The 57238-nt window shown below is 45.3% G+C and carries 64 protein-coding genes (1 of these 64 cut by a window edge); 33 read left to right on the top strand and 31 right to left on the bottom strand.

Annotated elements, in window-relative coordinates:
* Positions 1–57: 57 nt before the first annotated feature.
* From NLZ44_RS21010 to NLZ44_RS20985, 6 genes are all read right to left on the bottom strand, one after another.
* Positions 58–177: a photosystem II reaction center protein J gene (locus NLZ44_RS21010; RefSeq protein ID WP_317270107.1), complete on the bottom strand. Its 120-nt coding sequence runs from the start codon at positions 175–177 to the stop codon at positions 58–60.
* A 78-nt stretch (positions 178–255) separates the two neighbouring features.
* Positions 256–375 (bottom strand): photosystem II reaction center protein PsbL, encoded by a 120-nt coding sequence (gene psbL, locus NLZ44_RS21005; RefSeq protein WP_006616835.1) that lies wholly within the window; start codon positions 373–375, stop codon positions 256–258.
* A 9-nt stretch (positions 376–384) separates the two neighbouring features.
* Positions 385–519: a cytochrome b559 subunit beta gene (psbF, locus tag NLZ44_RS21000; protein WP_006616834.1), complete on the bottom strand. Its 135-nt coding sequence runs from the start codon at positions 517–519 to the stop codon at positions 385–387.
* Between the two features lie 20 nt (positions 520–539).
* Positions 540–788 (bottom strand): cytochrome b559 subunit alpha, encoded by a 249-nt coding sequence (gene psbE / locus NLZ44_RS20995; protein ID WP_006623155.1) that lies wholly within the window; start codon positions 786–788, stop codon positions 540–542.
* A 119-nt stretch (positions 789–907) separates the two neighbouring features.
* A complete protein-coding gene (locus tag NLZ44_RS20990; RefSeq protein ID WP_493751035.1) occupies positions 908–1912 on the bottom strand; it encodes a photosynthesis system II assembly factor Ycf48 in 1005 nt (334 codons plus the stop codon).
* A 23-nt stretch (positions 1913–1935) separates the two neighbouring features.
* Positions 1936–2271 carry a rubredoxin gene (locus NLZ44_RS20985; protein ID WP_035759049.1) on the bottom strand — a complete coding sequence of 112 codons (336 nt, stop codon included), beginning with the start codon at positions 2269–2271 and terminating at the stop codon, positions 1936–1938.
* Positions 2272–2593: 322 nt separating this feature from the next.
* On the opposite strand from NLZ44_RS20985, the gene ndhC reads away from it, so the two are divergent.
* The 11 genes from ndhC to NLZ44_RS20930 all read left to right on the top strand — a co-directional run bounded on the left by ndhC (position 2594) and on the right by NLZ44_RS20930 (position 16422).
* Positions 2594–2956, top strand: coding sequence for a photosynthetic/respiratory NAD(P)H-quinone oxidoreductase subunit C (ndhC, locus tag NLZ44_RS20980; RefSeq protein ID WP_006616830.1), 363 nt, complete (start codon positions 2594–2596; stop codon positions 2954–2956).
* A gap of 25 nt (positions 2957–2981) precedes the next feature.
* Positions 2982–3707 carry a photosynthetic/respiratory NAD(P)H-quinone oxidoreductase subunit K gene (gene ndhK, locus NLZ44_RS20975; protein ID WP_006623158.1) on the top strand — a complete coding sequence of 242 codons (726 nt, stop codon included), beginning with the start codon at positions 2982–2984 and terminating at the stop codon, positions 3705–3707.
* Complete coding sequence (locus NLZ44_RS20970; RefSeq protein WP_006623159.1) at positions 3700–4209, top strand: NAD(P)H-quinone oxidoreductase subunit J; 510 nt, start codon at positions 3700–3702, stop codon at positions 4207–4209. Before ndhK ends, NLZ44_RS20970 begins: the two co-directional genes overlap by 8 nt.
* 321 nt (positions 4210–4530) lie before the next feature.
* A complete protein-coding gene (locus tag NLZ44_RS20965) occupies positions 4531–6096 on the top strand; it encodes a Cna B-type (protein ID WP_493751034.1) in 1566 nt (521 codons plus the stop codon).
* A 191-nt stretch (positions 6097–6287) separates the two neighbouring features.
* A complete protein-coding gene (locus NLZ44_RS20960) occupies positions 6288–7553 on the top strand; it encodes a M16 family metallopeptidase (RefSeq protein ID WP_493751033.1) in 1266 nt (421 codons plus the stop codon).
* 172 nt (positions 7554–7725) lie between these two features.
* Complete coding sequence (gene purL / locus NLZ44_RS20955; RefSeq protein WP_493753044.1) at positions 7726–10095, top strand: phosphoribosylformylglycinamidine synthase subunit PurL; 2370 nt, start codon at positions 7726–7728, stop codon at positions 10093–10095.
* 152 nt (positions 10096–10247) lie between these two features.
* A complete protein-coding gene (gene purF / locus NLZ44_RS20950) occupies positions 10248–11729 on the top strand; it encodes an amidophosphoribosyltransferase (protein ID WP_493751032.1) in 1482 nt (493 codons plus the stop codon).
* Between the two features lie 66 nt (positions 11730–11795).
* Complete coding sequence (lnt, locus tag NLZ44_RS20945; protein WP_493751031.1) at positions 11796–13409, top strand: apolipoprotein N-acyltransferase; 1614 nt, start codon at positions 11796–11798, stop codon at positions 13407–13409.
* A gap of 143 nt (positions 13410–13552) precedes the next feature.
* Entirely contained in the window at positions 13553–14806 is a 1254-nt protein-coding gene (locus tag NLZ44_RS20940) for a type IV pilus twitching motility protein PilT (protein WP_493751030.1), read from the top strand.
* A 132-nt stretch (positions 14807–14938) separates the two neighbouring features.
* Positions 14939–15733: a circadian clock KaiB family protein gene (locus NLZ44_RS20935; RefSeq protein WP_321202014.1), complete on the top strand. Its 795-nt coding sequence runs from the start codon at positions 14939–14941 to the stop codon at positions 15731–15733.
* A gap of 5 nt (positions 15734–15738) precedes the next feature.
* Positions 15739–16422, top strand: coding sequence for a PD-(D/E)XK nuclease family protein (locus NLZ44_RS20930; RefSeq protein WP_493751029.1), 684 nt, complete (start codon positions 15739–15741; stop codon positions 16420–16422).
* A gap of 44 nt (positions 16423–16466) precedes the next feature.
* On the opposite strand, the gene NLZ44_RS20925 is transcribed toward NLZ44_RS20930, so the two are convergent.
* The 8 genes from NLZ44_RS20925 to NLZ44_RS20890 form a co-directional block, all read right to left on the bottom strand.
* Positions 16467–17417, bottom strand: coding sequence for a F0F1 ATP synthase subunit gamma (locus NLZ44_RS20925; RefSeq protein WP_006618465.1), 951 nt, complete (start codon positions 17415–17417; stop codon positions 16467–16469).
* Positions 17418–17637: 220 nt separating this feature from the next.
* Positions 17638–19155, bottom strand: coding sequence for a F0F1 ATP synthase subunit alpha (gene atpA / locus NLZ44_RS20920; protein WP_315660640.1), 1518 nt, complete (start codon positions 19153–19155; stop codon positions 17638–17640).
* Between the two features lie 66 nt (positions 19156–19221).
* Positions 19222–19770, bottom strand: coding sequence for an ATP synthase F1 subunit delta (gene atpH, locus NLZ44_RS20915; protein ID WP_111894867.1), 549 nt, complete (start codon positions 19768–19770; stop codon positions 19222–19224).
* Entirely contained in the window at positions 19767–20300 is a 534-nt protein-coding gene (locus NLZ44_RS20910) for a F0F1 ATP synthase subunit B (protein ID WP_111894068.1), read from the bottom strand. The genes atpH and NLZ44_RS20910 overlap by 4 nt, the downstream gene beginning before the upstream one ends.
* A gap of 127 nt (positions 20301–20427) precedes the next feature.
* On the bottom strand, positions 20428–20913 hold the full coding sequence (locus NLZ44_RS20905) for a F0F1 ATP synthase subunit B' (protein WP_006623170.1): 486 nt from the start codon (positions 20911–20913) through the stop codon (positions 20428–20430).
* Between the two features lie 129 nt (positions 20914–21042).
* Entirely contained in the window at positions 21043–21291 is a 249-nt protein-coding gene (gene atpE, locus NLZ44_RS20900) for an ATP synthase F0 subunit C (protein ID WP_006618460.1), read from the bottom strand.
* Between the two features lie 123 nt (positions 21292–21414).
* Complete coding sequence (gene atpB, locus NLZ44_RS20895) at positions 21415–22170, bottom strand: F0F1 ATP synthase subunit A (protein WP_006618459.1); 756 nt, start codon at positions 22168–22170, stop codon at positions 21415–21417.
* Between the two features lie 58 nt (positions 22171–22228).
* Positions 22229–22639, bottom strand: a complete 411-nt coding sequence (locus NLZ44_RS20890) for an ATP synthase subunit I (protein WP_493751028.1) — start codon at positions 22637–22639, stop codon at positions 22229–22231.
* Between the two features lie 824 nt (positions 22640–23463).
* On the opposite strand from NLZ44_RS20890, the gene ltrA reads away from it, so the two are divergent.
* Complete coding sequence (ltrA, locus tag NLZ44_RS20885) at positions 23464–25224, top strand: group II intron reverse transcriptase/maturase (RefSeq protein WP_493751027.1); 1761 nt, start codon at positions 23464–23466, stop codon at positions 25222–25224.
* Positions 25225–25339: 115 nt separating this feature from the next.
* Here the strand turns inward: ltrA and proS are convergent, their stop codons facing one another.
* Together proS and NLZ44_RS20875 are read right to left on the bottom strand one after the other, a co-directional pair.
* A complete protein-coding gene (gene proS / locus NLZ44_RS20880) occupies positions 25340–27145 on the bottom strand; it encodes a proline--tRNA ligase (RefSeq protein ID WP_493753043.1) in 1806 nt (601 codons plus the stop codon).
* A 111-nt stretch (positions 27146–27256) separates the two neighbouring features.
* Positions 27257–28912, bottom strand: a complete 1656-nt coding sequence (locus NLZ44_RS20875; RefSeq protein WP_493751026.1) for a phospholipase D-like domain-containing protein — start codon at positions 28910–28912, stop codon at positions 27257–27259.
* Positions 28913–29074: 162 nt separating this feature from the next.
* Between NLZ44_RS20875 and NLZ44_RS20870 the strand changes: the two genes are divergently transcribed.
* Positions 29075–29479, top strand: a complete 405-nt coding sequence (locus NLZ44_RS20870) for a DUF7682 family zinc-binding protein (protein ID WP_493751025.1) — start codon at positions 29075–29077, stop codon at positions 29477–29479.
* 72 nt (positions 29480–29551) lie between these two features.
* Complete coding sequence (locus NLZ44_RS20865) at positions 29552–30721, top strand: cysteine desulfurase family protein (protein ID WP_006623175.1); 1170 nt, start codon at positions 29552–29554, stop codon at positions 30719–30721.
* 156 nt (positions 30722–30877) lie between these two features.
* Here NLZ44_RS20865 and NLZ44_RS20860 read toward each other — a convergent pair whose 3' ends face one another.
* Together NLZ44_RS20860 and NLZ44_RS20855 are read right to left on the bottom strand one after the other, a co-directional pair.
* Positions 30878–32014 carry a histidinol-phosphate transaminase gene (locus NLZ44_RS20860; RefSeq protein ID WP_493751024.1) on the bottom strand — a complete coding sequence of 379 codons (1137 nt, stop codon included), beginning with the start codon at positions 32012–32014 and terminating at the stop codon, positions 30878–30880.
* Positions 32015–32158: 144 nt separating this feature from the next.
* A complete protein-coding gene (locus NLZ44_RS20855) occupies positions 32159–33856 on the bottom strand; it encodes an NAD+ synthase (RefSeq protein WP_493751023.1) in 1698 nt (565 codons plus the stop codon).
* A gap of 347 nt (positions 33857–34203) precedes the next feature.
* On the opposite strand from NLZ44_RS20855, the gene NLZ44_RS20850 reads away from it, so the two are divergent.
* The 13 genes from NLZ44_RS20850 (at position 34204) to NLZ44_RS20790 (ending at position 41284) form a co-directional block, all read left to right on the top strand.
* Positions 34204–35274 carry a hypothetical protein gene (locus NLZ44_RS20850; protein WP_493751022.1) on the top strand — a complete coding sequence of 357 codons (1071 nt, stop codon included), beginning with the start codon at positions 34204–34206 and terminating at the stop codon, positions 35272–35274.
* A 43-nt stretch (positions 35275–35317) separates the two neighbouring features.
* Positions 35318–36019, top strand: a complete 702-nt coding sequence (locus NLZ44_RS20845) for a DUF4336 domain-containing protein (RefSeq protein WP_493751021.1) — start codon at positions 35318–35320, stop codon at positions 36017–36019.
* 274 nt (positions 36020–36293) lie between these two features.
* A complete protein-coding gene (locus NLZ44_RS20840) occupies positions 36294–36740 on the top strand; it encodes a DUF433 domain-containing protein (protein ID WP_493751020.1) in 447 nt (148 codons plus the stop codon).
* Between the two features lie 155 nt (positions 36741–36895).
* Positions 36896–37129 carry a hypothetical protein gene (locus tag NLZ44_RS20835; RefSeq protein ID WP_008055509.1) on the top strand — a complete coding sequence of 78 codons (234 nt, stop codon included), beginning with the start codon at positions 36896–36898 and terminating at the stop codon, positions 37127–37129.
* Positions 37119–37508 (top strand): type II toxin-antitoxin system VapC family toxin, encoded by a 390-nt coding sequence (locus tag NLZ44_RS20830; protein ID WP_493751019.1) that lies wholly within the window; start codon positions 37119–37121, stop codon positions 37506–37508. Before NLZ44_RS20835 ends, NLZ44_RS20830 begins: the two co-directional genes overlap by 11 nt.
* 140 nt (positions 37509–37648) lie before the next feature.
* A complete protein-coding gene (locus NLZ44_RS20825) occupies positions 37649–37918 on the top strand; it encodes a hypothetical protein (RefSeq protein ID WP_493751018.1) in 270 nt (89 codons plus the stop codon).
* A gap of 66 nt (positions 37919–37984) precedes the next feature.
* Complete coding sequence (locus tag NLZ44_RS20820) at positions 37985–38182, top strand: hypothetical protein (protein ID WP_252664766.1); 198 nt, start codon at positions 37985–37987, stop codon at positions 38180–38182.
* Positions 38179–38586: a type II toxin-antitoxin system VapC family toxin gene (locus NLZ44_RS20815; RefSeq protein ID WP_493751017.1), complete on the top strand. Its 408-nt coding sequence runs from the start codon at positions 38179–38181 to the stop codon at positions 38584–38586. Before NLZ44_RS20820 ends, NLZ44_RS20815 begins: the two co-directional genes overlap by 4 nt.
* Positions 38573–40003, top strand: a complete 1431-nt coding sequence (locus NLZ44_RS20810; RefSeq protein WP_493751016.1) for an NACHT domain-containing protein — start codon at positions 38573–38575, stop codon at positions 40001–40003. Before NLZ44_RS20815 ends, NLZ44_RS20810 begins: the two co-directional genes overlap by 14 nt.
* Positions 40004–40097: 94 nt before the next feature.
* Positions 40098–40301, top strand: a complete 204-nt coding sequence (locus tag NLZ44_RS20805; RefSeq protein ID WP_493751015.1) for a hypothetical protein — start codon at positions 40098–40100, stop codon at positions 40299–40301.
* 17 nt (positions 40302–40318) lie between these two features.
* Positions 40319–40993: an NACHT domain-containing protein gene (locus NLZ44_RS20800; RefSeq protein WP_493751014.1), complete on the top strand. Its 675-nt coding sequence runs from the start codon at positions 40319–40321 to the stop codon at positions 40991–40993.
* Positions 40948–41127, top strand: coding sequence for a hypothetical protein (locus NLZ44_RS20795; RefSeq protein WP_493753042.1), 180 nt, complete (start codon positions 40948–40950; stop codon positions 41125–41127). The genes NLZ44_RS20800 and NLZ44_RS20795 overlap by 46 nt, the downstream gene beginning before the upstream one ends.
* The gene (locus tag NLZ44_RS20790) at positions 41069–41284 is read left to right on the top strand and encodes a hypothetical protein (protein WP_493753041.1); all 216 of its coding nucleotides are present in this window, start codon (positions 41069–41071) and stop codon (positions 41282–41284) included. The genes NLZ44_RS20795 and NLZ44_RS20790 overlap by 59 nt, the downstream gene beginning before the upstream one ends.
* 145 nt (positions 41285–41429) lie before the next feature.
* Here NLZ44_RS20790 and NLZ44_RS20785 read toward each other — a convergent pair whose 3' ends face one another.
* Both NLZ44_RS20785 and NLZ44_RS20780 read right to left on the bottom strand, forming a co-directional pair.
* Positions 41430–41795, bottom strand: a complete 366-nt coding sequence (locus NLZ44_RS20785; RefSeq protein WP_111892899.1) for a hypothetical protein — start codon at positions 41793–41795, stop codon at positions 41430–41432.
* A gap of 73 nt (positions 41796–41868) precedes the next feature.
* The gene (locus NLZ44_RS20780; RefSeq protein WP_006623967.1) at positions 41869–41991 is read right to left on the bottom strand and encodes a Z-ring associated ZapG family protein; all 123 of its coding nucleotides are present in this window, start codon (positions 41989–41991) and stop codon (positions 41869–41871) included.
* Between the two features lie 134 nt (positions 41992–42125).
* On the opposite strand from NLZ44_RS20780, the gene NLZ44_RS20775 reads away from it, so the two are divergent.
* On the top strand, positions 42126–43607 hold the full coding sequence (locus NLZ44_RS20775; RefSeq protein WP_493751013.1) for a CIA30 family protein: 1482 nt from the start codon (positions 42126–42128) through the stop codon (positions 43605–43607).
* A 104-nt stretch (positions 43608–43711) separates the two neighbouring features.
* Here the strand turns inward: NLZ44_RS20775 and NLZ44_RS20770 are convergent, their stop codons facing one another.
* The gene (locus tag NLZ44_RS20770; protein WP_493751012.1) at positions 43712–44734 is read right to left on the bottom strand and encodes a DNA-methyltransferase; all 1023 of its coding nucleotides are present in this window, start codon (positions 44732–44734) and stop codon (positions 43712–43714) included.
* Between the two features lie 83 nt (positions 44735–44817).
* Here NLZ44_RS20770 and NLZ44_RS20765 point away from each other — a divergent pair, with 83 nt between their 5' ends.
* Together NLZ44_RS20765 and NLZ44_RS20760 are read left to right on the top strand one after the other, a co-directional pair.
* Complete coding sequence (locus NLZ44_RS20765; protein WP_493751011.1) at positions 44818–44964, top strand: helix-turn-helix domain-containing protein; 147 nt, start codon at positions 44818–44820, stop codon at positions 44962–44964.
* A gap of 71 nt (positions 44965–45035) precedes the next feature.
* Positions 45036–45524, top strand: a complete 489-nt coding sequence (locus tag NLZ44_RS20760; protein WP_048895211.1) for a PDDEXK family nuclease — start codon at positions 45036–45038, stop codon at positions 45522–45524.
* A gap of 306 nt (positions 45525–45830) precedes the next feature.
* Here the strand turns inward: NLZ44_RS20760 and NLZ44_RS20755 are convergent, their stop codons facing one another.
* Both NLZ44_RS20755 and NLZ44_RS20750 read right to left on the bottom strand, forming a co-directional pair.
* Positions 45831–46490, bottom strand: coding sequence for a hypothetical protein (locus tag NLZ44_RS20755; protein WP_493751010.1), 660 nt, complete (start codon positions 46488–46490; stop codon positions 45831–45833).
* Positions 46491–46514: 24 nt separating this feature from the next.
* A complete protein-coding gene (locus NLZ44_RS20750; RefSeq protein WP_008053416.1) occupies positions 46515–46658 on the bottom strand; it encodes a hypothetical protein in 144 nt (47 codons plus the stop codon).
* A gap of 291 nt (positions 46659–46949) precedes the next feature.
* Between NLZ44_RS20750 and NLZ44_RS20745 the strand changes: the two genes are divergently transcribed.
* Positions 46950–47504, top strand: a complete 555-nt coding sequence (locus NLZ44_RS20745; protein ID WP_493751009.1) for a GGDEF domain-containing protein — start codon at positions 46950–46952, stop codon at positions 47502–47504.
* A gap of 32 nt (positions 47505–47536) precedes the next feature.
* On the opposite strand, the gene NLZ44_RS20740 is transcribed toward NLZ44_RS20745, so the two are convergent.
* The 5 genes from NLZ44_RS20740 to NLZ44_RS20720 all read right to left on the bottom strand — a co-directional run bounded on the left by NLZ44_RS20740 (position 47537) and on the right by NLZ44_RS20720 (position 53067).
* Positions 47537–48652, bottom strand: a complete 1116-nt coding sequence (locus NLZ44_RS20740) for a lipase family protein (RefSeq protein ID WP_493751008.1) — start codon at positions 48650–48652, stop codon at positions 47537–47539.
* A 43-nt stretch (positions 48653–48695) separates the two neighbouring features.
* Positions 48696–49724, bottom strand: a complete 1029-nt coding sequence (locus NLZ44_RS20735; protein WP_493751007.1) for a lipoprotein N-acyltransferase Lnb domain-containing protein — start codon at positions 49722–49724, stop codon at positions 48696–48698.
* A gap of 395 nt (positions 49725–50119) precedes the next feature.
* Positions 50120–51154, bottom strand: a complete 1035-nt coding sequence (locus NLZ44_RS20730; protein WP_493751006.1) for a M42 family metallopeptidase — start codon at positions 51152–51154, stop codon at positions 50120–50122.
* Positions 51155–51180: 26 nt separating this feature from the next.
* Positions 51181–51627 carry a hypothetical protein gene (locus NLZ44_RS20725; protein WP_493751005.1) on the bottom strand — a complete coding sequence of 149 codons (447 nt, stop codon included), beginning with the start codon at positions 51625–51627 and terminating at the stop codon, positions 51181–51183.
* A gap of 111 nt (positions 51628–51738) precedes the next feature.
* Entirely contained in the window at positions 51739–53067 is a 1329-nt protein-coding gene (locus NLZ44_RS20720) for a hypothetical protein (protein WP_493751004.1), read from the bottom strand.
* 127 nt (positions 53068–53194) lie between these two features.
* Here NLZ44_RS20720 and NLZ44_RS20715 point away from each other — a divergent pair, with 127 nt between their 5' ends.
* Positions 53195–53884 carry a diacylglycerol/polyprenol kinase family protein gene (locus tag NLZ44_RS20715; RefSeq protein WP_111893584.1) on the top strand — a complete coding sequence of 230 codons (690 nt, stop codon included), beginning with the start codon at positions 53195–53197 and terminating at the stop codon, positions 53882–53884.
* A gap of 278 nt (positions 53885–54162) precedes the next feature.
* Here NLZ44_RS20715 and iscB read toward each other — a convergent pair whose 3' ends face one another.
* From iscB to NLZ44_RS20700, 3 genes are all read right to left on the bottom strand, one after another.
* On the bottom strand, positions 54163–55434 hold the full coding sequence (iscB, locus tag NLZ44_RS20710; protein ID WP_493751003.1) for an RNA-guided endonuclease IscB: 1272 nt from the start codon (positions 55432–55434) through the stop codon (positions 54163–54165).
* A gap of 267 nt (positions 55435–55701) precedes the next feature.
* The gene (locus tag NLZ44_RS20705) at positions 55702–55854 is read right to left on the bottom strand and encodes an isochorismate synthase (protein WP_493751002.1); all 153 of its coding nucleotides are present in this window, start codon (positions 55852–55854) and stop codon (positions 55702–55704) included.
* 363 nt (positions 55855–56217) lie between these two features.
* The gene (locus NLZ44_RS20700; RefSeq protein ID WP_006623987.1) at positions 56218–56805 is read right to left on the bottom strand and encodes a thioredoxin family protein; all 588 of its coding nucleotides are present in this window, start codon (positions 56803–56805) and stop codon (positions 56218–56220) included.
* 149 nt (positions 56806–56954) lie between these two features.
* Between NLZ44_RS20700 and NLZ44_RS20695 the strand changes: the two genes are divergently transcribed.
* Positions 56955–57238: the 5' portion of an NIL domain-containing protein gene (locus tag NLZ44_RS20695; RefSeq protein WP_006618054.1), read on the top strand. It continues 121 nt past the right edge of the window; only the first 284 of its 405 coding nucleotides appear in the window; it begins with the start codon at positions 56955–56957; the stop codon falls past the right edge of the window.

The raw sequence follows: 57238 nt of genomic DNA, 5'->3' as shown, positions 1-57238 counted from the left end.
ACGAGTGGGATATTATCAACACTTGAGTATTAACACTCAGATTTTATGGTTCTTAAATTAGAGTGAAGAACCCACACCGACGTAAGCCCCATAGAAAAACAGACCAACCACAACCAGAACACCAGTTCCGGCTACCGTGGCGACCAACCAAAGGGGAAGTTTAGCATCTCCAGACACAGCTTTATACCTCTCTATTCAAAATTGAAATTACTGGGGAAAAGGGTAAATATCTCCAAGGTACTTAGGTACTTCTAGTTAGTTAAAGAAATAACTAGAAAACAGGATACCCAGGACAAAAATCAACAGCAAGCCCAGATACAGAGAGGTTCTGTTCAGTTCAACAGGCTGCTTATTGGGGTTACGACTACGATCCATGTATGTCTCCTATCGTTGAATAAACTGCATAGCGGCGATCGCACCCAGGAAGAAAACTGTAGGAACAGCTAGGGTGTGTACAGCCAACCAGCGAACCGTAAAAATCGGATAAGTTATCGGTTGGTTTTGATTTGCATTCGTCATGTTTTTAAGTTCTCCTGGATCTACTTACCAATAAATTGATCAATTTGTGTCTTGCTATCTTGGCGTTCAGTGATAATCGGTAGTTCCTGGCGCTCTTGAGTAAAATACTCATTAGGGCGAGGTGTACCAAAAGCATCATAAGCCAATCCGGTGCTGACAAATAACCATCCCGCAATAAACAAAGCCGGAATTGTCAGACTATGAATCACCCAATAACGGACACTTGTAATAATGTCACCAAACGGACGCTCACCAGTAGTACCTGCCATTTAAGTCTCTCCTGTTAACAAATCCACAACTTACAGACTCTCAATCATATTATAATAGGGTAGAGAGTCACTGATAACAAGCCAATTTTACCAACATTTTTTAAAGGCTGGTTTTGCTCTCAACTAGATGCTGAGGTGTTTCCGGTGTATCTAAGTAATGTTCCCCGTTGACCGAGTATAAATCCCCGTTCAGGACTGATAAACTCAATGCGGTAAAAATTCGAGGGAATATCTTCAACTTCCCTATCTTTTTGCCAGGTTTCACCCCCATCAAAACTACAGAGAAGGTTTCCACTACCGCCAGTGACCCAAATCTCCTCTGGGGTACGATAAGCCAAATCGAGTAATCCCCAACTGGTGGAAAACTCTGGCTTAATAGGATCACTCCACTCTTCAGGATCATTAGGATCGCTAAATCGGATTTCACCGCCGCGCGCTAACATCCACAGGCGGTTATCCTGACCAAAGCCAATTTTTTCTAGGCGTTTAGAACTATAGCGATTGTGGGGAGTCCAAGAGGTCTGCTCCCGTTCCCAAGTCGAGTAAAAATTACCCTTAGCCGAAACGGTAACATATTCGCCTTGTTCCGAGCGAGACAAGCTGCGAATTACCCCCACAGCATCTTCTACCATAGCCTGCCAAGTTTTACCGCCATCTTTAGTTTGATAGATGGCTCCGACATTAGTAGTCATTTCCGCCGCACTAGGTCCGAGGGCGACAATATTATTAGGAGCGCCGGGAAGTTTATTGCTGAGGGCGATGCGAGTCCAGGACTTACCGCCATCAGTGCTATGGAGAAGTACAGAAGGCTCACCGACAATCCATCCTTCCGAGCCACTAAAGCTAACAGAAGTCAGCAGAAGATTAGGTTCATCGAGATCTAGCTGTTTAGTTTCCCAGGTCTTACCCCCATCGTAAGTTTCTAACAAAGTGGCATTGCTACCGACAATCCAACCATGATCGGAGTTATCGACAAAATCGATATCAAATAACTTAGCATCTGTAGCCACCGGGACTAATTCCCAAGGATTATAGCTAACATCTGGCAGATAGTCACAACTTGCACAGAACAAAGCCACAGCTATCAAAATCGCCAATTTTTTCAAAAATTTAGGGAACTGCATTTGATTCAATCTGGTTAAATCCCTTAACGTAAACCATACAAACTAATAAAAAACAGAAATGCCAAAGCCAGCCCGCCAAAAATGAGAAGACTTTTCTGTTGAGAGGTCAGGGTATTGACTCCCAGACCAAACCCGAGATTCTCCTCAAATCCAGACGGACCGGAGGAGGAGCCAATATTCCTAAATTGGCTACGGGGCGCACCGCAAACGGGACAACGCCACCTAGCTGGCAGATCTTCAAATTCAGTACCTGGGGGAATATTGCCTGTAGAACTGCCTTTGGAGGGTTCATAGACGTAACCGCAGGCGTTACATTCATATCGGTCTGGGGATTTGACTTCAGTGGCTGGCTCACTCATAGTACGGACGGTCGGGGAGTTAATTATTAAAAGTCTATTACATAATATTACAGAACCTGACAAAGTTAAATCAATCTGTGGCGATCGCCAAAAATCCCCAAAAGTCCCCCAAAGTCCCAAAAGTCCCCCAAAGTCCCCAAAAGCCAGTCAACAGGTTCAGCCGTGTCGGTAAGGGCGATAATCGCGGATTTCTGTTAAGATCCAACGAGAGCGATCGCGATCATCTAGTCCCACTGAACCGATCAGATCTTTGATTTATCGGTACAAGTGATCCAATAATATAAAGAACCGGTTACCAAAACTATAACTCTGCTGATCTACTGTGTTTTTTCTGAACGGTTACGAATATTTCCTGGGCTTCCTAATCATCTGTAGCCTAGTCCCGATACTAGCTCTAGGAGCCTCCAAAATCCTCCGACCCCAAAGTAGAAGCGCCACTCGTCGCATAACCTACGAGTCTGGCTGTGAACCCATAGGGGGGGCTTGGATTCAATTCAACATCCGCTACTATATGTTTGCCCTAGTCTTTGTCATCTTTGATGTAGAGACAGTATTTCTGTACCCCTGGGCGGTAGCATTTCATAGGTTAGGCCTACTAGCCTTCATAGAAGCACTCATCTTTATTACCATCCTAGTCATTGCTTTAGTGTACGCATGGCGCAAGGGTGCGTTGGAATGGTCATAGGTACGGTATTACAGGTTATAAAAATATGACAACTCAAAGTCCTTCACCGAATACAACTATCATCAACCCCATTGAGCGACCCCAGGTAACTGAGGAATTGTCGGAAAATGTGATCCTGACCACGGTTGATGATCTCTACAACTGGGCTAGATTATCTAGTCTGTGGCCGTTGCTCTATGGGACTGCCTGTTGTTTTATTGAATTTGCGGGTCTAATTGGTTCGCGGTTTGACTTCGATCGCTTTGGATTGGTGCCACGGTCTAGCCCCAGACAAGCGGATCTGTTAATTACGGCGGGAACCATCACCATGAAATATTCCCCCATGTTGGTCAGGCTTTACGAACAAATGCCGGAACCCAAATATGTGATTGCTATGGGAGCGTGTACCGTCACCGGGGGAATGTTTAGCATGGACTCCCCCACCGCAGTGCGGGGGGTAGATAAGCTGATCCCGGTAGATGTTTACATCCCCGGCTGTCCTCCTCGCCCAGAAGCGATCATTGATGCGATTATTAAACTACGCAAGAAAATCGCTAACGAATCATTCCAGGAGCGGGGAAATCTCCAACAGACCCATCGCTACTATACGCGATCGCATAATCTGAAAGTAGTCGAACCGATTTTAACCGGGGAATACTTAGAATCAACTACCCGTCAAGTCCCCCCGAAACAACTGACCGAGGCGATCGGGATGCCTGTGCCTCCCGCCCTACAAACCGAACCCATGAAAAAGGAGGAACAGCGTGGCTGAGACCGAAACCGAAGCCCCCATCATTGAAGCCGGACTCGTCTCCCAGTGGTTAAGTCAGAATGGATTTGACCATGAATTTCTGGGTCCCAATCATGTGGGAGTCGAGATGATTAAAGTAGACCGGGATTATTTAATTCCCCTAGCTACTGCCTTATATGCCTATGGTTTCAACTATCTACGGTGTCAGTGTGCCTATGATATGGGACCAGGGGAAGATTTAGTCAGCACCTACCATCTCGCCAAAGTTCAGAACAATGTGGAACAACTAGAGGAAGTTTGCGTCAAAGTTTTCGTTCCCCGAAGCGACCCAAAAGTTCCCTCAGTTTATTGGATTTGGAAGGCAGCGGACTTCCAAGAACGCGAGTCCTATGATATGTATGGTATCGTCTACGAAGGCCATCCTAACCTGAAGCGGATTTTAATGCCAGAAGATTGGGTAGGCTGGCCACTTCGGAAAGACTATATCTCGCCAGACTTCCATGAGTTGCAAGATGCGTATTAGTGGATTAGTGGAGTGTTATAGTTTTTTTCAGGTCAGACCATAACCGTTATGGGTGTTGACTGTTAAGAACAGTGGGTAGCCCTAGAGCGCCCACTACTCCCCTGGGGCGGAAATGAGGATGTCCCCCATTCACAACCCAATTGCAATCTTTCTCAAAAGTCTGGTATATTTTCTTAGGCTCATGCTGTTATATTCAATGTGGTCTTAAGAATACGCACTCAGAGCAAGCGAGTGTATTCTGTTGGGATTAAGTCAAGGAACATGGACTTGATCTTGCAAAAACTGTCTTAGTCCAACATTTTGGTGGAGGAGTTCAAGCTAATGTCAAACCTTACAGGTACTAGTTTTATAGATGTCAACGGCACCGGCGTACTCGATCCTGGTGATCTGAGAATAGCTAATGCTGCCGTATTCACAGATTTGCCGCCTTTTAATAATGTATACGAACCAGCTCTAGGTGAACTTAGCGGCATTACCAATGAGAATGGAGAGTTTGTAATCACTGATTTACAGACTTTAGGATCCGGGACTCCGTTCCAACTGCGACAAATCCTTCCTGATGGTGTCGCCACTGCAGGGAGCAACCTGCCCCTCGATTTCAGCGTTCCCGCCGATCCGAACCAGAACCTAGGCCCAGTTTCCATTCTTAACTTGCCTCCGGCTGTCCCTGTACCTCCAGTTCCCCCCATTACCAGCAAGGGTAACATCCAAGGTCGGACTTTCATAGATAACAATGTTGATGGCATCTTTAACGTTGACGAACCTGTTGTCGGTGGTATTCCTCTGTTCCTTGACTTAGACGGTAACGCACTCTGGACAGCCAACGAACCCATTACAGTAAGCCGTCCCGATGGTTCTTATTCCTTCAATAACGTTGCTCCGGGAACCTACCAACTGCGGCCCCTATTGCCGGGGAACGACTTACCCCCAGGATTAGGTGGTGTAACTCGCTTTGCAGATAGATTAGTTGCCACTAATGATGAGCCAGAATTAGTTACCGTTTCCGGCGGTGCTGTTACCTTCCAGGACTTGGGTTATGTAGTTCCCGGAAGCATCTACGGTTTCGTAGTTTCCGACTTAAACAGTAACGGTTTTGTAGATCCCGGAGAAGCAGGTATCCCTGGCATTACGGTGTCTGGCGGCGGAAGAACTGCGGTTACAGATGCCAATGGTTTCTACATCCTTGATGTAGATGCGAGATTCCCCACCTTCTCGGATGCGGAGTTAGCCCAAAATCCCTACCTACACTATGTACTTTCCAACGAGCCTGGGTTGTTGACAGAAAGTTTTGCAGTCGAGGTGGTTAATCCTCCTGGTAACTTGGTAGCTACCGGACCTGATCCTGATTTTGATGTGGCTTTGGGTCGTGGTGGAGCCGCACAAAAGAACTTTTTCTTTAACGTTCCCCCCAGCCTGGTGGGAGGTCCGGGAGTTCCAGATAGTATCACTGGCTTTGTGTTCACCGATGTTAACGTTGACAGTGCCTACCAAGTTGGTGAACCCCTCCTCGAAGGTGTAACAGTTTACCTGGATCTGAATAAAGATGGACAGTTAAACAGCGGTCCCCTGCGTGACCCAGTAACCGGGGCTGAGGTTCTGGATGAGAACGGTAACCCATTCCCGGCTGAACCGAGTACAGTAACGGGCCCTGGCGGTAATTTCGGATTCTTTAATGTCTCCCGCTGGTTGCCCTTTATCGGACCTGGGGATGTTGAATTTATTGTCCGGGCTGAAGCACCTGCTTCCTTACCTTTCCTGACCACTGCCCAGCCAGTTATCTTTGGTGACGGATTGCGAGTTTTGGCGGAAGTGGGCGCATCTAGCCTAGCCTTCGGTATGTCCCAGTTCCCCCCTGTTATCGCGGCAGATCCTAATCTTGGCTTTTAATGCTTAGGGGAAGCATTCTGGCAGCCTTGCTCATTAGGGAGTAAAAATAGGCGTAAAAATATAATGGCGAGCATCCCAGGCAGAAGGTTGGCTTGGGATGTTTTTTGTTTTGTATCAAAATACTCAATTTTTGTGGTAAGGAGGTATTATTATATAGCGAGAGGGTTAACGGGGGTTTAAAAGATTAAAAGTTGTCTAAACTGTCAACGATCGCAAAGTTTCCCGCTAATGTATTCACCCTAGACAATGGTTTAACCGTCATTCATCAGGAAATTCCAGCTACACCGGTGGTCGTGGTAGATGTTTGGGTTAGGGCGGGAGCCACAAGAGAGCCGGAGCCTTGGTCGGGGATGGCTCATTTTCTGGAGCACATGATTTTTAAGGGGACTGAAAAAATCGCCCCCGGTTTGTTCGACTGGGTAATTGAAAGCCGAGGGGGGGTGGCTAATGCAGCTACAAGCCACGACTATGCCCATTTTTTCATTACCAGCGCCGCCCAGTATTTAGAGGAAACCCTGTCTCCCCTGGCTGATTTACTGCTGCACGCGGCGATACCTGATGATGAGTTTGTGCGAGAACGTTCGGTGGTGTTAGAAGAACTGCGCCAATCCCAGGATAGCCCAGATTGGATAGAGTTTCAAGCGATGATGGAAACTCTCTATGGTAATCATCCCTATGGGCGATCGGTTTTGGGGACGGAAGCGACTCTGATGCCGCGAACTCCTGACGAAATGCGGCAGTTTCATCGCTGTCACTACCAACCGGAAAATATGGCGGTAGTGATTGTTGGGGGGGTCTCGGAAAAGCGATCGCAAGATTTAGTTTCGGAGGCTTTTGGCTCATTTTACCACAGGGAAGAATGCCCGATCACAAACGGTTATCATCAACCGCAACTTAGGGGTATCCTGCATGAGGAACTACTACTACCTAATGTAGAACAACCTCGGATAACTATGGCTTGGTCAGGACCTGGGGTTGAAAACATACGACATGGCTACGGACTAGACCTAATCTCAGTTTTATTAGCAGAGGGGAGAACTTCTCGCCTAGTGCAGTTATTACGGGAAGATAGACAGCTAGTAGACTGTATCAGTAGCGGTTTCTCCCTACAGCGGGAGTCGAGTCTATTTACGATTAATGCGTGTTTAGATATTGACAATATCGAAGAAGTTGAACACCTAATCTGCGAGTGTTTAGCGAATTTAGCAGCAACTCCGATGTCGTCAGCGGAACTCGATCGCTGTAAGCGTTTACTGTGTAATGACTACGCCTTCTCAACGGAAACACCGGGACAATTAGCGGGTTTATATGGCTATTATTTCACAGTAGCGAAACCAGAGATTTCGGTAAGTTATCCCCACCAAATCAAATCCCTAGAAGCGGAGGAATTACAGGAGATTGCGAAAACTTACCTGAGCCAGGAACGATATGCGATGACTGTAGTGAAGCCCATATAATTAATTGTAGGTTGGGTGAAACCCAACAGAGTAGGTTGGGTAAAGTAGGTTGGGTGAAACCCAACAGAGTAGGTTGGGTGAAGGGCAGGGAAAGCGAAGTCCATGGGATTGATTGATGATGTAATTTAGGCTTATGATGTTTGGTTGTAGTCCTGACCGAGCGATCGCCACTATGTCCATGATTGCGGAATCCCCATTTAGCCCCGAAGAAATAGCCTCAGAAGGCTTAAAACCCGAAGAGTATGAGGAAATATACCAAAGACTAGGCAGACACCCCAACAAAGCCGAATTAGGGATGTTTGGGGTAATGTGGAGTGAACATTGCTGCTACAAAAATTCCCGCCCTCTCCTGAGCCAATTTCCCACCAGTGGCGATCGCATTCTTGTCGGTCCAGGAGAAAACGCCGGAGTAGTAGACTTTGGGGACGGTATCCACCTAGCCTTCAAAATAGAATCCCATAATCATCCCAGTGCGATCGAACCATTCCAAGGAGCAGCCACCGGAGTCGGGGGAATTTTGCGGGATATTTTCACCATGGGAGCGCGTCCGATCGCCGTACTCAACGCCCTGCGATTCGGTTCCCTAGAAGACCCCAAGACCCAGCCAATTTTACTGGGAGTAGTGGCCGGAATTTCCAACTATGGTAACTGTTTTGGAGTCCCAACCGTGGGGGGAGATGTATATTTTGACAGCTATTATAGCGGCAACCCCCTAGTGAACGCCATGGCGATCGGCATCATGGAAACCCCAGAGATAGTTAAATCCGGTGCTGCTGGTATTGGTAACCCAGTGCTGTATGTAGGTTCAACCACCGGAAGGGACGGAATGGGAGGCGCAAGTTTTGCAAGTAGCGAACTCAGCGAAGAGTCCATAGCCGATCGCCCTGCTGTACAAGTAGGAGACCCATTTTTAGAAAAATCCCTAGTCGAAGCCTGTTTAGAAGCCTTTAAAACCGGGGCTGTAGTCGCCGCCCAGGACATGGGAGCGGCTGGAATCACCTGTTCCACCTCCGAAATGGCTGCTAAAGGGGGAGTCGGTATCGAACTAGATTTAGACCTAATCCCCGTGCGAGAGACGGGAATGGTCCCTTATGAATATTTATTATCCGAATCCCAGGAGAGAATGTTATTTGTCGTCCACAAAGGACGGGAATCAGAATTAATTGAGATTTTCCATCGTTGGGGACTACAAGCGGTCGTCGCCGGAAAGGTGATTCCAGAAGCGATCGTGCGGATTTTGTTTAAAGGTGAAATCGCCGCCGAAATCCCCTCCACAGCTTTAGCTGATAATACCCCCATTTATCACCGGGAATTGATGTCAGAACCTCCCGAATATGCCCAAACCGCCTGGGCGTGGTCGCCGGAAACTTTACCCGCCACCACAGTATCAGGGATGGAAATAGAAAATCAACTGGTAACTTGGAATCAGGTATTATTGAATCTCTTAGATACCCCATCGATCGCCTCTAAGTCTTGGGTATATCGTCAATATGACCACCAAGTGCAAAATAATACCGTCATTGTACCGGGTGGCGCTGATGCGGCGGTCGTGCGGTTGCGCCCTCAAGAACCCATTGGCAATAATCCCGGTAAAATTTGGCCGGGGGTAGCTGCCACTGTTGATTGTAACGCCCGCCATGTCTATCTTGACCCCTACGAAGGCGCTAAGGCTGTGGTTGCAGAGGCGGCGCGGAATTTAAGTTGTGTCGGGGCTGAACCTGTGGCGGTGACGGATAACCTCAATTTTGGTAGCCCGGAACATCCTATTGGTTATTGGCAATTAGCACAAGCCTGTAAGGGCATTTCTGAGGGCTGTAAGGCGTTTTCTACTCCGGTGACGGGGGGGAACGTTTCTCTGTATAACGAGACTCTGGACGCGCAAGGAAAGCCACAGGCAATATATCCGACTCCGGTGGTGGGAATGGTGGGATTATTGCCAGATCCGACTCTCGCTTGTGGTCAAAGTTGGCAACAACCAGGAGATTTGATTTATCTGTTGGGGGTGGCTAATTGGTTGGCTGATGAGGATCATGGTTATATTACCCTGGGAGGATCGGAGTATTTGGCGGTAGTACATAATCTGGTGGCGGGTAAGCCTCCTCGGGTCGATTTTGACTTGGAACTAATGGTTCAAAAGGTTTGTCGCCAGGGAATTCGTAACGGTTGGGTGCGATCGGCTCATGATTGCGCTGAGGGAGGCTTGGCGATCGCTTTGGCAGAATGTTGCATTGGCAACCGATTGGGGGCTACCATTAACCTAGGGTTAACCTCAGATCCTTGGCAACGCTGGGATACGATCCTGTTTGGTGAGGGGGGAGCTAGGATTTTGGTTTCCGTTCCTACTCAACACCAGCAGGCTTGGGAGGGTTATCTGCAAGAAATCTGGGTGAGCGATCGCCAATTTTGGCATCACTTGGGTACAGTGACCGCAGTTGACTCGTCTTTGCAAATTCTAGCCGATGATAACACCAGTTTAATTGGGGTTAATGTGGCGGAAATGGCCGATCGCTATAATTATGCGATCGAACGTCGTCTATCTTAAAATTCCCTCCGGGGGATTTGTTTATCAGCCTATCGGCGATCGCATCTCATTTGCTACCGATATAAGAGATAACTGATAATTGGTAATTGACAGTTATTAACTATCCTATCTCTTGCGGTTTTCACCAACTCAGTTAACATCACAAGATTACCATGATTCCTAATAAGTCCCATGTGACCGATGACCAGTTTCACACCGAGCTAATCCCCGATAAACCAGAGGAAGCCTGCGGTGTGTTTGGGGTTTATGCTCCCGGTCAAGATGTGGCAAAATTAACTTATTTTGGGCTATATGCTCTCCAACATCGAGGTCAGGAGTCAGCCGGAATAGCTACTTTTGAAGGGGAAGATCTGCATTTATATAAAAATATGGGACTGGTTTCCCAAGTATTTAATGAGTCTATTTTACAACAGTTAAAAGGTGATTTAGCCGTAGGTCATACTCGCTATTCGACCACTGGCTCTAGTCGCATCGTTAATGCTCAACCTGCGGTTTCCGAAACTAGACTGGGACCCGTGGCTGTGGCTCATAATGGTAACTTAGTTAATACTGCTGAATTGCGGGAGGAAATGAGTAGACGAAAGTTTGATTTTGTCAGCACTACCGACACCGAATTAATTGCTTTGGCGATCGCTTCCGAAATTAATCGCGGTAAGGATTGGTTAGAAGCTAGTCTTACCGCTTTTCAAATGTGTGAGGGAGCATATAGTTTGGCTATTGGTACTCCCGTCGGTTTAATGGGAGTCCGAGACCCACACGGAGTCAGACCTTTAGTAATTGGAACTTTGGGAACTAATCCCCAAAGATATGTTTTGGCTTCCGAAACCTGCGGCTTGGATATTATTGGCGCTGAATATCTCCGAGATGTTGAACCGGGAGAATTGGTTTGGATTACTGATCAGGGGATTTCCTCATTCCATTGGAGTCAAAAACCTGCGCGGAAATTGTGTATTTTTGAAATGATTTATTTCTCCCGTCCTGATAGTGTCGTCGAAGGAGAAAGTTTGTATAGTTATCGCATGAGAATTGGTCGGGTTCTGGCCACTGAATCTTCTGTTGATGCTGATATGGTTATTGGAGTACCTGATTCCGGTATCCCAGCAGCGATCGGCTTTTCTCAACAGTCGGGAATTCCTTATGCGGAAGGATTGATTAAAAACCGTTATGTCGGTCGCACCTTTATTCAACCTACCCAAGTTATGCGAGAGTCCGGTATTAAAATGAAGTTGAATACCCTTAAAGATGTCCTGGAAGGAAAACGGGTAATTATGGTTGATGATTCTATTGTTAGGGGGACTACTAGCCGTAAAATTGTCAAGGCTTTACGAGATGCTGGTGCGACTGAAGTACACATGAGAATTTCATCGCCTCCCGTCACTCATCCCTGTTTCTATGGGATTGATACCGATAACCAAGACCAGTTAATTGCGGCGACTAAATCCGTCGCGGAAATTCAAGAACAAATAGGCGTCGATTCTTTGGCTTATCTCAGTTGGGAAGGTATGCTAAATGCTACTAAAGAAGACCCCTCGACTTTCTGTTCCGCTTGTTTTACCGGGGATTATCCTATTGATGTACCGGAAACCGTTAAACGCTCTAAATTGATGTTAGAAACGCCTCCGGTTAAAGCCTAAAATGCTCCCCGATATCATGGTGAGTTATGGACTATAACCCCAATTCCGCCAATTATTAACTCCTAGATGAAACTGCTTTCAGTCGAACATTTTAACCTCAAGTTACCCGCTAATCTTAACCTCCGAAAAGTGCGCTATATCTCCCTGTCTCTATTCAGTGGGATATTGATGGGGTTGGCTAACGAACCTCTGGGGTGGTGGCTAGTGGCTTGGGTGGCTTTTGTTCCTCTGTGGGTTATGGTGGTGGAAGCTAAAAGACGGGGACGAATACCCTGGGAAATAACCGCTGGTTGGGGTGTTGGCTATTATGGCTTTTCCCTGTTTTGGATGACCGGAATTCACCCCATGACCAGTCTGGGAGTTCCCTGGTTGGCTAGTTTGGCGATCGCTATCTTTTCCTGGGGTTTTATTACCCTCTGGGGAACAGCGATCGTCATCGTTTGGGGATGGTTATTTGCGAAATTAATGCCATTAAATATCGGCGCTAAAACCTCCTTAATTAGAATCCTAATAGCGACCGCTTTATGGTGTGCTTTAGAAGCCGTCTGGAGTGGGGGTCCCCTGTGGTGGTCAACACTCGCTTTAACCCAAAGTTTCGGTAATTTGGTGATTCTCCATTTGGGTCAAATCTCTGGACCTAATACCGTTGTGGCTACTATATTAGTCGTCAATGGGACTGTAGCTGAACTCTGGTTAACACATAAACAGCAGAAATCGTCACTCTATTTAATCCCTGTCGGAATATTTGCGATCGCTCATTTAATCGGATTTAGTCTCTACAATATCCCCCTAAATTCTGACCCCGAAACTTCTCTGAGAGTCGGAGTTATTCAAGGGAATATCCCTAATGAAATTAAACTCAATCCCCAGGGTTTTCGACAGGCTTTAAATGGATACACGCGGGGATATTTAGAATTGGCGGCGCGGGGTGTCGATGCAGTCTTAACCCCCGAAACCGCTTTGCCTTTTGTCTGGAACAGACATGACAGCTATCACTACAATTATAGCTTATATCAGGCGATTTTGCCACAAGGTGTTATAGCTTGGGTGGGTGGATTTGGCGAGACAGAAGGGGGATTAACTAATAGTTTATTTACCATTAATGGTGAAGGGGAAATTATCGGTCAATATGACAAAACTCATTTAGTTCCCCTGGGTGAATATATCCCCTTTGATGCCATTCTGGGAAGGGTCATTAATCGTCTGTCACCCCTGGAAGCGCGGTTAGTCGCCGGGGAAAAACAACAAAAATTTGAGACTGGTTGGGGAAAAGCGATCGCTGGAATTTGCTACGATTCCGCCTTTGCTGACCATTTCCGCCGTCAAGTAGCAGCCGGAGGGGAATTTATCCTAACAGCCTCTAATGATGCTCATTATGCCACTATGATGCTATCACAACATCACGCCCAAGATGTGATGCGCGCCATAGAAGGCGATCGCTGGACAGTTAGGGCTACTAATACAGGCTATTCTGGCATTATCGACCCTCACGGTCGCACCTTATGGATTTCTGGTATCAATACCTACGAAATCCATGACCATATCATTTACCGCCGCCATAGCCAAACCCTTTATGTCCGTTGGGGAGACTGGTTAACTTTCCTTTTACTAGCCATAAGTGCGATCGTCATTTTCTGGAATCGTTTTCTGCCATTAGCGATACCACAAAATAGGCGCTAATATTAATATCATGGTTAGAGCTGATAAATCGCTGCCAATTTCTTCCTTTGTTAGCCTTAGTCACACAGGAAACAAGAATCGGCTAGATTGCCTTTCCGCCGCCAGCTATAGCTAGGCGGTTTCCCAGCTACCGGAGATATTCCATGACACAATCACAACGCCCCCCAGCCCCCCCGCGTCCACCTAGCCCACCTGCACCCCCTCGCCCACCTGCACCGGGCGCTCAGAAAAGTAGCCCTCCACCTGCACCCGCCCAAGCAGCAACTGCACCCGCCCAAGCAGCAAGTCCCGCCGCCGTGGGAATTACCAGCAGAGGACCAGGACCCAGCCCCGGACAGCCCACCTTGCGAGAGATTGTCCAACGCGCCGATGAGTTAGGCGCATCTGATGTTCACTTAGGGGTTAATGAAACACCTCGCCTCAGATACCGAGGCGATATGACCCCCCAAGAAGATTGGCCAGTCACAGACCTTAATAGCTTTATGAGTTGGCTACGGGAGGTCTTAACCGATGAGGAAATCCATCAGTTTCAGGAAAACCTAGACTTTGACGGAGCCGCAGATTTAGGCTTTGTGCGGATTCGGATTAGTATTTTTGACTCTCTCAGTGGTCCGGCGATGGTGCTGCGGCTAATTGGTGCTACCATCCTCACCCTAGAACAGTTGAAATTACCCGAGGTTTTTAAAAAAATCTGTAACTATCACAAGGGGTTGATGTTGATTACCGGCCCGACGGGTTCAGGTAAGTCTACTACCATGGCCGCGATGATTGATTACATCAATAAAAACTACGCCTATCACATCATCACCATTGAAGACCCGGTGGAGTTTGTACACCAAAGCCGAAAATCCCTGATTAAACACCGGGAAGTTGGACGACATACCCTCAAGTTTTTTAATGCTCTCAAGGGGGCTTTGCGTCAAGACCCTGATATGATGCTGGTGGGGGAAATTCGGGACAAGGAAACCATGCAGATTGCCATTAAAGCTGCATCAACAGGTCACTTGGTAGCTGGAACCCTCCACACTAACAGCGCCATTAAGACCCTAACCCGGGTTTTGGATATGTTCTCGGCTGAGGAACAGTTATCGATTAAAACCTCATTGAGCGAAACTTTGGTCGCGATTATTGCTCAACTGTTGTGTAAGACTACAGATGGCAAGCGGGCCGCCTTCCATGACATCCTCATCAATACTGATGTAATCAAAGAGTATATCATGAAGGATCAGTATGAGGAAATTAACCAGATTATGCTCAAAGATAGTTATGAAGGGATGACGACTATGAACAGATCCCTTTATGAATTGTATCAAGAGGGGCGCATCACTGAGGAAATTTGTCTGGATGTGTCGCCTTTCCCCAACGAGATGAGTCAGATGCTACGGGGTAGAGTCTAACAAAAGTGTGAAGTTTTGACCATTAGCCCGAACTCTGAAATACACTATAAATGGTCTAATCTTAAATAAGGTTGCTCTCCTGGGCAACCTGAGTCGTTTTTGGCAAACAGTTATAACTGTGAGCGCATATCATTGAGTTTTACCCCCTTGGCTGTTCCTAATTTATTTAAAGGGATTGCACTTTTTACGCCGGGTGGTGACCTAATTTATTCCATTGACTACAGTAAACAGCTTAGGTGGCATCTAAATCTGTGTACTGCTTTACAGGAAATTTTAGGTTTACCTGAACCCCCCCATTTTCTTGTTCCTTGTTATACGGCGAGTTTTGACCGGTGGATTGATCCAATTACTCAGAAAGTGAGAGTTTCAGTAGAAGCATACCCTCCGGTGTGGCGATATCAGCCGTTGCTGAATGCTATTTTTGAAACGGTAGACCTGGTTTGGCAACCTGTGCAGATTGGTGAGGAAGTTTGCAATCCCTTGGTTTTAGCAACTTATGATCAACCGTTTCCAGAACTTTGGAAAAATCATGACCTCATTATGAGGTTTAAAACCATGGATAATCAAACCAAATTTTCACACCAAGATAGTGATTCTGGGTCTGACTCCCAGAATCCCACACCGTTGGCATCTGATTCTAATGGTACACCAACCGAAGGATATGTGTTGAGGCTGTTTGTTTCTGGTCACAGTTTAGCCACAGAAAATACCCTGGAAACTTTGCATCAACTACTTGAGCGATCGCTCAATCACCCTTATACTTTAAAGGTGATTGATGTACTCAAACACCCGGAACAAGCAGAAGCTAGTCATATTTCGGCTACTCCTACTTTGATGAAGGTCTGGCCGCAACCTAAGCGCCGGATTGTCGGAGAACTCAATGATGTGGATACTATTCTAGAACTTTTGGGTGTGCTGGAGGATTAATAATTTTGACGGGTAAGTTAAGATTATCCCAAAACCATTTGAATCTCCTAGAAACCTGTCCCCGGAAATTTCAGGAGACCTATTTAGATGGGTTGGTCTCTCCGAGAACCTGGGAACAAGAAGAACATCTGGTTTGGGGGAGTCGTTTTCACCTGTTGATGCAGCAGGGAGAATTGGGTTTGCCAATTCAAGGTTTTATGGCTGAGGATCAGGAGTTACAAACTTGTTTATTAGCCTTGGTTAAAGAGGCTCCCGAGGTTTTTCAGCCTCAGTATAACTATGTATCGGGAGAATTTCGGGAGGCTGAACATTATCGCACCTGGGGTTTTGGGGATTATGTTTTAGTGGCGATTTATGATTTATTAATTGCTCATGAAAATCAAGCTCAAATTATTGATTGGAAAACTAATCAACGCTTAATTAATCGGCAGAAATTGGCGAATAATTGGCAAACGCGGCTTTATCTTTATTTGTTAGTAGAAAGCAGTGACTATAGCCCAGAACAGGTATCTATGACTTACTGGTTTGTGCGTTTAAGAGGGGATGAAGTACCCCAGAAAATGACTTTTGTTTATGACGCACAGCAGCATGAAAAAAACCACCGCGATTTAACTAAATTGTGCGATCGCCTCAGTCATTATCTGCATCAATACCAACGGGGGGAGGCATTCCCCCAGGTGGCATCTTGAGGACTTGACAAGGGAGGCGATCGCCTTTCTAGGCTTTCTAGGCTTTAATTTTCCAAAGCCACCGCGCCGCCAACAACTTCCAGGATCTGCTGGGTAATTGAGGCTTGGCGAGCCTTGTTGTAAGACAGGGTAAGGGTTTTCACCAAATCACTAGCGTTATCGCTGGCGTTGCTCATAGCAGTCATCCGAGCCGCCAATTCACTAGCGGTAGACTCCTGCCATGCTCGTAGCAATTGGTTAGTCAAAAACAGAGGCAACAAGGCATTAAGGATCTCAACCGGATCTTGCTCAAAAATCATATCCTGAGCGAGGGCTTCCGGCTCAACATTAACCTTTTCTCTAGTTACATCAAACTTACCACCTTTGCTAGTGAGGCGAAACACCTCATCATCCTGAGCCTCTAAGCCTTGCAGGTCTAGGGGTAGCAGAGTTTGGGTAACAGGTCGTGAACTAATCAGAGAGACAAATTTAGTGTAAATCAACTCAACGCGATCTACTGCTCCCGACTCAAACCAGGTGAGAATTTCATCAGCCGCACCGGATACCTTTTGTAGATCTGGGGTTTTCTCTGGGTTATCGCGACATTGAGAGATCGGAGCATCCCGACGGGTAAAATGTTGAATAGCTTTGCGACCCACGAGAAGATAGCTATATTCCAGGCCTTCCGCTTTCAATTCGGCCGCCCGTGCTTCTGCCCGTTTAATAATATTACTATTGTAGGCTCCACACAGACCCCGGTTTCCTGCCAGCACCACCAGTCCCACCTTTTTCACCTCCCGCTGTTGGAGCAGAGGACATTCTACATCCTCAAATTGAAGGCGACCTTGGAGACCATAGAGAACCCCTGCTAGACGGTCAGCAAAGGGACGGGTAGCTAAAACTTGTTCTTGAGCGCGGCGCACCTTAGCGGAAGCAACTAGGCGCATGGCTTCGGTAATTTTTTTGGTATTTTTGACTGACTGAATGCGATCGCGAATCGCTTTTAAGTTTGACATAGTTTTATGATCAGTAATTGTTATCCACAGACTTAGTAGGACTCTGGGAGTTAATCCGGGTTCAAGCAAGAGTTATCTAGTCAATAACAGACTTATATTGAGGAAGGGGGTCAGTTCCCCCTCAGCCCTCAATTGTTGCCTTTCCCGGTTTTAATTAATTGGTGCGCCGCAGCATAAAGCGTTTGGTTTCCACCAATGGCTGATCCCGTGCGTGTGCACCCTACGCGGAAACTAAGAAAGTCTGCTTAAACTCAGAAATTCCCTCTTTCAGCATAGCCTCAGCTTCTTCGGTGAGGACTTTTTGGCTTTGCACAATCTCACCATATTGAGGCTTGCTATTTTTCAGATAATCCCGCAGACCTGTAGTAAAGGCTACAACTTTATCTTCGGGAACATCATCAAGATAGCCATTAATACCAGAGTAAATCACAGCTACTTGTTCAAACAGTTGTAGGGGGGAATTTTGAGGCTGTTTGAGTAATTCTTGCAGACGTTTACCCCGTTCCAACTGGTTACGAGTTGCTTGGTCTAGGTCAGAAGCAAACTGAGAGAAGGCCGCTAATTCTGCATACTGAGCCAGTTCTAGTTTAACCTTTCCAGCCACTTTCTTCATGGCCTTAGTTTGGGCAGCAGAACCCACACGGGAAACGGAGATACCAGCATTCACCGCCGGACGCAGACCGGAGTTAAACAGGTCAGCGGACAGGAATATCTGACCATCAGTAATAGAAATTACGTTAGTGGGGATGTAAGCGGAAACGTCACCAGCTTGGGTTTCGATGATTGGTAGGGCTGTCATGCTACCGCCGCCGAGTTCATCATTTAATTTAGCGGCGCGTTCTAACAAACGAGAGTGCAGGTAGAATACATCTCCGGGGTAGGCTTCACGACCGGGGGGACGACGCAGCAGCAGGGACATTTGACGGTAGGCTTGGGCCTGTTTGGAAAGGTCATCGTAAATAACCAGGGTGGCTTTACCTTGATACATGAAGTATTCCGCCATGGCGGCTCCGGTGTAGGGAGCTAGGTATTGCAGGGTAGCGGGGTCACTAGCGTTAGCTGCCACAATGATGGTATAGGGGAGAGCGCCTTTTTCTTCTAGGGTGCTGACCACTTGAGCCACGGTTGAGGCTTTTTGACCGATCGCCACATAAACACAGATTACATCTTCTTCTTTCTGGTTAATGATGGTATCAATAGCGATCGCTGTTTTACCAGTTTGACGGTCACCGATGATCAATTCCCGTTGACCCCGACCAATAGGAATCATGGAGTCAATAGCGGTAATCCCTGTTTGCATAGGTTCACAAACAGAGCGGCGGTCAATAATACCCGGTGCGGGGGATTCTAGCAGACGGGTATCGGAGGCTTGAATATCTCCCTTACCATCGATAGGACGACCCAGGGAATCAATCACCCGTCCCAGCATAGCTTCTCCCACGGGGACTTGGGCAATTCTTCCGGTAGCGGTCACAGCGGAACCTTCTTGAATTTCCAGGCCTTCGCCCATTAGTACCGCACCCACGTTATCCTCTTCCAGGTTAAGGGCGATACCAACTGTTCCATCGGCAAATTCTAGCAGTTCTCCGGCCATGGCTTTATCTAGGCCATAAATCCGGGCAATACCGTCACCAACTTGCAGCACTGTACCCACGTTAGAAACTTTAACGTCTTGGCCGTACTGTTCGATTTGGTCTCTGATAATATTGGCGATTTCGTCAGGTCTGATGGATACCATAGTTAGTGTTTGTGATCCGTTGCTAAAGGTTAAACTAAGATAAATGGCTAAGTTGTCGGCGAATTATTAACCGACAGTTAGGCTCATACCAATGCGGCGCAGTTGTCCTCGGATGCTGGCATCAAACAATTGGGAACCCGCTTTAATGATGACACCACCGAGGATATCGCGATCGATTTTCAGATCCAGCTCTACATTTTGCGCCCCAGTTCTAGCCTTGATCTGTTCAACAACCATGTGTTTTTGGCCGTCGTTTAGTTCTACCGCCGAGGTAACTTCTGCCAAAACTGTTTGATTAAGTTTCCGCAACAAAGCCAAGTATTCTTGGGCCATTTCTGCTAGAAATATGATGCGACCGCGATCTACTAGGAGCATTAAGAAGTTCCGCAAGTAGGGGTTTACTTCCTCTCCTAACATTCGTGTAATCACGGCTTTTTTATCTTCTCCTTTCACCACCGGACTGCCTAAAAAATCCTGTAGTTCGGGGGAATTCTTGAGCAAATCAATAAGCGATCGCATTTGATTGCCAAAATCTTCCGTGACATTATTTGACTTAGCCACAGACATCAAAGCCGTGGCGTAGGGTTCTACTAATTGACCAACAATTGAACTCATGAACCTCCTCCAAGTAAAGCCAGGGAGCGATCTACCAGTTGTTGCTGGGAATTTTCATCTAGGCGTTCTCTAATTTGCCCTTCGGCGCGTTCCAAAGCTTGAGACACAGCCAAAGCCCGCAACTGAGCGATCGCCCTACTTCTTTCCGCTTCCAAATCCTGATTAGCCGTCAGCTTCATCTGTTCAACATCTGCCTTAGCACGAGCTGCAATTTGCTCTCTAGTGACTTGGGCACGTTCCACAGCAGAGGCTTTAATTCTTTCAGCTTCCGCCTTAGCTTGAGCCAACTTTTCTTGTTGTTCAGCCAGAGCTTTTTCTGCTTCTTGCAAACGTTGATCGGCTTCTTGAATTGCTTGCTCAATTTGAGCGCGTCTTTCACTCAAAATTTTATTGAGAAAGCCCCGCCCATAATAAACTAGCAAACCAATAATAATGCCTAAGTTTATCAGGTTAGTTTCAAACAGATTAAAATTCAGTCCAAAACCACCCTCATGACTGGCTTCTGTCGCCAGTAATACAAGATTCACCATCTTCCTCTTCTCATAATTTCATGTGATTGCCCTTTCCTCAACCGCCGCCTGGCTTAATTAGGGATGGTATGTAGGCTTAACTTTTCCCCCATTTCTAGGGGATTGAAAATAATTTTTGAGAGGACAGCTACCCAATCATTCCAGCTCCTAAAAGTTTATCAAGAATCAGGCGACTAATAGAGTCTACCTGTTGTTCCAAACCTTTTCGAGCCTCGATTTTATTTTGTTCAATTTCTTGATAAGCTGCTTCTCTAATTTTCTGAGCTTCTTGTTGAGCCGCTGCCATTTCCCTAGCCGCAATTTTTTGAGCTTCAGCCTGAGCATTAATAATTAGTTGTTGAGACTCTTTACGAGTTTCTGCCAACTCCAGCTCATACTGTTTAGCCAAACTTTCTGCCTTGCTCAAACGTTCTTTAGCACTCAGCTTATTTTGGCGAATGTAGTCAGCCCTAGAATCAATTGCATTTCCCAAGGGCTTGTAAAAAATTTGGTTTAAGATAGCTGCCAGAATTAGAAATTGTACAGCCATCAATGGCAGTGTAGCATCAAAATCAAACAGACTACTCTCCGTAGCTGCCTCTTCTACGGCCAGCAGAATTGTCGAGTGTATCATTTTTTTGAAGGGTGTTAACCAATGGGCTTGCGAACTTTCTTTTTTTTCAGACCACCATAAATGGGTAGATTTCAGATTTGAGACTAGATAAATCCGCCCAAATCCGAAATCTAAGAAATCTGAAAATATCTATACGAAGGGGTTGGCAAACAGCAACACCAGAGCCACTACCAGACCGTAAATAGTCAGTGCTTCCATGAAAGCCAAGCTCAACAGCAGAGTTCCACGAATTTTACCTTCAGCTTCAGGCTGACGCGCAATCCCTTCCACCGCTTGACCAGCAGCTTGACCTTGACCCAGACCAGGTCCAATAGAGCCTATACCTACTGCGAGAGCAGCAGCGATTACGGAGGCTGCAGTAGTTAAATTAGATTCCATAGTTGGTTTTGACCTCAATAAAAAAAGTTGACAAGTGAAATTAAGGGTTGGATTTTTAGCCCCCAAACAATCTTATCAGTTTGTTGGCATTTTAACTGAACAAATTGCTCAAACCGAATCAAATTACTCGTGATGTTCTTCGCCGTGTCCTTCCATGGCTTCCGCGATGTAGTTAGCGGCTAGAGTCGCAAAAATCAGGGCTTGAATTGAACCGAGAAATAGACCCAAAACCATCATCGGGATTGGCACAAATAGCGGCACCAACAGCACCAGAACACCGACTACCAACTCATCGGCCACGACATTCCCAAATAAACGGAAACTGAGGGACAGAGGTTTAGTAAAGTCTTCGAGAATGTTTATCGGTAATAAGATGGGTGTCGGCTGAATATATTTCAGCAGATATCCCAAACCTCTACGGCTAAACCCTGCATAAAAGTAAGCCAGGGATGTTAGCAGTGCTAAGGCTACCGTGGTATTAATGTCATTAGTTGGGGCTGCTAATTCACTGTTAGGGATTTCAAATACCCTCCAGGGAACTAATGCACCAGACCAGTTAGACACAAGGATGAACAAGAATAATGTACCAACAAAAGGTACCCACGGACGATATTCTTTTTCCCCTATCTGATTTTTCACCAGATCGCGAATAAATTCTAGGGCATACTCCATAAAGTTCTGTATACCGCTGGGGATTGTCTGAATATTTCGCGTTGCCGAAATTGATAGTAGCAGGAGTACGCCAATCACGAACCAGGAGGTCATAAATACCTGTCCATGGATTCGCAGATTACCGATATTCCAGTAAAAGTGTTTGCCAACTTCCAATTCCGCAAAGGGAAGTGAACCAAAGGCGTTTACAACATCAAACATTTGCATTTAGGAGAGTTCCCCTATAGGTCAAGGAGTGGAGAATAATTACAACAGTATTTTTACGTCATGGGTTGGGCCTAATCAATATGCGTAACGTATAGACTAGCAGGGCGGCTTTATAGGTGAGAAACCCCAGAAAAATCGGTAAGATTTTCAGTTGATTCAATTGAGTAGCCACAATTATCAAGGCTGCGAACACAGCTAAACGATTTTTGCTTGGGGATAATTTTTGTGTCCCAATTCGTTCCACGTCTTTCCCCAGCATTCTCAGGTAGACGACACTCAACAGGGCTCCCAAGAGGTAATTTAGGGCAATGGTCCAGGGATAGAACCAATAAACGACCAGGAAGACTACTACTGCTAGGACAATAGTAGTGAGCAACAACTCTCGTTGAAGCTGATAATACTCTCCCATAGAGGAGTCTGGCTCCTGGACTGGAGACCCCATCTCTACAATATCCCCGGCATCAGACATAAGTTACAGCGATATGATGGCACGTTTACCCACGGCGTGAACTCCACGAAGCTCTCTAGTGAAGCTTTGTAAGCCAACACAAATAATATCACGGAACGGAAACAATACTTAAAATAAAATTAATTGGTGCGAGACGTTCAGGCACGAAATAGGGTTGCAATACCCGAAATAACCGCCTGGTGGGGATTTCAACCCCTTGGTTGAATATAAGGATAGCACACCTGACCATCCCCATAACTGTTTATATGTCCCAACGTTTGGTATAGAAATATACAAAACAAGGCAGGGAACTCAAGGTCAAAACGCAAAATCAGAAATCTTAATGATTCCTTAACAATTGCGTTAAGAGTGACGGCGATAGCCACCCCCAGATTCAGGACTCACAACCCTGGGACTGAAGCGGGGAACGGAAGGCTCCGAGGTGTAACCTAACACCAGAATCGAGACCACTGCCAACCATCCATGATTAGGGAAACCGAATGTCCGGCCTGAACCATCGTAATTATTTGGCAGCGAAAATAGGTTGACACGCTGCGCTCAAAAGAGCAAGGGGAAAAGTAGGAGGCTCAATTAACTACCTACACAGACCTTTAAAAGTACCCCGGTGGAAAGGACAAGTCTAAAGATGGAATGCCCATATAAACGGAACGTTTTAAGTCCTCAAGTGTTCTGAGGGAATAGGTCGATGAACTCAGTAGCGATAAGTGTAAGCGGATACCTTGAGGATGTGAGATGTGACCAGAAGCCAACGCCCGACTGTAATGGTAGGGATACGCCAACGGGTCACGGTTTGATTGCAAGGATAGAGTCAAGTAGGAGTCAATATGACGAAATCGAGAGAAAGTAAGGGATTCAATAAACCGAGACCTACCAAGACTACGAATGTATGGAGAGGTATCAATTGGGCTAAGGTTCAGCGGTACGTCTTTAAGCTCCAAAAGAGGATATACCAAGCAGCTAAATCGGGACAGCACGCGAAGGCGAGAAGGTTGCAACGTCTACTGGTGAAATCATATTATGCCAGGCTCTTGGCAGTGCGGCGAGTGACCCAAGACAATCAAGGCAAGAAGACGGCTGGAGTCGATGGGGTAAGAATAGTCTCTCCTAGACAAAGGCTTGAACTAGCCGAAAGCATCAAGGGAAACCTCAAAGCAAAACCACTGCGACGGGTGTGGATACCAAAACCTGGCAGGGATGAAAAACGCCCGCTAGGAATACCCACAATCCAAGACAGAGCGAGGCAAGCCTTGGTTAAATCGGCTCTCGAACCTGAATGGGAATCGAGATTTGAAAGCAACAGCTATGGATTCCGACCCGGTCGGTCAGCCCATGACGCAATATCCAGAATCTTTCAAAGTATCAACAAAGGAGGTTATTACATACTGGATGCAGATATAGCTAAATGCTTTGACCGAATAAACCATGACTACCTACTGTCCAAAATTCATTGTCCAAGCAGCCTAAAAAGAGACCTGAAACAATGGCTTAAAGCAGGTGTGCTAGATAACGGCGTATTCGAGGATACAGAAACAGGGACACCACAAGGAGGGGTAATAAGTCCAATACTCGCCAACATCGCACTGGATGGAATGGCTAGGTTAATAGAAACAATGTATCCTAATAGAAAAGGTAAACCTGTTCAGGCAACCTTAATAAGATACGCCGATGACTTTGTGGTGATATCTCCATCACTCGAAATCATTGAACAGTGCAAAACTGCAATCTCCGAATGGTTAAAGCCTGTTGGACTAGAGATAAAACCTGAAAAAACCAGGATATGCCACACACTCAATCCCATTGAGTATAATGGCAAAATGGAGAACCAAGGATTTGACTTTCTAGGATTCAATATAAGGCAATATCCAGCAGGAAAGCACAAAGCGGGTAAGGTGAATGGGAGCAAAAGGAAAAACTTTCTAACCCACATTAAACCCAGTAAAAAAGCAGTTAAAGCCCATACAGAAGTGATAAAGGGTGTAATCAAACAACATAAAACCGCACCCCAATCAGCCCTGATTAGCAAGTTAAACCCGATAATCAGAGGCTGGTCAAACTACTACTCAGGGGTAGTTTCAGCGGAAACCTTCACTAAGCTAGACTACATAGTCTGGCAAATGTTACGGGCATGGACAGTCACAAGATGCGGAAAGGCAAGTTATGAAAAGCTGAGTAATTACTTCAAACCGGGAACGGTCAAACTCAGTAATGGGAAAGAAAGACAGGAATCTTGGATGTTCCAAACTAAAGATGGGTTACATCTATATAAACACAACTGGACACCAATTGTCAGACATACCTTAGTACGCCCGGACGCAACACCATACGACGGAAACTGGACTTACTGGGCAACCAGAAAAGGACAGGCAATCGATACGCCAACAAGGGTAGCCAAACTACTCAAAAAGCAAAAAGGCAGGTGTACCTGGTGTGGGCAATACTTTACCCCATCAGATTTAGTTGAAGTAGACCATATTGTACCTCGAAACCAAGGAGGTAGAGACGAGTACAAGAATCTTCAGCTATTACATCGCCACTGTCACGATGATAAAACCGCTCTTGATGAAGAGAGGTTGCTGTACTCTTAACAGAGAGGCAGTTAGACTAGGAGCCGTATGAGGGGAAACTCTCAAGTACGGTTTTGAATGGGAGGGGATGGAGGCGACTCCATTCTCGACCCCTAATTTCCCTGAGTACAGAAATTTACAGAGATTGGCTAATTTTTTGTTGAAGTAGGGAAACGACTTGTTCTATGGGGACTTCGGAGGATTCATGGTTAGCTCGTTGTACTAACTCAACTTTACCGGATTTGATGGCTCTGCCTGTGACTATGCGATAGGGAATCCCCACTAGGTCAGCATCTTTGAATTTGACGCCGGCTCTTTCGTTGCGGTCATCTAGTAGGGTTTCGACTCCGGCTTGGTTAAGTTGGCTGTAGAGTTGTTGAGCGATCGCCATTTGTTGATTATCGCTGACATTAGGAACTGTAATGATGACGTGATAGGGAGCGATCGCCACTGGCCAGATTATACCGTCTTTGTCATATGACTGTTCTACCGCCGCCTGAGCCAAACGAGACACTCCCACCCCATAGCATCCCATAACCAGGGGTAAATCCTCACCTGTTTCGCTGGTATAGGTAGCTCCCATAGCTTGAGAGTATTTTGTACCGAGTTGGAAGATATGACCTACTTCTATTCCCCTGGCGCTTTCCAAGGTTTGGCTAGGGTCATGGATACTGCGATCGCCTTTTTTAGCCTTCCGCAAATCAGCGACCAAATCGGGGAGTTTAAATTCCTGTCCCCAATTAGCACCAACGACGTGATAACCGGACTGATTAGAACCTGTGACAAAGTTCTGTAAGTCTACAGCAGTGCGATCGACCAATCGCAGGAATTTCGGGGCTATTTGCTTATTATCGCTGATCATGTAGTCATCATCGAGTGAGGGGGCGATATATCCCAAGGGCAAAGGTTTACTCGCCCATTTTTCTTGTGTCTCTGGGTCGGGAACTGTGAGGGATAATAAGGCTTTCCCCCCATAGCGACTAGCAGCATTAGTGAGTTGATTGTGCAACTTCACCTCATTGACATCTTGATCACCGCGAATACTAACCAGGACTAAAACGGTGATTCCGTTATCATAGACTGCCTGATATAGCACATTTTTGACAACTTGGGTGGGGGAACATTTGAGAAACTCACAGAGGGTGGCGATCGTAGGGGTATTAGGGGTTTCTAGTTTTTGGTAGGTAGTAAAACCGGAGGCTACCGCATCAGGGGGTAAAGATACAGCCTTTTCGACATTAGCCGCATATTTTCCGTCAGGGGTGTATAGTACCTCATCTTCCCCAGCATCAGCTAAAACCATAAACTCCTGGGAACCAGACCCACCAATAGCGCCAGAATCAGCTTCTACTGCACAGAAATCTAACCCACAGCGTCGCAAGATATTACGATAGGCGCGATCCATATCTTGATAGGTTTGTTTCAGGCTATCTTCGCTGGTGTGGAATGAGTAGCCATCTTTCATAATAAATTCACGGCCACGCATTAAGCCAAATCGCGGGCGGATCTCGTCTCTAAATTTAGTTTGGATCTGATATAAATGTAGGGGCAGTTGTTGGTAGGAGCGGATCATGTCTCTGGCTACGGCGGTAATTACCTCTTCGTGGGTGGGTCCGAGAGCCAGAGAGCGATCGCGTCTATCTTTCAGGGAAAACATGATACCTTCTGCTTTCGTGTAGGTATCCCAGCGCCCTGACTCTTTCCATAGTTCGGAGGGTTGAACCTGGGGAAGTAGACATTCCTGCGCCCCGGTAGCGTTCATTTCTTCTCTCACAATTTGGGATACTTTCTGTAGCACCCGCCACATTAGGGGTAAATAGGCGTAAACTCCGCTACCGATACGACGGATATAGCCAGCGCGGAGGAGGAGTTTATGGCTAGGGATTTCTGCCTCTGTCGGGTCTTCCCGCAGGGTGACAAAGAGCATTTGGGAAAGTCGCATCGGTTTGGTTTCCAGAGATATTACGCAACTTTCCATTATAGCAGATATATTTATCCCCTGTCAAGCATATTATGAGTAATTCCCCAGGGAGATTAGGTGGGGGTAGTGATTTTACCAGGTTACCAGATTTTCCCATCTTTCGATAGTTTTAGGTCCAATACCAGAAACACGGGTAACATCATCTAAACTGGTAAAAGGCTGCTGACTGCGTGCTTCTATAATTCGCTGCGCCAAACCGGGACCGATACCGGGAAGGCTTTCTAATTCCGGCTGAGATGCGGTATTGATGTTAATAATTTCTCCTGATGGATGAAAGGGTGTTTCAATGACACCGCCACAATTTTGTTTTTCCCGTTCAATTCTACTTAAAAGCCAACCAGGAACGCCCAAACTTGAATTTTGATATAAGCGCTCAAATTCCCGTTGAAAATGAGCGTTAACGGTGGGATTATTAACGACTAATAAGGTCTCATCATTGGAGTGATTAGCGGCTCGACTCCAGTTATGGGAACCGGTAATCACGATTTGATCATCAATGACGGCAAATTTATGATGAAGGCGATCGCCTTCAGCCAAATTCGGAACTCCGACGGTAGAAATAGGTTGTGACCAAGGGTTATTTCCGGGTTGATATCGACAATTATTAGGCAAAGCAATCCCCATCATATCCAGGGCTTCGCTATAGTAACGGTAAGCGAACCCAACCTCAATTAATCCCCGGATTTCGACTCCCCTTTGATGAACTGTTTTTAAGGTATCCGACAATTCCTGAGCCGAGAACACAAATAAAGCAAAATTTATGTCATTTCTAGCTCGTTGTAAGGTTTGAGCAATCAAGCTATTAACGCTATTTTCCCAAGGTTGAGTCGCAGAAATAGGGGCAAACTGAACGGTAACAGTTCCTTGACCGACGGAGACTTTTTTAACTCCCCGATGTGGTTTATTAATCCCAAACAGACTATCATTTTTACCTCCGGGTCTATCTCCCCACATAATTTCAAATTCCCGGGTAAAAATGGCGGCTAACTCCCGGCTATTGATAGACAGCAAATTATTAGGATTACCCCGGCTTTCGGCGGAGTAAAAATCTCCGTGAATATCACTGGTAGTAAAATTCGCAGAGGTGACAATAACTGTATTTTGGTCAACTATGACAAACTTATGGTGCATCAAACCGCTACCCTTCGACCCATCCTCGGTATCATCGATTAAGGGAACATTAGCATTAGCCAGCATAACCAGAGCATCTCTTTGGTTAATTTCTTCAGGTTCAAGGCGACCATTTTGGTTTAAATCCGCCAAGTGCATAAATTCCTGATAACGACCTTTTTCTCTATCGGAAAAGGCGGCAATTTCGGCGGGGGTAAAATCACTAAAGGGGCGACTATAGTCATTTTCAATAATGACGCGCACCCGGACTCCTTTTTGATGTTGATTAACTAAGGCTTGAGCGATTTTGGGTAAACGTAATTCCTGAATGGCGACATCTACACTTTGGGAAGCACTGTTAATAGCATCGATTATAATTTGTTCAAGGTTATCACCGAGTCTAGTTTTGGGGCGATAGGGTTCGGTATAGACGGAAGCCTGGGAATGATTAAAATAAACCCGGATCTGTGGATCTTGAGGTAAGGGGTCAATTAAGGGTTGTACAGAAGCATTATGATTAGACCTGATGCTATGGGAATTGCAAGCACAGGAGTTGAGTATAAATACCAGACTAGCGCCCAGCCCAAATAAGCGGGTGACAGGAAGCAAACGCACCATTGATAGTTAATTGTATGGGTAATTGAGAGTTACCGAATTTTTTAGCACTTTTGTTGTGGTTGTTGGGGGAAAATTAAATTAGCTTAACAACTTGAGACTCGGAAAGTCGCTCTGGTACAATAGTCCAGGGGCTAGGGTTAGTTGCAACCCTCATACTATGCTATGCCAAAGAGAAAAAAGACCTTTCCTTGTGGCCATAAAGGTTATGGCCGTGTTTGTCATCGCTGTGAACAAGTCAAAATAGCCGAGGAACAAGAATATCGGGAGTTAGAAGACAGAAAGAACAAGAAACTGGAGTGGGAGGCTTCATTTGCTGAGGATCTTATTGATTTAAGGGGATTACCGGACTATGTTGTAATTAGGGCGAGGGTTATTATTGATGGACTGACCAGCAACAAAAATTATAGGGAGTTTGGTGGGAAGCGGTTGCGCCATAATCGTTTTGTGATCAGTATTCCTGTAACTCGTAACTATAGGATGTTATGCCAGGATAGTGGCAGTTTTCTGATTCCTCAAAAGGTCCTATCCCATGAGGACTATAACGTTTGTAAACCGGGTAAATTATGACTGCTGTGGGTTTAATGAAGGTTTTTGGTGTGCCTGAGTTCCCTAGTTTGATGATCACTTTGGGTGAGACTAATGCAAATTTATTTAGATTATAGTGCAACTACTCCGACTTGTGCAGAGGCGATCGCTGCTATGCAAGGGGTATTGACGGAAAGTTGGGGTAATCCTTCTAGCTTGCATGAATGGGGTCAGAGGTCGGCTACAGTTGTGGAAGTGGCTAGAACCCAGGTGGCACATTTAATTAATGCGCCGCCTGATGGGATAATTTTCACTTCTGGGGGAACAGAAGCGGATAATTTAGCGATATTTGGGGTGGTCGGTCAATATGATCAGCCTCAACATCTGATTATTTCTAGTGTGGAACATTCGGCGATCGCTGAACCGGTAGGACTATTGGAAAAACGGGGCTGGTCGGTGACTCGTTTACCTGTCGATCGCCAAGGTCGCATTCATCCCCTGGATTTAAAAACGGCTTTACAACCTAATACGGTTTTGGTGTCGGTGATTTATGGTCAGAGTGAGGTGGGAACTTTACAGCCCATTGAAACTTTGGGGAAAATAGCCCGATCCCATGGGGTTTTGTTCCATACTGATGCGGTCCAGGTGGCGGGAAGATTGCCCATTGATGTGGAAAATTTGCCTGTGGATATGCTATCGCTATCTAGCCATAAAATTTATGGTCCCCAAGGTGTGGGGGCTTTGTATGTGCGTCCGGGGGTGGAGTTGATACCACTTATGGGCGGCGGCGGTCAGGAGTTTAAATTGCGATCGGGAACTCAGGCGGTCCCGGCTATTGCTGGGTTTGGGGTGGCTGCGGAATTGGCGGCGCAGGAACTTTTATGGGAAACTCCCCGATTGATTAAATTGCGCGATCGCTTGTTTGATTTGCTGGCGGATATTCCCTATTTAGTCCCTACTGGCGATCGCTTACACCGACTACCCCACCATGTTAGTTTCTGTGTGGTTCCCCCGGCTGAGGTGACTGGAATTACTGGGAAAACTCTAGTCCGACATCTCAATTTGGCGGGAATTGGTATTAGCGCCGGTTCTGCTTGTCATAGTGGTAAACTTAGCCCTAGTCCGGTTTTGCTGGCTATGGGATATAGCGATCGTGAGGGCTTGGGGAGTATTCGTCTAACTTTGGGACGACAAACTACCGAGGCTGATATCGAGTGGACGGCGATCGCCGTTAAACAAATTTTAGATCGTCTGATTTCTAAACCTCTAGCGATCGCTTTTTAACTCACTCACTCACAGCGCTATCTGAATCAACCCGCCCCACCCAGTCATTAATTATTAATTATCGGGGCGGGTTCTGCTGTCAATTCAATTCCCCAGGACTATTTGAATCAACCCGCCCCACCCAGTCATTAATTATTAATTATTAATTATTAATTATTAATTGTCGGTTAAGGAAAATAGACGATCGCCTGTGCGTTGATTTTCCGCCGGAGTTCCTATGGTAATTCTTAAACCACCTCCTGTATGGCGAATTAAAGAACCCTGAGATTTCATAGCCTGTACTATTTGATTTAATCGCTGATCAGAATTATTAGACTTGAGACGACCATAGATAAAATTACCATGACTCGGCCAAAATTTGAACAGAGGATGATTAGCCAACCGCGTCCAGAGGCGATCGCGTTCCCTAATAATTTCCGGGATGACCTGTTGTAATTCTTCCCGGTGAGTTAAGGCTAACAAAGCTGCTTCTTGGGAGAAACTAGGGAGGTTATAGGGAAGGCGCACCTTTTCTAAGATAGTAGTCAATTCCGGGGAAGTTATAGCATAGCCAACCCGCAAAGAAGCCAAACGAAAAGCCTTAGAAAAAGTCCGTAAAATCACCCAATTAGGATGTTGGGTAATTTCTCCCGCTACTGTGGTTTGACTAAACTCAAAATAAGCCTCATCAATGACTACTAAGATATGTTGGGGAAGACTCCGCAACCAGTCTAATTCTGCCTCGGTTAAAGCATTAGCGGTGGGGGAGTTGGGATGCACCACAAACACTACTTTAATGGGGGGGTTTTGCTGGTCGATAATAGCCTGTTTGGCGGCGATTAAATCTATTTCAAAATTCGCCTCAGACCGATTAACTGTGACTACCGGAACCCCTAAAGTTTGGGCGAGAATAGCATACATGGAGAATGTAGGGTTGGCTACTAAAATCGACCCGGAACCATTTAAGCAGGTGGCAATTAACAGAGAACGGATCAACTCATCAGAACCGTTCCCTACAGACACATAATCAGCCGTTATCGGGGTGGAAACCTCGGAAATAGCAGAATTAACATAATTAGCGATCGCCTTTTTAACAGGCTCGTGGCTGCCGTCTGGATAACGATTGGTTTCAATATCCCGTTGATAGATACTCGCCAATTTCTGTTTAAACTCCCCTGGTAGGTCATAGGGGGACTCGTTAGTATCCAGGCGATCTATAATTAGATCAGACTTAACCGCACTACCAGAGTCTCCACCTGGGTGCGGGGTGTAGGCTTCAAATTGATTCAGATCTTCGCGAATAAATGGCAACATATATATAGAGTGATTTGAGAAACTATTACTCAACCCAAGCAACTAGAGGTTTAATCAATGGTTGAAAAACAGATTTTGATGCTGGTGGGTGACTTTGTAGAGGACTGAGTTTGTGAAACTACTGGGAACACAAATTATCCATTCTTAGATATCTTTCCCCCTGGCAATAGGCATTCGCCAACCTGTCCCAAAAGCGCGATCGCTAATTTTTAACCCAGGGGGTGCTTGGCGGCGTTTAAATTCTGCGCCCATAACCAATTTTACCATACGTTCCACAGTTTGGCAATCATGTCCGGCTGCAATAATTGTGGCAACAGATTCATGTTTTTCGATGAGCCGATAGAGAATATCATCTAAGATATGATAGGGGGGGAGAGAATCACTATCAAATTGACCGGGTTTTAATTCCGCACTGGCGGGTTTAATCAGGACATTATTAGGGATAATTTCTCGACCTCGGCTTTCATTTAACCATTTGCAAATTGAGTAAACACGGGTTTTCGGCACATCCGCAATTACCGCTAAACCACCATTCATGTCACCATAAAGGGTACAGTATCCGACGGCGATTTCTGACTTGTTACCTGTGGAGAGTAACAGATGACCGAATTTGTTGGAAATTGCCATTAATAAAGTTCCCCTAATTCGGGATTGCATATTTTCTTCAGTAATACCAAATTGAGTCCCGGCGAACAAGTCATATAGGGTGGTTTCAAAGGCATTCATAACCGACTCAATTGGCAGTTTTTGGGTGGAAATTCCCAGGTTGTTAGCTAAACTCAAAGCATCCTCAACGGAATGTTCGGAACTGTAGGGAGATGGCATCAAAACCCCTAAAACTTGCTGACTTCCTAGGGCTTCGGTAGCAATAGCAGCCACCAAGGAAGAATCAATCCCCCCACTTAACCCAATTACCACCTTAGAAAAACCACATTTTCGGGTATAGTCTCTCACGCCCAAAACCAAAGCTTGCCATATTTCCTCATCTTCATTGAGCAATTGTGTATCGTCAATATTGACGGATTCACCGACAAAGGTAGAACTGTTTGAATCCCATCTAATTATTTGTAAATCTGTCTGAAAAGCGGCTAAACTTTTAACTACTTCTCCCGCACCATTAATCACTAGGCTGGAGCCATCAAAAATCAGGTCATCATTAGCGCCGACTTGATTCGTATAAATAATGGGAATTCCGTGGTGGCGGGCGCTGTGAGTTAGCATGGCTTTTCGTAATTGTTGTTTCCCGGCGCAATAGGGGGAACCGGACAAATTTACTACCCAATCAACATGGCGATCGCTTAAATCTTTCATGGGGTCACAGGGATAGTTACGGTGTCCCCAAAAGTCCTCATCATTCCACAGGTCTTCGCAAATAGTCACCCCAATTTTTACTATCTCCTCGGAGCGAGGTTTTTTGAGGATTAAAACATCACTAGCTGGGGCGGGTTCAAAATAGCGATGTTCATCAAAGACATCATAGGTGGGGAGTAGACGTTTATGGAACACCTGTTTAATCTCACCACCCATTAATAATGCTGCTGTATTAAATAGGGGTTTTCCTCCCAATTCGCTGGCGCGAGGATTGGGGAAAACTGTACCTACTAAAACGGCTAATTCTACGGGTAGTTGTTGGGCGAGTTTTTTGAGTTGTTGTTGGGCGGCATTAATAAAACTGGGGCGGATTAATAAGTCTCGCGGGGGATAGCCAATTAGGGCTAATTCGGGGGTTATGAGTAAACTAGCATCATCGTTAATAGCGGACTGGGCGGCTTCCAAAATTAGTTGAGCATTACCTGTTAAATCACCGACTGTGGGGTTAATTTGAGCGATCGCAATTTTCATGATTTCAATACTACCATTTAGGATTTTTGATAAATATTACCAGATAGGACTTGCCAATTTACCTAATCTGGGGAGATGGTGGTTGGGTAATCTTCAATAACTCAACTCATGGTTATGTTTCCTGGGTGGAAATATCCGGCTTAAATCTTAGCAGCCATAGTCGGGTTCACTAAGGGTTGCTAAATCGGGTTTAGGTCAATATTTCTGCTGAGTTTAACTTAATTTCTCAGTGTTGACTATTGCCAATCACCATGGTATCATAAATATTAGAAACCGTTAAACTCCTAAATCACAAAGGGAGCGGCGATCGCGATCGCTCATGAACGGACAAAAACCTGCTTAGAATCATGACAGTAGCAATGGCTGTAGCGCGAGATATCCTCAAATTAACCATTGGTGGGGGGTGCGTCCTGGGTAGCTTGGCGTTCCCCTCCCTAGTCGCGACAGAAGGGATGGTCTGGGGAAACATCTTAGCCACGGCGTTAGGGAATGTGGCGGCGGGGAATACGGCTAATGCGATCGATGCTTTAATCGATGCACGAGAGGGGGGAGTTTCCCTAGAAAATCAGGATTTAACCAAAGCAGTCGGAAAAGCGATCGCTGCCGTCATCACCCTCGCCGCTAAACAACAGCGCGGCAAAACCCGTCAACATCTGGAAAAAATTGCTGCCCAAGCCAAGGATAACTGGGTTGCGATCGCCCAACAGGAACTCACCCAGCAACGTTACCCCGAACTACGAGAAGCCCAACTCGACCAATTCCTCACCCCCCAAGAATACCAACTCACCCAACAAGGCAACCTCACCGCTACAGAATGGGGTGATATCTTCATCCGCCTCAACATGGCAGCCTGTAAAGGGGGTGGCTTTCCCATTCCCCCAGAGGTGCGTCAACAAGTCGCCGAATTACTCCATACCACCTTCCCCAAAGCCTTGCGAGAAACCCTCAAAGAAGACTTTGCCAAGGATGGGAAAGCCTTTGCGGGGTTAACCTTGCAGTTACTCACGGGAATGCAGGCACAACTGAGGCAACTGCAAGCGAATCAAGGGGGGGTGAATGTTGAGGAGTTCAGCCAAATCCTGCAACAGTTTCAGGAATTGGAAACCCAGTTACGGGGAAGTGTTAGCCAGCAGCAGGCGTTTTTTCGGGAGGTGTCCCGTGGGATTGAGTCGGGTTTTGCGGAAGTCTGTCAACGGTTGGGGGTGATGGAAACCACCATCAGCGAATTGTTACAAACCCTAGAGGAACGCCTAGAGGAGTTGCGCCAAGAAGTGACGGAATTTCGTCAAGAGGTGCGGCAGGGGTTGGAGGCGCTGCACAATCAACCGGGGGGGCGATCGTTATCTAAACAGGAGTATCGCGATCGTCAAAATATATTGACTCAGATGCGATCGACAAAGTTGTTTTTAAAACCATAAGCTCCTACAATTAAACCTAGCCATCCAACTACTCACCAAAACCATGCTAAAAGAAGTTGATATAGATGTTTGGGTTGCAGAACAGCCCTTCCGATATTTGGGACTCAGTGTCGGAAACAGGATGACGGTTATTCGATTGGCTAATCAAGAATTAGCCGTGATTTCTCCAATTCAATCTAGCGGCAGACTTGTCAGCCAGCTAGGTGAACTGGGAGTTGTCAAGTATATTATTGCCCCTAACCTTTATCATTATTTATTTGCAGCTAATTTCAAATCTATTTATCCCCAGGCAACCTTTTGGGCTGCCCCTGGTTTAACCATTAAAAAACCAGATTTACCGATTGACCAGACCATCAGGGGCGATCGAGGTGAGTTATTACCTGGATTATACTTTGTATTATTCGATGGTTTAAGAGTTTTGGGCTTAACGGGAATTGATTCACTTAATGAATGTGTGTTTTTTCATTCTGCCAGTCGCACTCTGATTTTGACAGATACAGCATTTAACTTTGATGAAACCTTTCCAATTATGACACAACTTTCAGCTAGAGTGCTTGGAGGATATAAACAATTAAGTCTATCAATCCTGGAACGGATTGCCACAAATGAAAAAGAGCGAGTTAGACAATCGTTTGAACAAGTAATGTTATGGGATTTCGAGCGAGTTATTATGGCTCATGGAAGTATAATTGAGCGATATGGCAAAGAAAAATTCAAGAAAGGGTATGAATCTTTTTTGCGTTGAATCTAGCGTTTACCTTATCCTATATTCCACCACTATAAAACCTGATTTTTACTCCCTAAATAAATGCACCGATAGCCTCTTGCAAGAACACTTCGCCAACCTAGAAATCCAGAAAGAGTGAAGCCACATCAAAGAAAACCCTTTCTCAAACAATACCTTCGCCAAAATTAGGGAATCAGGGCCACAAAAACGGTTCAACCCCTTCATTGACAAGGGTTTCAGGGTTTTAAGCTCGCATGACCTGAAACCCCCTCTATGCAAGCGTTTCAGAAAAATGGCGAAGGTATTGTCAAAGAAACCCGGTTTCTGGCAACTTGGCTATAATAGTCCTAGCCCCCTAGTATCAACCCATATCCCCCTCCTCAATATGACATTCACCACCGATACTCCGGTAACTTGGCAATACCTAGACATTGATGCTCAAAATCAGGCAATAATTGCCAATAGTCGCGTTTCAGTTGCCCAACTGATTCAAGAAAAACACGCCCACGGATGGAGTCCAGAAGAACTGCACTTTCAACACCCAGAAATTTCCCTAGCTGCCATTTATTCTGCCCTCAGTTATTACTACACCTATCAACCCCAGATTGATGCTCAAATTGCTCAAGAACAGGAAGAAATCCAGAACCTGCAAGCTGATTTAATTACAATGGGAGTCGGTCATCATACTGCCGATTTTAAACAAAGGCTTCAGCAAAAGAGGAAAAGCTATGAACTTTGAGTATCTGAGAAACCGGGTTTCTGCAATAGTTTCAGGGACAAACCAGAGTTTTGATAGAAACCCGGTTTCTGAGTCCCCACTTTCAAGCGAATCAACCCGGTTGAGCCAATAGAAAGGATAATCAAAACATCACCTGAAAACTGAATTAAAAACCGATGTCTAATTACCAAGAAATTCTGCATCAGGCTCAAACTCTAACCTCAGATGAGCAAAAACTTCTGTTAAAAGAACTAGCTACCCTAGTTTCTCAGGGTGAACCCTCTCAAGAGGTGCAAAATACGACCGAATCACCCCGACTCAACTTGAATCGATGGCGTGGGTTTCTACCCAAGCGCGTCGATGCTCTGAAATTTCAATTAAAAATTCGACAAGAATGGGATGCCGAATAAATACCTTCTCGATACTAACATCCTGATTTATTATTTTAATAATCAGCCCGAAGTTCAGGATGTATTTGAGGAAATTGACAGCCGACAAGCAGAGGGATTTTACTGTCCAATTACTTGGGTTGAATTGCTTTGTTACCCGGGTCTAACCGAAGAGCAAGCCAATGAAATGCGAGAGTTTTTAAGGCTAATTAACTGCGTATCTTTGACGGAAGCGGTTTTAGATACTGCGGCGATAATTAGACGAAATTATCGCTTAAAACTGGCTGATGGTATCATTGCCGCTTGTGCTTTTGTCACCGGATGTATTTTGGTCACTCGCAACGTTGATGATTTTAAGCGCATTGACGGGTTAAGTTTATGGAATCCATTTGATAAGTGATGTCTTCCAGAAACCCGGTTTCTGGAAATTTGGCTACAATAGTAGTCACCCCCTTAGCCCATCCTCAACTTAAATCAGTTTAAGGAGAAGTTGGCGTAAATCAGGTACAATTAGACATCAATCACCAATCAGAGGGATTCATGCTGAACATACAACTAGACCCCGAAACCGAAGCCCGTTTAGTGGAAATTTTAGCCCAGGAAAAAACGACCAGCGATGAATTGATTAAACGGTTGGTTAAAGAACGCTGGTTGAGTTTACAACCCCGCAAGACTATTGTCGAAAGACGTGGGGGACATCCTGAACATCTGTTAGAAGATGCGCCGCCTGATTTGTCGGAAAGGGCTAATCGCAAAAAGGCGATCGCTGATTATTTGCAAAAGAAACATCCTCAATACGATTTGCCATGACCTAATATCCTGTGATTATTGGATATAAACGAGTGAAGTTAGCCGTAAAAACTGAAGGGAAAAATCATGCCCATTATTAGAATTTCTAAGCAATATTTAATTGACCAAAATGAGGAATTTATTACCGTGGATGTGCCTGTTTCAGTGGTAGCCCTCTGGCAACGGGATTATGCCAAGGTTGCCAAAGCCAAGGGATTGCTAAAAGATAAGCGAGATAAAATGCGGGCTCATCTCGACACAATGCGTCAAGAGTGGGAGCGGTGAAATATCTCTACGACACCAACATCTTTATTGACTACTTGGCTGAAGAACCAGCAATATTGCCATTTTTCTCAGAATCATTTCTCAGCAAAAATGAAGTGATTATTTCCTGCATTGTGCGAATTGAGTTGCTGAGTTTCCCAGAATTATCAAATGAAGAAGAAACGGTCATTACTGATTTGTTGATGCAATTTGAACAAGTCCCCCTACTGCCCCAAATTGAAGATCGCACCATTCAATTACGGCGACATCACCGCCTCAAACTTCCCGATGCCCTGATTGCGGCAACTGCATTGCACTGCTCTGCTTGTGTGATGACTAGAAATGTGGATGATTTCAAGCGCGTGCCTGATTTAACACTGTGCAATCCCTTTGAAGGTTTGAAGGAGGGTAATGATACGGATTAACTATTCCCCACCCAACTGCACCGCCAAATCACAGCGCCGCAAAACCCGCCAATATCTGGAAAAAATCGCCGCCCAAGCCAAGGACAACTGGGTAAAAATCGCCCAACAGGAACTCACCCAGCAACGTTACCCCGAACTACGAGAAGCCAAACTCGACCAATTCCTCACCCCGGAAGAATACCAACTCACCCAACAAGGCAATCTCACCGCTACCGAATGGGGGGATATTTTTATCCGCCTCAACATGGCAGCTTGTAAAGGGGGTGGCTTTCCCATTCCCTCGGAGGTGCGTCAACAAGTCGCGGATTTACTCCATACCACCTTCCCCAAAGCCTTGCGAGAAACCCTCAAGGAAGACTTTGCCAAGGATGGGAAAGCTTTTGCGGGGTTAACCTTGCAGTTACTCACGGGAATGCAGGCACAACTGAGGCAACTGCAAGCCAATCAAGAGGGGGTCAATGTTGAGGAGTTCAGCCAAATCCTGCAACAGTTTCAGGAATTGGAAACCCAGTTACGGGGAAGCATCACCCAGCAACAGGCATTTTTTACCGATATTTCCGGCAGGATTGATTCCGGTTTTGCAGAAGTCTGTCAACGGTTGGGGGTGATGGAAACCCAGATTAATCAGTTGTTGCAAGGACTGGAAAGAACCCTAGAAAGTTTGGTGGCAGAAATGCGATCGCATTTTGATGCCGCTAACCCCCATCTTTCCTTAGCAGAATGGCGACCCATTGCCGAGTTAATGCTGGCTAACCGACAGGCATTAACCGCTAATCCGGCATTTAAGCGGGTGGATGTCTATGTGCCGTTGGCATTGGTTGAGCGTCGCCAAACTAAGGAATGGAAACCGGGGCAAAGTCTGGAAAAGCCAGAGCCAGAGCGGGAAGAAGAGAGAATGACTCCCATCGCCGAGGATGAGTTTTTTAATCAGGTTTTGCGACAGGGGAAAAGTCCCCAAAGTCAGGGGCGACGGATTGCGGTGATTGGGGAACCGGGGTCAGGAAAAACGACGCGATTACAAGCGATCGCCGATTGGATATTGGCAGAACATCTCGGCATCCCGATTTGGATTGAGTTAGCACAATTTACCGAACCGACTCTGGTGGATTATCTGCAAGAAAAATGGTTGAAATTGGCGGGAGTTGAAGGGGCGATCGCCTCTCTCCAAAACCATAAAGAGCAGCTTTGGTTCTTGATGGATGGTTTGGATGAAATGGTAGCCCGGATTGAACGGCCCCAGGTGTCTCAGTTATTAACCGGGTGGGTGGGATTAGGACGGGCGATTATTACCTGTCGGGTGAATGTCTGGGAAGCGGATCGAAATGCCTTTTCCGGGTTTGATGTGTATCGGAATTTACCCTTTGAGGCAGATCAGATGGAAACCTTTATCCGGCGATTTTTTGCCCAGAGTGATTAAAATAAGAAAAACCCAACCTTTTACCCTGATGCTAGTTCATCCTTCTCTCCCTCCCCTTCATCATCTCCCTGATTCGTTACCCCTGGATGGGGCCGTGCGAATTGAGTTAGAATCCGGTGTCCCTATTTTTCGGGCATCGGCAACCGTGCAGAATCGGATTCTCATGTTGTTGGAAAAACAGCAACTTGAAGCCTTAACTGAGTTAGAAGAAGAGGAGTTAGATGCCTACGAGGAAATTGATGATTATCTAAGTTTTGTTAATCGCACGATTCGGAATATAACAGTCATTATCCCCTAATCTCAAACAAGAATGCTATGACAAACCCAACCCCAAATCCTGCCGATGCTCTAATTGCCGCCCTCCATGAACCGGGACGGGAACACCTCCTTGATTTAGTCCGAAACCCCTTGCGTTTGACCTTGCTCTGCATGACTTGGGATGGGTCATCGTTGCCGGAAACTCAGGCGGAGTTATATGAGCGTTACCTGCGAAAAATTTATGAGTGGAATCAGAATTTCTATGACTTGGAAAAGTATGCCGAACGTTGTGGCACGAATACCACGAAATTAAAGCATAATTTGAATCGTAAATTGGGGGAACTGGCAAAGGCGGCGCTGAATTTGCCCCAGGAGCGATTTCGGTTATCACAGGCTTTGGTGGAACAGCATCTAGGGGAGGAATCGGATCGGACTTCCTTGGGTTATTTGGCATTGCGGTTGGGCTGGTTAAATCGGGTGGGCAAAGATGGGCGCGGCGATAGTATTTTTGCGTTTTATCATGCCACCTTTCAGGAGTATTTTGCAGCGTTGGCGGTGGAGGATTGGGATTATTTTCTGCCTCGGAATCATGTTAATTCTCCGGTGGCGGGGAAAGAGTATCGGATTTTTGAGAAGCAGTGGAAGCAGGTGATTTTGTGTTGGTTGGGGCGGGATGATGTTGGGAAATCCTCACCACACCTGAACAATATGCAGGAGTCGTCACCGCCTTAAAAGACTGCCTCAGCGATGAAGTTCGCCAAAACAACTTTGACCTATTCAAGGCATCCTACAACGTCATCTGGGACTGTGCCGAAAACCTCCCCTATCCCGAATTTTATCAAGCATGGCACAATCCAAGGCTTTGATATGGCGGTACTCAATAAACTCGCCCGCTTTAGCCATCCCCCCATGGCGGTGATTGTCCCCCAACGCCTCCCGGAGTGCCGATTACCGCAATTCCTAGAAAGCGACCCGGATTTGATTGCCCATCTCCTCCAGTGGTTGCAAAACTTGGCACGATGAACGGGTGAAATTAGCATTCAATCCCTGAGCATCGGACATGGCTCTGCTATAACCCGGTTTCGGGAAACTGGGCTATAATTGCTGTTGTTGGTGACACCCAAATGCCATGGAAGCCACCCCTAAGCTACTACCATATTGATGAGGCTTAGGTGTTCGGTTGTAGGGTATTTTTGCCCAGGGAAATCACTAATTGAATTAGGCGAGATATATGGGTGGGTTTAGCGATCGCCCAAATATTAATGCTCACACAAACCGCGGCCAAAAATAACAGAATAAATGTGGGAGCCATCACCACACCGATCGCAAACCAAGTCCAAACATGAGCCACTAGAACCCCAGCATATAAACTCGCAAATCCCACCATCAATAACATTTGCTGCTGAGAACGTCCCACCGCTGTAAAAATCATCGTTTGCAGAGTAGCGATTAAATTCATGGGGACTAAGAAGGCGCAAATCATCCCACAATTAGCGCGGGAAAATTCGGCGACACTATTTACATCTAAAATCATGGTAATTTATAATGGTAGAACTTCCTAAAGTGTAGCTGAGTTTTCCCAGGAAATACTGAATCTTTGCCAAAATTTAATCATCTTTTTTCCGCAGGGCTGTTGTCCAAAAATTGGTGAACATCATCAGCATCGCACCTAAAAAAATTATGCCAGCTAATCCCGCTGCGATCGCAGTTTCCCAATCAATGTTTTCCATAGAATGAATATCATGCTATCCGTCTAACCCACACCTTAGCACAAATACCCACCGCCAGAGAACGGGTAATCACCGACCCCCTAGATTCTGTAACATATCTTAATATAGTAAACAGCAACACCTGAAGGACAGACATGGCTACAGAAAATCAAAAAGCACCTTGGGACATCAGTCGGTTTGTGAAAACCCTCAACTATTTTGGCGTAATTCCGTTTCTAGGTAGTTGTCCGTGGCTACAGAAGCTATTTGGGGGGGAAGCCAAGCCACCCAGTCCCCCCTCTGAAGTCGTCCTAGTCGTCGGTGCGACCGGGGGAGTAGGTAAGCGGGTGGTTAAACGCCTCCAGCAACAGGGTATCAAAGTAAGGGCCTTGGTTCGAGACCGGAAACGGGGACTAGAAATGCTGGGAAATAAGGTTGATATCATGGAGGCTGATTTAACCATCCCCGAAACCCTTACCCCCCAAGTAATGCAGGACGTGACCGCAATTATTTGTTGTTCAGGAACCCGAGTCCAACCCGTAGAAGGGGATACCCCCACCCGCGAAAAATACTATCAAGGGGTTAAATTTTATATGCCGGAGGTGGTTGATATTCCCGAATTGGTGGAATATAAAGGCATTCAAAATCTGATTAATGCTACCCCTAATACCTTGCGAAATTCCGGTCAAAAAATTCTGTTTGATTTTACCAAGCCAGACGCTGAACTAAAGGCGACTTGGGGGGCTTTAGATGATGTGGTGATGGGGGGAATTAGTGAAAGTTCCCTGCGACTAATTGGGGATGCTGCTTTATTTACGGGCAATGTTTCGACGGCTAATTCTGGGGGGTTTGTCTCTGTCAGAACTCGGAATTTTGAACCGCCTTTAGATTTATCGGAGTTTGCGGGAATTGAACTGCGGGTGAAAGGAGATGGCAAGCGTTATAAGTTTATTGCCCGCTGTGATGAAAAGTGGGATAGTATTGGTTATTGCTATTCCTTTGATACGGTTTATAATATTCCCATGACTATCAGGATTCCTTTTGAACAATTGATTCCTGTGTTTCGTGCCAAAACCCTTAAAGATAATCCCGGGTTTAACTCAAAATCGGTCTATGCGTTTCAATTGATGCTGAGTAAGTTTGAATATGATGGGGAGTTAAACCCTAAGTTTGAACCGGGTATTTTTCAACTGCAAATTGAATCGATTAAAGCCTACGGGACGGCGGCTAAACCTCGCCTGGTGATGGTGAGTTCTGCGGGTGTGACTCGTCCGGGAAAACCAGGATTAAATTTAGACGAAGAACCTCCGGCGGTGCGAATGAATGACCAATTGGGAGGTATTTTAACCTGGAAATTGCGAGGGGAAAATGTAGTGCGATCGAGTAATATTCCCTATACGATTATTCGCCCCTGTGCTATGACGGAAGAACCTGGCGGCGAGGCTTTGATGTTCGACCAAGGAGATACTATTAAGGGGAAAGTCAGTCGAGAGGATATTGCGGAACTCTGTATTAAGGCATTAAATCAACCATCTGCTACTAATGTTACTGTGGAGGTGAAGGCTTTGGCTAATGGCGATCGCTCTCCCCACTCGGCACCGGAATCGGGGTTATTTGCGACTCTCCAACCTGATTAAAGATTACCTTACTTAAAGTAGTGAAAGCGGGCGATAATGCCCGCTATTTTATGAGTTAATCGGGTCAATCCTATATATACTGATATATGATGGGTAAACTGATATTAAAAAAGCTGTAATTGCCGGGAATGAGGAAGAAGGGGGACTGATTCACCTAACATAACTTTTTGATGCAGTAAACTTAAATCCTGCTGATTAATCTTGTCTTCCATAAAGCGTAACGAAGAAGTCGCCACATATTCTAAATCTGTCTCAAAAGCCAACCAATGGCGGCATTCCTGTTCAGCCACAAATCCCGTGGTATTAGAACCAGAAAATATATCAACGACTATATCTCCGGGGTCTGTTAAAAGTTGAATAAAAAACTTAGGCAGTTGACTGGGAAAACGTGCAGGATGAGCTTTTAATCCCAAGGCTTTACATCCCCTGAGATATTGGCTATTGGAATCTGTATTAGGAATTTGCAAGAGATTACAAGGAATTGCACCGCCGTTATTTTTAGCAAAGGATTTGCTAATATCATGTCCAGATGGGCGCTTTTTGGCATTATAAAACTTGTCAGGATCAGCCAGCAGTTTTTGCATTCTGGGGCTATAATCAGTCAATACTTTAGTTACATCGGATTTGGGAAATTCCGACTTACTAAACCACCAAACTGTATTGATTGAATCTTTGACCCTAATCTTGCGTTTGTTAACCCATTCTATAGGACTTGGTAACTTGGAAGGATTAAACCAATAAAAATCTTCAGCCAGGAAAAAACCAATGCGATCGCAAAAATAAATAGGAACCCTAAAATTATACAAACTTCTAACAGGTTTTCCCTTTTCATAAGCACCACCTAAATCTAAAACAAAGCTGCCATCATCTTTCAACTTTTGATAGACAACTCTGGCAAATTGGGCTAACCATTCAATATATTCGCTCTGGGTTTTATTTCCATATTCTTTTTGTCTTTGTAGTGCAAAAGGTGGACTGCTTAAGACTAGGTTAATGCTCTGATCAGGAAGCTGATTTAACAATTGCAAAGAATCCCCACAGAATGCAGCCCCAAGACCAGTATAATAACTGGGTTTGCTATTGATTTTTGTGAGATCTAGTGGAAATTTAATCTGTTCTGTGGTCATGATTTATTAATTATGCTACTTATAGTCTGTAGATGTATGGTCATCACTACCTATATTATATAGGATATGTCAGCTATCAGAATATGCCATCTAGTGCTAGAAATATTTTTGCTAAAAGATTAAAGCAAATTCGTAAAATGCGAGGACTTTCCCAGGAAAACCTAGCTGATATAGCAGGTTTACATAGAACCTATGTAGGCTCTGTGGAACGTGGGGAACGTAATGTGTAAATTGACAATATGGAACGTATAGCTAAGGCGCTTGATGTTGAAATTACTGAACTTCTGAGGGAATAGTAACTATGAAATCTCATCCAGACAAAGCTATTCTTGACGAGTTATTTCCATATATTCAGCAGTATCAAGCACTAGCTACTAAACACGGAATTAATGATATTTTTCAAGATAATGGAGGTAAACTTTTACAGGTAATTTTGGTAACTGGATTACAAATAATACCTGGAAGGGAGGGGAATGATGCTAAAGATGCTGATGGTAATGAATTTGAACTCAAGTCAGTTAATATCGCTCTAACTAAGAGTTTTTCTACTCATCACCACATTAACCCGCGCATAATTGATAAATATAGACAAGTAGACTGGATCTTTGCAGTATACCGGGGAATCAACTTGTTGTATATTTATAAACTTACATCCTCAGACTTAGAATATTTTTATAGGAAGTGGGAAGAAAAGTGGTACAGTAAAGGTGGAAAAGATATTAACAATCCCAAAATCCCATTAAAGTACGTTATTGAACATGGACAGCTATTATACTCTATTGACAGTTAGGGGCTATTTTTGATAAGATTAACCCAGCAATGTATGGACTGATAAAACCTCAGAAAATTGTCAGCGATCGCTCTCCCCACTCGGAACCGGAGTCGGGGTTATTTGCGACTCTCCAACCTGATTAAAGATAACCTTACTTAAAGTAGTGAAAGCGGGCGATAATGCCCGCTAATTTATTAGTCATGCCAACTGGGAAAATTAACCTGATATTAAAGAGCTATTCCCGGTTTATGGTCTGCCCTAAAATTAGCCATTTTCTACCAAAAACCGGGTTTTAAAATTGTCACAATTCCAGCAAATTGGCAATTAGCGAACATCCACAGAAATTAATGTATCTAGGGGTAATTCCCCACCAATAGCCAGTATCCGATAAACTCCATTTTCTGGTAGCCGGGTAGAAATGTTTTGGGTTCCTGTCTCTAAAATCTTGCCATGAGGACTGGCGATCGCTAATTCGACTCCAAACCCTGTCACTTTCATCATTTGACCCTGGCGACAACGAATAGTTAGGGGTTGAATACTGCGCGCCGATAATGTGAACCCCACAGACCCGTTATATTCCCCTGAACGAATTACAATAGGGCGATCTGGTAAAGAACGATACTTAGATAATTTTTGGTTTATAGTATCGTTAGAATTATCTTTATCTTCTAGTTCGGGTTCTGGTTTGGGTTCTGGTGATGGTCGTTCAATTTGAACCTCAATAGCACAATTGGTAGACTCAATGCGTGGATAAATCATCACCCGATATATTCCAGTTTCCGGCATATTTCCCTGCCAACGACCCGAAGATACAAAGGCTAATTCGCGACCGGAAGGGCTATAAAGTTCAGCTTGCAAAGTTCCCGCCCAAACAATTAGTGTGACTTTTTCTGCTTTGTTAGCAGTGAAAATATAGAGGGTTGGTTGTCCGATATTTTCGCGAATTGTGCCGGATTCTGGCAAAGACAAAATTGGATATTGCATGGTAATTTACCTAATTAAATGTGGTTAAATTTCAGATATACTTTCGAGATGATTGACCTGTTTACATAGACGATCTAATAATTCTGCTAAAAATTGTTGTTCAGATGGGACTATAATTTTAGGCGGCTGTTTACAGGTGCGATCGCTTCGTTGATTGTGTGTTAGCATAGATATAACCCCTGGTGCTAAGGTGATTAGTCAGATACTGATGTCTGCGCTTGTCTATGTTTTTACTGTAGGATTGAAACTCTCAAATGTGGCGATAGTAGGTGATACTATCACGACTTACACATCACTACCAGTGTCTTTGTGTTCTATAACCCCCGTTTAGGTAGAGGTCTGGGGGTGGAGTTGACCCCAGGTTATGGACAGTTGCGTAAATGTCATGCGATCGCCGTAGTCAAGCCTCATCAATAAATGATATAAATGATATGTGCATCGAGTAAGGAGTGGGTAACTTTGCCACCAGATGAGATAAATTCTTACTCTCAAATTCCTACACAGCCAGAGTTACAGGACTCTGAAGATATAAATAGCAGAGATTGTTTTTGTTCTGTCAGTGAACCTAGAGCAGTCAAAAATCGCATTAAGCAGTGTTTAGGCATTGCTAAACGTAACACCTTACCCGTATCCTTGGCGCTAATGGGGATAGAGGGTTTAGATCTGTGTCTCCAACAACAGGGATATCAGAAAACTGATCAGGTGTTAATGGAACTCATCCAAGAAATTCAGGATCACCTGCGCGAATGCGACTGGGTAGCTTACTGGGGTAATAATCAATTTGTGATGGTGATTTTCTCGGACCCACAAGGTGCAAAAATTGCTCTCAAACGTATTTGGCAAGCCTTTAAAAGCCGCAAAATGAACTTAGATGATGCGGTAATTACCTGTTATCCCAGAATAGGTTTTACTCAAGTGCATCCTAATGAACACATGAATGCCTGTTTAGAACGCATGGAATCTGCATTATATAAGGCAAAAACGACAAACAAAGCCTTGGCTTTTTTGGCTTAAATTATCTCGCCAAAAGTTATGATTATTGGCATTTACCACAAGCTACCACCACCGCCTTGATTAGACCGATAAATCTGATAATAATACCGATAACTATAAACATGAATCGCTATTCTTTCCTGTAGGATTTGTTGTAGCAAGTTAAGGCGTTTGGTATCAAAATCTGGGGATGGAGAAATCTGCTGTTGTTGTTGGAGAATCGCAAACTGTTGGTTAAGTTGATTAAGGCGATCGCTTCCTGTAGCTTTAATTAATCTTCCAAATGGAACATAACCTAAAGCCCGATAGATAGGTTTCAGGGGAGAATCATCATCATAAAGTAGCATATCCCCCGGAGTTTCAATGCGGATAATATTAGGGATCAAATCGGGATATTGACTAATAAAATTAGCTTGTGCTACAGGTCCCGATCCAAAAACTATAACTTTTAAATTTTCAGGATTAATCCCCGCATCAACTAACATCGCCGCATACAGAATACTCGACCCACCTAAACTGTGTCCGGTGACGACGATTTCTACATCAGTTTTCGGGTTATCTTGAAGCTGTAGAATATCGTTGATCATCTCTTGGGAAATTTGATGATTAAACACAGAACCGGAATAATCACGGAACCCTTGATGAATTAACGCACCAGCATCATGATAAAGATGTTCGGGTAAAGCAGAGACAGCCACAGCGATATCGTTGGGGTCTTCTAAGCTAGGATAAAGACCTTTAAACCCAATGACAAATGATACTTTTTCTATACCACCAGCTAGAATTTCTCCCCGGCTTAAAAAAACAGCATAGCCACCCAGATGCTGGTCTTTTTCTACCAGAAAGAAATCCGATAATCTTAATCGGGTATTGACTACTTTTATCCCATCAGGTTCAGTTTCATATAGTGTGGCTATATTGGCGATCGCCTGCTGTCTAGCGGCTTGATTTCCAGTGTTCTCCGCCTGAAATAACTCGTAGATTAACTGGGTGGTGAAGTGAGAGGCTTTCCCAATCATTTCGCATTCTCTATTTCCCGACCTACATAGGGACTCAAACTCGGGAGAACTGATCAGGGGTACATTGGCTGAAGATGGTTGACGAATTCCGGTGGCTATAACTAAAGTTGCCACCATTGTTGAATACAGAAATAGCCGTTTTTTCACCATGATAATTTACCCTAAAAAACTGGGTAGTTAATGACTGCTAATACTACCAAATCATCCCGCCACCACCAGTGTTTTTTAACTCATCATTCAAATCAGCGATCGCCATTCCTTTAATCCCTCGACGTTGCAAAGCGTTGGGGGAAATGGTGGGGATATGTTCCTGCAAAAATTGTAACTGAGTGGCATCTAAACTATCAGCCAAAAACTGATTAATCGCCTGTTGATTTAATAAGCCACTGGCGAATAACATAGATATCTGTTCTCCCGTAGGTGCATTAATAAAAATTTCCTCTTCTGAATTGGGATCTCTCTGATAGCCAATGGTTTGGTCAATGATTCTAAAGACTTCGGTAGTACAATTTCTATTCAGGGTATTATACATTTGACTTAACCCATATTGGTGACTTGTGGTTATAGCATTTAAAAGTAACTGATTTTTTTGTGGTCGGGTTAAGTTTAATTGAATTTGTTGAACTTGATTACCGTCTTGAATAATCATCCGTTGAACTCTGGACTCCAAAGAAACCAAACGATAGGCGATCGCAAAATTATCAAAGAAACCCGCCACCAAATCAAAGTTACCCCCCACCACGGCTACAGCTTCCACCGAAAAAATCAGGTCTTTTAGCTGCACGGGGGACTGGGGAGAACCGGGAATTTGAGGAATTAACAGGACCTCGGAACCGGGAGAAAAACGAAATCTTAGTTGGGTATGGGCGGCGGGAATAGGAGATGGGAAATTTTCCAGTTGATAGATAACTTCGGCTACGGAGTTGGGGAGAATTTTAGCGACCCAAAACTGATTTTGGTGACTGACATTAGCTACAGCGATCGCCTCGGGTTCGATACCATATTCAGCCGCCTCAGCAGCAGATAAACGTCGTAGCGATCGCTGGTGACAGGAATTGATACACTGACCTTGATAAATTCCCCGTGGCATTTTAGCTTGAGGGTCAAAGCGATCGTTCAGATCACACCGACAATTAGCATCAGGGAGAGTAGGTCTAGCGTCCACAACCGGACTAGACAACCCAGGAGTCAACAGGAAAATTGCCGAAGTGAGAGTAAGCAACTTGATCCTGAAAATCTGCCTATTTTTCAAGTATGCAGCCCTCCTAACGCATCGGACACCATTAGAGCTATTATAGCAAAAATCTGGCAACCATCACCTAATAAATCACCCCATCAGGTGAATTCATTAGTAGTGTAACTAGATACCCTATAAATAGAGAGTTTAATATCAACTTAAATTTATGCTTAACAAATCTTCACAATCCGCTGATCAAGTAGCCGTTTTATTTTTGATAGGCTATCTGATTGTGTCGCTGGCTATAACTTTGGGGTTTCATATCACTGCACATTACACTGAATCTGTCACCAATTCCATGATTGAATCTGATTCTAGTTTAACCCCATAAATGGCTGTAAATGGCTGTAAATCCCATAAATCCCTGTAAATCCAGGCAATTATAACCCTTGACAATAACTCAACAAAATGCTAGTGCAATGAGAAATTGCCCCTAAATGAGCAATCTCAAACCCATGAGTATTTTGGGTAGGAAAACTCAAACAAGCCGCCCTAGAAATATGCCCAAACTTCATAGCAATAGAAGCATCACTACCAAACCCCCGAATAATTGCCGATTGAATCGATACATTTACTCGCTGAGATGCTTTCCTTAATTCAGCATTTAACCCCTCATCATAAATGCCATAACCATCTTGAGATAATAGCACGGGTTGCTCACCAGATTCTATGGGATATTCTGGCGCTAGGGGACAAATTTCTAAAGCAATTAAGGCATCCAGACGGGTGCGATTAGTAAAATATAAAGCGCCGATCGCCCCCACTTCTTCCTTAGCAGAGGCTACCAAATAGACGGTTACCGGAGGATTTGTAATCTGTTTAGCCAACTCTAATAAAATCGCCAAAGAGGCTTTATTGTCGAGGGTATAACTAGCGATATAGTCCCCCATGCGGAAAGGTTTTTTGCGATGTTTTCCTACTACTACACGAGTCCCCGGACGCACCCCGGCTGCTTGTAAATCCTGTGGCGATCGCAGAGTTTCTACCCAAGCATCCTCCCAGGTTAACGCCTTCTCAGTCTGAAAAGACTTTTGGGGGGACTCATGGGAAATATGGCGGGAACCAAAGCTAAGAATGCCTGAAATTGTCTGATTATCTCCCCGTAGGTCTACGACTCCCTCACCATAAACCCAAGGAAAAGATCCCCCTAATTTCCGAATCCTCACCCGTCCATTAGGTTCAATATTATTAACAATAGCGCCTATCTCATCTTTATGTCCGGTAATAGCGATCGCCACATCAGGATTTTGACCAGGTATTTCAGCGATGACATTTTCCGCCTGGTCTTTCCACACCTTCACCCCCAAATCCGAAAAGCGATCGACCAGAAAGCCATCTATTTCGGACTCGTCGCCACTAGGAGAGTGACACATCACTAACTGTTCGATAGTGGCAAATAGTTGGTCAAATTCCAATTAATCCCCCCCTATATCTTAATGGATTATTTACTGTCTTTCTTGGGTTTAAAAATCGGCCCCCAAATTCCCCAAAAAATCAACACAATTAAAACTATAAATGCTCGTTCCGAATTCACATCGACCATTGATTGCATATCCATTAGAGGAGGCGGTTCGACAATGGGTGGGTTTAGATCGGGATTTCTATAAAAATCCTGGTAGTTGATCACAGGTCGCAGAGTATAAGGATACTCATTAGCAGGTCGATGGCCGCGAGGTCGATGGTATTGTACCGGGTGAGGATCATGGTGTGGGTGGGGGTCATGGTATCTAGTTGGCTGATCATGTCTAGGTTGTGGATGGGGTCTATGGGGAGGAAATGTATTGCACTCATCAATATAATGATGATGATGAGCAGAAGCCGACCCAACGGACAGAATACTCCCGACCATCGCCAAACCAGTTATGGTTAACAATTGCCACTTTTTCATGATCTACTCCTCACCACCGGATGACAATTTGACTATTTATCAATAGCAAATGGCGATCAGTATATCACACATAGCAACCCTGGAAGCAGCTACAGCACCCGACCCGATCACTCAAAATTCCACGGCTTCCTCAACCTTCTTATTTGGGAAAGTCGGTAATTGAATCGCAGACCAAGACTCCAACTTGCGGCGATGCTGGGGATAGATTAAAGGTGCAGGCCAATTATCAGTTTTCTGTGTAGATCCAACCCTGGCTAGTTGAGGGTTAGCCACTGATTCCTCTACTGGTGGTTCTGGTGTCGCATATTCCAAGCGGATACGCTGTAGTTCCTCATCTACCAATCGAGGTTTCGGCCACTCTTCCAGCACGGGTTCACCCGGCGGAACAATTGACTCAATAGATATCTCTGTAGAGGGTGGGGGTGCGATCGCCTCGGAATCAGAAACATCGGACTTTGGTGATTCTCCCTGAGATCCTAAACCCTCCTTAGTTGATAGTAAGGGCGGCATAACTGGATTGGGGTTATCATCACCTTGGGTAGGTGTTGTTAATTCGTCTGACTCCTCTACCGATGACCCTTGTTGTGCGAATTGAGCAGACCAAGGCTGAACAGGTGAAGCCTTAGATAAATTCATCGTCTGGGAATGAATCACAAAGGATGGCGATGATAACTGATTATCCGCATCATCCATCTCTGGGGAGGGGGAGTCAACCATTAACTCTGGATTTGGACTGATACCAGATTCGCGGATTTCTAAGGAACGCTCCAAAGCCGCCTTAAACTGAAGAGTGTAGCGTTGTTGGCGTTGTAAACGCGATCGCAACTCACGGCAGGTATTTTGAGCCTGAACTAACTCATGGTACTGTTCATTGTAACTTTGGCGAGTCATTGCACATTCTCTTTCCATCTGAGCCATGCGAGTTTGACTCGTATCCCACTGTTCAGTCAGGTTCTCTACCAAAACTTGCTGTTGTCGAATCACCCGGTTAGCAACATCTAGCTTTTTGAACAGACGATTCACCTGTGCGCGGGTAAAATCTAGTTCCTGCAATTGTTGATCAGAATTACTTTTGTGTTCCCTTAACTGTTGATGACAATCTTCCAGTTGTTCGGACAGTTCAGCAATGCGATCGATTAAATCCCGGTTACAAGCGTGAAGTGCTTTAATCAGAGGAGTTTGAGCGCTACCCTCAACCTCATTAGTCCCGCCAGTAGCTATCTGGGGCGCTGTTCCTTCCGCCCTAACAGAGGCATTTTCTGGGGATTGTCTAAGCAGCGGAATTTGATCAATAGCGATCGCATCAGGAAAATTCACCGTTTCCCAATCATCATCCCCTGTGTGGGAAATGTGGGTCAGCGGCTGCGCCACACCAGCTTCATACTCTGGGATGGCTGCTTCATCGGGGGATTGATTCAGGGGGAGATCGGCTTCAGACATGGACATATCCCAGACAGTTAGATAATCTCAGTATTAGTTTATCTTGACAATTGACAAACTTGGAGCTTGAAACATAACCCAATATATTCTGAATTTGGTTTCCTATTTTATACACTACTGTGAATTTATGCTTTCTGATTTAACTGCAAATCCCAACATTTGGCTTCATATCTCTCTGGTGGGTCTATGGTTAGCCTTAGTCCTGATTATTGCTGAAGGACTCAACCGCCTATTTTCGGTAGATCCAGAAATATCCCGAAAGGTGGTGCATATTGGGACCGGAAACGTGATTTTATTAGCTTGGTGGCTGGATATCCCCGCTTCCATCGGTATAGCAGCCGGGGTATTATCAGCAGCGATCGCCTTAATTTCCCTAAAAGTCCCCATTCTCCCCAGTGTTAATAGTGTCGGTCGCCAAAGTTTAGGGACATTTTTCTACGCCATCAGCATTGGTATTCTCATCGCCTGTTTTTGGCCGCGCCAACAACCCCACTACGCCGCCCTAGGTATTTTAGTCATGACCTGGGGAGATGGTCTCGCCGCCACCATAGGTCAGAAATTCGGTTCCCATAAATATCAGATCTGGGGAAGCCAAAAAAGTTGGGAAGGTTCCCTCACCATGACTTTAACCAGTTTTATAATATCCACCCTAATTTTACTGCCAGTCTATGGTAACACCTGGCAAATTTGGAGTATCTCCCTAGCCGTCGCCCTCGGTGCTACCCTGTTGGAAATGGTATCTCAATTAGGTATTGATAATTTAACCGTTCCCCTCGGTAGCGCGGCGATCGCCTTCTTTCTCCATCAACTTTCTTAATCCTACCCCACACCAAAAGCCCCCAACCAAACCATAGCCAACCCTAGGGCTAGTATAGACACCGCCGGACTAGGCATTGCATCTCGCATCCCTTGGCTTAGGTGAAAATACTAGCACTAACTGCTATAGGTTCTGGTTGGAGGACAATCCCATGCTCGAACTTTAAACCAACCCGCTAAGACCGTCTTGATCACGTAAACCTCTTGGGAGCGTGGAAGCCCCGTGTCTTTAGACCGGGGAGGAAACGCGACAGGGGGACTTTAGTCCCCGTCAATCTTTCAAGCATAGGCGTAACCATCCTTCCTGTGAATGGGTTGGCAGTATTTGTGGCTGATGCCTGCCACCCGTACCGAAGCGGTGGTAATATCAAAACTACCAGACGCACGGCAGAGAACCCGTCCTAGATATGAGCCAATTTTCTTCCCCGCTGTGACCAGTGCCGTCACCATGTCGCCAGTCTGAAAGCCTTTATGAATTTGCCTCCTGGAGCGGTGACGATTCGGGAATCCGTACTTATTCGTCCCGCACATCTGACGGGTTCCATGCCCCTTTGCTAAAATCAGCAACGGTTTTGAAGTCAGAACTTCGAGTGATTCGACTGGTCCAACACAGGCAGCATCAAGCCAGTGAGCTTTAGGTAGGTTGAGCCTCAGTCGATTGAACTTCGTTTGTCCGCCCGTTCCTGTGGTAACTGGGAGTCCTGTTGCTTTCAGAGCCTTGAACAAGGCCCATCGGGTCGAGTTAACGGCAGCCGCATCTTTAAGGGGTGATTTGGCCTGCCTGAGAAGACGACTCAGGACATCAGGCTGGCCCGATAAAAAATCCCGAATGTCCCCATTGCCTTTGGCTTGATTGCATGAGTGGCAAGCCATCGTCAGGTTAGAAACCCGGTCAGAGCCACCCTTAGACCGAGGCTGGATATGCTCAACTTCAAGTAGTACATTTTGAGCCCCACAGTAAGCACAGGTTCTGCCCCACTTTTCCAACAGGTATTCCCTGATTTCATAGCCTTGTAATTCTCCCTGCTGATACTCAACACCTGAAATCTCAGGGTTTTCCATCAATTGCAGGTCGAACCGTACTAGCTCTTGGGTAATGCGGCCAACTGGGGCAAGTCTACGAAATCGGTGAACCCAGGTCATTAGAGTATCTACTCGATGCTGCAAGCTGGGAGCTAACCAACCTTCGGGACGAGTCCGATTCAAGAACCGAGCTGGTCGATATCGGGTCTTGCGGTTTCGTCGAGAACGTCGGAGTTGACGACGAGAGAGCAATGCTTCTTTAATCTGCTGTCCTCGGTGCTGCAACTCGGCAGCAAAGATAATATGATTCCCTTGCTTCAAGGCAATTCCAGTGACTTTAGAGCCTGGGTCTAATTTGAGTTCGAGGGGTTCAGGATTAGCGTCAACCTCCTTGTTTAGAATAATGGTGAATGGGTAGCGTCGAAATACCGATGCTTTCCCGGCTTTGAGCAGTGATCGTGCCATCCCTGGCTTGCACGGTGTCAGGGGCTTGCGGTTGGTATCTAAAACGAAAACATGGTTAGACATTGTTGCGTCTGTTCTGATTGCTCGTAACGTTTGCTTCGCCAAGGTTCAGAGTCGGTACTTTCCAAATCGCACTGTCTTAACCCCTTAGGACTGTTTAACGATTTGGTTCTAGTGCCTGGAACTAGCACGCATTCCAGGGTAGGAACTTTAACTCTTGCTCTGAACGTAGCCAGTTAAGGCTTAAGCTGGTCAGCTACCTGAAAGCGGGGGGCACGAAGCCCCCGTGCTTCAGCCGGGGGTGCTGACGCTGACTCTATCCCCTAGCGTTTACTTCAGGGCTGGGGAAGGATTTTTACAGGGAGTTCCTTCAAACGGGCTAGGACCTACTTCTGGATAAGCATCGTCACTGGGGCTAAAAATCCTAATCACTGCTTCGGTTAGGTAAGCCATCATATTTGATAGTTTAGACATCATATTCATAAGAAAACCTCACTTTTCTCTTGCCTTATATACCTACTATACTAGATGAAATTTCTGGATTTGCACAATATTTGCAATATTTATTTGCAATCAACGGATAATTCACCATAATCGATAAATCATGTTATAATATATAGGTTTGCCTCCGTCTCCGTCTCCGTCTCATCTACCTAGCTAAAATCAAGCGATCGCCTTCTCTAAGCAACTCCCTAAAATCCGTACAATTACTCAAAGAATATCCTCGGAAAGTTTAGTTAACAAAAATCACAGTTTTTTGAAGTTTTGATAATTTTTGTAAAAAACAGTTAATCAAAAGCGAGATCCGCCTATTGGCGGCGGGCGATTTAGCCCGCCCGAAAAGCTTTAGAGTTTGACTTGGCTACCGTGTGCGCGAGGATCGGTGTTAGCATCCCCAGAGGGGACAACAGGGGCTTTAAAAGTGGAAACCTGCCCCATAGTTTCGACTGTTGGCATCAAATTACCAGCGATCAAAGCATCTAAACGAGACCCTAGGTTAGGTCGGGGAATTTCTCCGATCGCCTCCCCCATAACCTCAGCTTGATCATTGAGAAAGACAAAATGGGGAATCCCATCAACTCGATACTTGAGAATTTCCGGGAGCCATTTAGTATTATCAACATTGAGCATGACAAAATTAATGCGATCGCCATAACTATCGCGCAGATCTGCCATATCTTCAGCCATAGCCTGACAGGTTGTACACCAATTAGCATAAAACTCCATCAAAGTCGGTTTACCATTACTCAAAGCCACCTCAAGAGGGGTTGATTCCGTGGCCAGTTCCGTTAAAGATATAGAGGTAGCATTAGTTCGGAAACCCCAAAAAACCAAGACACTGAGAACAATTGCCACAAGAGCAATCAGAAAGTTTCTCAAACGAGTTGTGAATGAAGAAGTAGTTAAACTAGAATCAGATGGATTTGTACTCATTTAATGCAGCTAGTCACACAGATGATCGTCTTGGGTACAGTGTAGCGAATTAGACAAGTGGGGGGAAAATAGAAAGCGATCGCCCCACCAAAACAGCCACCATTGGTGATCGCATGGTATGATAGAGATGCTGTATTCTGCCGGGAAGCATGAAAAAACGAGTCACTTTGACTTTTCCCAAACGTTCAGTGCAGATGCCAATTACCTACCGACTGGCCAAAGATTTTAATGTAGCTGCTAATATTATTAGAGCGCAAGTTGCCCCTAATCAGGTAGGAAAACTGGTAGTAGAGTTATCGGGAGATATAGACCAACTCGAGGCGGCGATCGATTGGATGCAATCTCAAAACGTGACAGTTTCCCTAGCCAGTCGAGAAATTATCATTGATGAACAAAGCTGCGTAGACTGTGGACTATGTACAGGTGTATGTCC

Source organism: Arthrospira sp. PCC 9901 (genome assembly GCF_059013425.1).
The sequence above is the reverse complement of the archived record's forward strand: the minus strand, read 5'-3'. Positions and strand labels throughout refer to the sequence as shown.

Coding starts and splice junctions, on each gene's coding strand:
- proS (WP_493753043.1), bottom strand. CDS start 27,145: ATGCGACTTTCCCAAATGCTCTTTGTCACCCTGCGGGAAGACCCGACA.
- NLZ44_RS20825 (WP_493751018.1), top strand. CDS start 37,649: ATGCTGAACATACAACTAGACCCCGAAACCGAAGCCCGTTTAGTGGAA.
- NLZ44_RS20890 (WP_493751028.1), bottom strand. CDS start 22,639: ATGTCTGATGCCGGGGATATTGTAGAGATGGGGTCTCCAGTCCAGGAG.
- NLZ44_RS20785 (WP_111892899.1), bottom strand. CDS start 41,795: ATGATTTTAGATGTAAATAGTGTCGCCGAATTTTCCCGCGCTAATTGT.
- NLZ44_RS20910 (WP_111894068.1), bottom strand. CDS start 20,300: ATGGTGAATCTTGTATTACTGGCGACAGAAGCCAGTCATGAGGGTGGT.
- NLZ44_RS20985 (WP_035759049.1), bottom strand. CDS start 2,271: ATGAGTGAGCCAGCCACTGAAGTCAAATCCCCAGACCGATATGAATGT.
- purL (WP_493753044.1), top strand. CDS start 7,726: ATGTCCATGATTGCGGAATCCCCATTTAGCCCCGAAGAAATAGCCTCA.
- NLZ44_RS20855 (WP_493751023.1), bottom strand. CDS start 33,856: ATGAAAATTGCGATCGCTCAAATTAACCCCACAGTCGGTGATTTAACA.
- NLZ44_RS20705 (WP_493751002.1), bottom strand. CDS start 55,854: ATGAATATGATGTCTAAACTATCAAATATGATGGCTTACCTAACCGAA.
- NLZ44_RS20845 (WP_493751021.1), top strand. CDS start 35,318: ATGCTAAAAGAAGTTGATATAGATGTTTGGGTTGCAGAACAGCCCTTC.
- NLZ44_RS20810 (WP_493751016.1), top strand. CDS start 38,573: ATGATACGGATTAACTATTCCCCACCCAACTGCACCGCCAAATCACAG.
- NLZ44_RS20820 (WP_252664766.1), top strand. CDS start 37,985: ATGCCCATTATTAGAATTTCTAAGCAATATTTAATTGACCAAAATGAG.
- NLZ44_RS20725 (WP_493751005.1), bottom strand. CDS start 51,627: ATGAAAAAGTGGCAATTGTTAACCATAACTGGTTTGGCGATGGTCGGG.
- psbF (WP_006616834.1), bottom strand. CDS start 519: ATGACGAATGCAAATCAAAACCAACCGATAACTTATCCGATTTTTACG.
- lnt (WP_493751031.1), top strand. CDS start 11,796: ATGAAACTGCTTTCAGTCGAACATTTTAACCTCAAGTTACCCGCTAAT.
- psbE (WP_006623155.1), bottom strand. CDS start 788: ATGGCAGGTACTACTGGTGAGCGTCCGTTTGGTGACATTATTACAAGT.
- NLZ44_RS20860 (WP_493751024.1), bottom strand. CDS start 32,014: ATGTTGCCATTTATTCGCGAAGATCTGAATCAATTTGAAGCCTACACC.
- NLZ44_RS20940 (WP_493751030.1), top strand. CDS start 13,553: ATGACACAATCACAACGCCCCCCAGCCCCCCCGCGTCCACCTAGCCCA.
- NLZ44_RS20715 (WP_111893584.1), top strand. CDS start 53,195: ATGCTTTCTGATTTAACTGCAAATCCCAACATTTGGCTTCATATCTCT.
- iscB (WP_493751003.1), bottom strand. CDS start 55,434: ATGTCTAACCATGTTTTCGTTTTAGATACCAACCGCAAGCCCCTGACA.
- NLZ44_RS20830 (WP_493751019.1), top strand. CDS start 37,119: ATGCCGAATAAATACCTTCTCGATACTAACATCCTGATTTATTATTTT.
- NLZ44_RS20775 (WP_493751013.1), top strand. CDS start 42,126: ATGGCTACAGAAAATCAAAAAGCACCTTGGGACATCAGTCGGTTTGTG.
- NLZ44_RS20770 (WP_493751012.1), bottom strand. CDS start 44,734: ATGACCACAGAACAGATTAAATTTCCACTAGATCTCACAAAAATCAAT.
- NLZ44_RS20760 (WP_048895211.1), top strand. CDS start 45,036: ATGAAATCTCATCCAGACAAAGCTATTCTTGACGAGTTATTTCCATAT.
- NLZ44_RS20700 (WP_006623987.1), bottom strand. CDS start 56,805: ATGAGTACAAATCCATCTGATTCTAGTTTAACTACTTCTTCATTCACA.
- NLZ44_RS20765 (WP_493751011.1), top strand. CDS start 44,818: ATGCCATCTAGTGCTAGAAATATTTTTGCTAAAAGATTAAAGCAAATT.
- ndhK (WP_006623158.1), top strand. CDS start 2,982: ATGACAACTCAAAGTCCTTCACCGAATACAACTATCATCAACCCCATT.
- NLZ44_RS20840 (WP_493751020.1), top strand. CDS start 36,294: ATGGCGAAGGTATTGTCAAAGAAACCCGGTTTCTGGCAACTTGGCTAT.
- NLZ44_RS20755 (WP_493751010.1), bottom strand. CDS start 46,490: ATGCAATATCCAATTTTGTCTTTGCCAGAATCCGGCACAATTCGCGAA.
- NLZ44_RS20965 (WP_493751034.1), top strand. CDS start 4,531: ATGTCAAACCTTACAGGTACTAGTTTTATAGATGTCAACGGCACCGGC.
- NLZ44_RS20875 (WP_493751026.1), bottom strand. CDS start 28,912: ATGGTGCGTTTGCTTCCTGTCACCCGCTTATTTGGGCTGGGCGCTAGT.
- NLZ44_RS20780 (WP_006623967.1), bottom strand. CDS start 41,991: ATGGAAAACATTGATTGGGAAACTGCGATCGCAGCGGGATTAGCTGGC.
- NLZ44_RS20865 (WP_006623175.1), top strand. CDS start 29,552: ATGCAAATTTATTTAGATTATAGTGCAACTACTCCGACTTGTGCAGAG.
- NLZ44_RS20720 (WP_493751004.1), bottom strand. CDS start 53,067: ATGTCTGAAGCCGATCTCCCCCTGAATCAATCCCCCGATGAAGCAGCC.
- NLZ44_RS20800 (WP_493751014.1), top strand. CDS start 40,319: ATGACAAACCCAACCCCAAATCCTGCCGATGCTCTAATTGCCGCCCTC.
- ltrA (WP_493751027.1), top strand. CDS start 23,464: ATGACGAAATCGAGAGAAAGTAAGGGATTCAATAAACCGAGACCTACC.
- atpA (WP_315660640.1), bottom strand. CDS start 19,155: ATGGTATCCATCAGACCTGACGAAATCGCCAATATTATCAGAGACCAA.
- purF (WP_493751032.1), top strand. CDS start 10,248: ATGATTCCTAATAAGTCCCATGTGACCGATGACCAGTTTCACACCGAG.
- atpH (WP_111894867.1), bottom strand. CDS start 19,770: ATGAGTTCAATTGTTGGTCAATTAGTAGAACCCTACGCCACGGCTTTG.
- atpB (WP_006618459.1), bottom strand. CDS start 22,170: ATGCAAATGTTTGATGTTGTAAACGCCTTTGGTTCACTTCCCTTTGCG.
- NLZ44_RS20850 (WP_493751022.1), top strand. CDS start 34,204: ATGACAGTAGCAATGGCTGTAGCGCGAGATATCCTCAAATTAACCATT.
- NLZ44_RS20905 (WP_006623170.1), bottom strand. CDS start 20,913: ATGATACACTCGACAATTCTGCTGGCCGTAGAAGAGGCAGCTACGGAG.
- atpE (WP_006618460.1), bottom strand. CDS start 21,291: ATGGAATCTAATTTAACTACTGCAGCCTCCGTAATCGCTGCTGCTCTC.
- psbL (WP_006616835.1), bottom strand. CDS start 375: ATGGATCGTAGTCGTAACCCCAATAAGCAGCCTGTTGAACTGAACAGA.
- NLZ44_RS20925 (WP_006618465.1), bottom strand. CDS start 17,417: ATGTCAAACTTAAAAGCGATTCGCGATCGCATTCAGTCAGTCAAAAAT.
- NLZ44_RS20750 (WP_008053416.1), bottom strand. CDS start 46,658: ATGCTAACACACAATCAACGAAGCGATCGCACCTGTAAACAGCCGCCT.
- NLZ44_RS20835 (WP_008055509.1), top strand. CDS start 36,896: ATGTCTAATTACCAAGAAATTCTGCATCAGGCTCAAACTCTAACCTCA.
- NLZ44_RS20990 (WP_493751035.1), bottom strand. CDS start 1,912: ATGCAGTTCCCTAAATTTTTGAAAAAATTGGCGATTTTGATAGCTGTG.
- NLZ44_RS20870 (WP_493751025.1), top strand. CDS start 29,075: ATGCCAAAGAGAAAAAAGACCTTTCCTTGTGGCCATAAAGGTTATGGC.
- NLZ44_RS20740 (WP_493751008.1), bottom strand. CDS start 48,652: ATGGTGAAAAAACGGCTATTTCTGTATTCAACAATGGTGGCAACTTTA.